This window comes from Paenibacillus sacheonensis, from assembly GCF_009909195.1.
GTDB classification, from domain to species: Bacteria; Bacillota; Bacilli; order Paenibacillales; family Paenibacillaceae; genus Paenibacillus_Z; species Paenibacillus_Z sacheonensis.
Window position 1 is genome coordinate 1 of the sequence record NZ_JAAAMU010000024.1, and the last position, 57671, is coordinate 57671.

Below are 57671 nucleotides of genomic sequence, written 5' to 3' on the forward strand. Positions count from 1 at the left end.
TCCGCCGCTAAGCCATCCCCGAAGGAATAACTCCGCTCGACTTGCATGTATTAGGCACGCCGCCAGCGTTCGTCCTGAGCCAGGATCAAACTCTCCATAAAAGACGATTGGTTTGCGTGCACAACCGAGGTTGGACATGCAGCATTCGTCTAGATGAATTCGCTTGGTAGCTCATTCAAAATACTAGCTTGCGAAACGTTAATTTCGCGATTTAAGACCTTTTGACAGGTCGCTCATTGTTCAGTTTTCAAGGAACAAATTGTTTCTTTTTGTCGCCCCAGCCTCTCGGCCGGAATTAGAATATATCATATTTCAAAACCGTTTGGCAAGCTTTATTTTCAAACTTATTTCGATTTCGATCACCGTTTCGACGTGTCCGTCTCGGCCGGAAATAGAATATACCATAGACTCTTATAATTATGCAAGGCTTTTTCGAAATATGTCGAATGGAGTCAGTTTGGAACGCCTGTAACGAAAAACTGACGCCTGCAGCTTACAGGCGTCAGTTTGCCGCTTAGGCATTGGATGGCCGCTTAGTTGAAACTTGACCAAGCCTGCTTACACGATACTGAGCGTGGTTACTCTCTGCTACTGCAATTCCAATCTCCCGTTACTCGAACCGGAACCAATCAAAGTCAGTTGCGCCCGAGAACTCGATGTAGATATCGTGCGTACCGCTCGCGCCGGTCAATGATGTCGACGCTTCGGTCCAACTGCCCCAGCCCCCGGTGGTCGGCGTCGTGAACGTGCCAATTTGCGTGCCCGTTAAGCTATCGAGCCGCACCACCGCCGTCTTCGTCGTCGACTCTCCGTTCGCGAACCGGAACTTCAGCGCCGTTAACCCGCTTCCCAGATTCACGCCGCTGTATTTCACCCATGAACCGGCATTCAAGCCGCCGATCGTCGAGCCGTAGTTCGAAACGCTATTGCTGGCGGAATAGCTTTCCGCTTGAACGGTGACGGGCGTTGGCGCGGTTACGCTGTCCTCGAAGCGGAACCAGTCGAAATCGGTCATCCCGGAAAACTTGACATAGATGTCATGCGTGCCGCTTGCGCCGGTCAAAGCGGTCGTCATCTCCGTCCAATTGCTCCAGCCGCCGGTCGGAGGGGTGGAGAATGAACCAATTTGCGTGCCTGTCAGGCTGTCCAACCTAACCTCGGACGTCATCGCTGCCGTATGGCCGTTCGTGAAGCGAACCCGCAGCGTCGCATAGCCGCTGCCCAGATTCACGTTGCTGAACCTAACCCAATCTCCAGCCCCAAGATCGCCGATCGTCGAGCCGAAATTCACGATGCCGTTCATATCGCTGTAGCTTTCCGCTTGCAGCGTCACGGACGTCGCACTCGAATTCGTATAGGCTGCCGTCGATACCGCCGACTGCAGCATGCCCGCTTTCGTCGCGATCGCTTTGACGGTCTGGGTCGGTGTCACGGTCAGCGGCCCCATGTAAATCGGCGAGGAAGCGGTCGGCGTCGTGCCGTCCGTCGTGTAACGAATCGTCGCCCCGGCCGTGGACGAAGCGATCGTCACCGTCTGCGGCGAGGTATAGGCGCCGGCTGCCGGCGTGAACGCAGGAGCTGCCGCCGTTGATTGGGACGCCGCGGCCCCCGAATTAGTGACGTTGTACGTATTATGGGAACCTGTATCCCTGACGAAGCCGCCGGTCACGTTGGCCGTTTTGTTGTTCGCCATGACGGTACCATAGCTGCTGTGGGTCAATGTGACTGCGTATTGCTTGTTGCGGACCGTGTTGTCCTCGACGATCGTGTTCGTCGTATCTCCTGCTGCGCTAACGTCGTTGTTGCCGTCGTAATAGCCTATATCCGCCGTGGAGATGTAAATGCCGGTATTATAAGAAGGCGCCTCGGTGATGCTGTTGCCGACCGGCGTTTCGTTCGTTCCGGTCAGGTCGTTGTTGCGGAATTCGTTCGCAAAAGCTTGAATCGCCAAGTAATGGCCGCCTCCGTTATCGAAACGCTCGGAAGCGACGCCTACGCCGGAGTTCTTGCTCAGCTGCGACACGCCGGTCAGGACGTTGCCCGTCACCCGGTTGTAGTAATTCGGCGACAGGTTGGACTCGTTCGCGTTCTTGACGTTCACGCTCCAGATGAAGACGCCTTCGGAATCGAGGAATTTATTGTCCGCCACGACGCTGTCGTAGGCGTTGCCGAACAGCCAGATGCCTTTGTCGTTATCGGTAATCGTATTGTTGTAGGCCGTCGTGTTCTCGTTTGGCGTAATGAGCGTCCATTTGCTCGTGCTGTCCGGCGTCTTGTCCCAAGCCTTGTCGATCGTGATGACGTTGCCGGAGATGCCGGTTACTTTGCGCAGCTGGCCAAGTCCCGTTCCGTCGATGATCTGGATGGCCGGATAGCTGTACATGGCAATGGGCATCGCGAGCGTACGATCCGCGCTAACGGTGACGCCCAGACCGCTGGCCGAGCTGACCGTGCCGTAGTTGAAGTAGCCGTTGGGCGCTTCCGACATGATCGCTTCGCCGTCGTTCTCGTGCCCTACGACAAGTCCGCTCACGACCGAGCGCATACCGACGATCTTGTTGTCGGCAACGTAGTTGTTGGCGCGAATCGACAGCCCGTGCTTCTCCGCGTTGACCGCGTTGTGCCCGACGATCGTATTGCCGGTCGCAACGTAGTATTCCGCCGTATTGATGTAGACGCCGAAGCTGAATTCCATATACGAGTTCGTAAACGAAGAATACTGGTTCACGTAGTTGTGGGCATAACCCGCAAAGCCCCTAAAATCGCTGTCCGCGACAAGGAAGCGCTCCTTGCCCAGCGTCATCATCGGGAAGCCGCGCTGCCCGTCGACGCCGTTCGTGTCGAGCGTATAGTCGATCTTCACGCCTTTGATGAACATTTGCTCTGCCGTGCGTTCCGCGATATTGCCCGCCGGATACGTCGGATTGCCGTTGGCGTCCGGAACCATCCACGGGGAGCCGAGCTGCAGGAAGAAGTCCGGACGGCTGTTATGGCCGGGCGCAAGCGTCATCGTCAGATTGGCGACGCCGACTTGGCCGTAGTTTGTCTTGCTGTCGATGGCGGCGATTCCATTGGCCGTGCCGATGTACTGCAGGATCGTGCCGGCGCGGCTTTGTCCTCGGAGGACGACTTTGCGCGCGAGATGCAGGGAAGAGATGCGGTACGTGCCGTCCGTCAAGTAGACGATGCCGCCGTTCGGATTGGTGCCTGCGTCATCGATGGCGGCTTGGATATGTGCCGTCTCGTCCGCGCCGCTGTTCGGATTCGCGCCGTACGAACTCGCGTTCACTTGATTGGCCCAGTTGAAATTCCCCGCCCAAGCCACGCCCAGTCCGAGCGGATCGCTGCCGGCGGAGACGACTTGCAGCTGCTGGCCGCTGCTCGGCTTGCTCCAGTGCACGCCGTTGTCATTGGATACTTCGACGTCATACGTACCGGCCGGCGTACCCGAAGCAATCGCGAACTCGGCCATGTAGGCGTTGCTCGAGACGATCGTCTGATTCACGGTCGTCGATGCATTCTTCAGACGAACGATCGTCTGATTCGATGCGCCGAACTCGGAACCCGCGAAGTTGCGGCCTACGACCGTGATCTTCTGACCGGCCCATGCCTGCTTCTCGGAAATCCATTGCGCACGCGCCGCGTTCAGCTTGGCGGGCGCGCTCCAGCCCATCGCGTTCTGTACCCACACGTTATAGACGCCCGATGCCGCGCCGCTCGGCATAACGACGGTCACGTAATTCCCCTTGCCGTCGCTTTGGATGATGGCCGGATGCAGAGCGTCTCCTGGCGGCGTCGCCGGCGAGGCGTTCGTCGTATCCAGCTTGATGGCGACGTCCTGCGAAGCCGACGTAATGTCCCAGCCGCTGATCGTGAATGTCTTGCCGGCCTGCACCGCGTCCGATATGCGCTGAATTTTCGGAGGGTCCGCGGCATAAGCTTCCCGGGCGCCGAGCACGGACGCGAGGGAGAAGAACATGACGAGGACCAGTATTTGGGACACGCTTTTCTTTAAGGAACGTTTAGCCATAAATGAGTACATGAAACAGCCTCCTAGTCAAAAGTAATTAAGATGATAAATGATCCGATTGCCTGAAAGCGAGCTTCCCGGCCCTTCTCTGCTTCACCTCCATTGCACGCGCTAGTTTGAATGCGGTTACAAAAAAGCAATAGCTAACCTTAGAACGACCTAAGTCTATCACCCCATTCATCCCCAGAAATACTTCAATAACAGGAAAAGCGGCTCTGAATTGCGGATATTCCGACTGGAATCGATGACAAAGAGGCGTCTGCGGGAAATAAAATGACGGACGACATCATGCTGCCCATCCTTATTCTCCTTCACAGCTTTACCTTATGAAGAGATGAACGTACGCGACTAATAGCAAAGCAACTGCTGAACCCGAACCATAGCGACGATGATTTCCAAAAAACGTTTCCGTTTCTCGCAAAAAAAACCGGCGCCTGTGGAGTACAGACGCCGATTCCTCACTTGACTATGTTTCATATGATCCCGTTGAAGCAATATCATCTTGCTGTGTCTATGTCTTGTTGCATAAGTTATCCTTCGTAGGCACCGTTCAATGCGGCAAGATCGAATTTCTTCATCTGCATAAACGCCTTCGTGACGCGCTCTATTTGCTCGGGCGTCCCGTTCTTCATCATCTCGTCCATCGCTCTCGGCACGATTTGCCACGATAAGCCGAACTTGTCCTTCAGCCAGCCGCATTGCTCGGCTTCCGGAACCGCGGAGAGCTTGTCCCAATAGTGATCGATCTCCGCTTGCGTGTCGCAGTAGACCATGAAGGAGACCGCTTCGTTAAATGCGAAACGATGCTCGTGCGCGCTGTCCATCGCGGCCAGCCACAGATCCTCGAGCCGGAAGTCGGCGAACATGACGCTGCCTGCTTGGTCGGGCTCCATGCCCGGCGGATATTTCACGATATTTCCTTGCTTGGCGTTCGCGAATACGGAGACGTAATATTGGATCGCTTCCTCCGCTCGGCCGCAATTGTCGCCGACGAACATCATCGATGGCACGATCGGCGGTCGCTCCTCGCCGTCCGGATTCGTCAGCATGAGCTGCCAAGAGACGCCGAACTTATCCTGAATCCAGCCATAGTGTTCGCTGAACGGATACTTGCCGAGCGGCATCAAAGCCATACCGCCGTCGGACAGCTTGTTCCACGCCTCATCGAGCAGAGCGACCGCATTCGGCTCCCGCGACGGGTCGAAATTCACGATGAAGGACACCGAGGGATTAAGCTTGAAGATCGGGCCCGCGCTGATGGCCGCGAACTTCTGCCCCCACACCTCGAACGCGACGATATCGCTGTCTCCCGACGGCGTGCCGTGAATCGTCGTGACATTCGTCACTTTGGAATTCGGAAATACGGATGCGTAGAGCTCGGCTGCCGCCTTCGCTTCCTTATCGAACCACAGATGCGGAACGATCGTTTGCCGGGTTGTCATTGGAATGCCTCCTTTTGGTTCTTTTACCCGTTATTGCGGGGGATGTTACTATTATTTTCGATACGGGTCGGATGAAAACCTGCATCGTCTCGCGTTGGGAAGCTGCTTTCGAGTTGGCTATTGCAAGCAGCAAAAAAGAGGAGCAGCCGCCCCTCTTCGTTAATTGCGCCTTATACCGTTACTTGCTCGCCTGAGCGGCCGATAGGTCTAGGACTTCCCGAATTCCTTCGTCGCCGTGTCCAGCATGTCTTTCCAATTGGCGAAATCCGTCTCCCTGGCGACATGCCGATCGAACAGCTCGTCAGGGATGTTCTGAACGTCTTCCCGCGTGTCCACTTGGAAGTTGCCCTTCGTCAGAAACTCCGAGAAGCTGTTCAGCTTGGAGTGCTTCGACATGAACGCATCGTTAAACAGCTGCGCGAGCGGAGTATGTTCGGGATCTTCTTGAACGGTCTTCTGGCCTTGCAATTCCTTCAACAATTCATCAAATGGCATCGGTTTATTCTTTCTCAAACAATCACTCCTAGATTTTAGTGAAATCAACTTCCTTATTGATCAGTCAGCCAGCTTCTTAGTGGAACAAGGCGCTTCGAAGCACGTGAATCCAGCACAAATCGATTATACATCTATCTATGCCTCCGGATGAAGATTCTATTCAACCTTCGCCTTAATCTCCGTTATCCGGCTAGCCAAATCCACCTGTTCTTGAACCAGCGCGACGCTTTATCGCTCCTGTCCGGCTCTTCTCCCGCCATGACAGACCTTCCACTATCGTATTCTACCATACCAATGCTCGCCTGCACTCGTAAAGAAATGAATTCCTATTTGCAATAAAAAAATCCAGCCCCTAAGATATGCGGTTGCTCCGTATTGTCCGCAGCGATTTCGGCGCCAGCGCGGCTTCGCCTCTGCCCGATATGATTCCGGCTTGGATTGTATGCGTAAACTGTTGGTGATGCCGGCCTTCACCTATTCTATTCAGATGCCTCTGCCGCGTTCACGAACGAAGCGACGCGCCCGTCGATTGAGCCGGAAACACTATTTGAGTTCAAGCCATGCATTAAGAATGGAGAAGGTCCATGGGGCAGGCTACCCATCCCGCCTATTCTCAGGACGTACGAAGACGCAGCTCATAGAAATACTGCACCGCCGGATGCCTCGCCTTCATCTTGTCGGCCATGTTCAACAGTCGCTTCTTGCCCACTCGTCTGTCCACCAAAGCTAGAATGTTCAATAAGATATCCTGGCTCTCTAAGCTTTCCTCGATCGGAGCGGATAGATACTTCGTGGCCGCAGCAGTAAAATTCGATTTGCTTAATGCTGCTTGTGCCGCCATCACTTGCTTGGCATACTCCAATTTCTTTCTGCTGTATGCAATGACTTTCAGACGATCCTCCGGAATAGGCCCCTTGGACTCTTTTCGGACCGCTTCGATATCTTCCTTGCTGATCGGAAGCTGGATCTCGGAATCGTTCTTAATCTCCAGCTCCGTCTGATACCATCGGATTCCGTTCGTTGCATCGCTCATATTGAGCACGTTCTTGTTATCTACGGCAATATAACAATGCCCTGCTTTATCGGGTAAATACCGGTAGCTGGTCGAGGTGTACTCGACTCGTCCAAGCAGCGCAGGACTGAGAAAGCTCTCCAGATTTTGTTTCAGTTTGCTCCAGGCCATAGGGTTCTCCTTGTTCTGCAATAAACTGCCTGCGGGGCAGTCGGTTTAATTATCTATCATACAACAAACCTCGTCGGTTCTCTATGTTCGTATGACAAACCTCTATCAATGAAGCGAGCGCTCATCATATTAATTGGTTTCAACATCGTCCCATCCAATACGCATACGACTTCTTAAGTATAGATTAAAAAAGCCTGCCTTTTCAGCAGACTTTGTTGATCTATCTATGCAATGGATGTAACTCCTATTCAACGCTCGCCTTAATCTCCGTCACCCGACTAGCCAAATCCACCTGTTCATGATCGATCGTGACGCTTACTGCTCCTGCCCGCCGCTTCTCCCGCCAAGAGAGAATCTCTTCCTCGGACTGCAGCTTCAGCTCGGCAATCTCCTCCGCTCGATCAAACACATATTTCGACGTGCACAATAGCTTGTAGATTCCGCGGCCCCCTGGACGTATCGGAGTTGCCCGCTTCATCCATCGCTCCACCGTGAACTTCACGTACAGCTTCTCTTCCGTCCCTGGCCTCGCCGGAAGCTCTTGGATCTCATGCCGCCGCACGACCTTCCAATCTCTGATGCGAGCATACCAATACACGCCTGCCTCCAGCCCAACCGACTTAAACTTGCCGATCGACTGATACAGCGCCACATATTCCAGCTGCGAGAGCAAGGTATGGTCAGCAAAATTCTCCAACGGCACATGATAGAATCCATGCCGCAGCGCCGCATTTAGCTGCTCCGGTTGGCGCAAGGAACCGACCACTACATTTTGCCCGCTCAGCTTATCCTTGTAATACTCCTTCGTTCCTCTCGGGACCGTCGAGCGTTCGTAGGCTTTCTCCGGACTGTCTTGAACGATCTCGTCCAGAAAGGCCTCCATCAGCTTCGTCGCATTCGGCAGAAACGGGAACGCCCCGACGTTGATCAACTCGATGCTTTTATGGAATCTATGCGCCTTGAACTGCTCCTCGTCATGGTACGGGAATAGTACATAAGCGCCGAACATGCTCCGCTCGAACTCTTTGCCCGCGCCTTCCGCATACACTATGGCATCCCTATAACGGTGCATCGTGTTAATGTCCGACTCCTCCGGTCCCGGCGTCCCGTAATCCCGACGATAAGGCGTATCCTCATAGGCCGGATTAAGCCGATACTTGGCATCGAAGATATACTTATATTCCGAGGCGGAGTCGTTCTTCTTCAGCGTTAGCACATTATCCGGCTTCTGCGAGACCGTCGGCGTCTTCTCCCCGCTCGGCAGCGTGTTGTAATAGAGCGTGAACTCCTCGCCGTTCGCCGGATTTCGATAGACCATCTTCGCCTTCTGCGACTTATTCAGCGTCACGAACACGCCTGTCCGATTTACCTTGATGATATCTTGCTTCAGCAGTTCATACTTGCGGCTCAGCAGATCATGGATCTTCAGGAAGCACCAATATTCATAGAGCTGCGCCAGATCCTTCATCGACAAGCGGAACAGGTCGCCTTGAATGGACAGCCCCTTCATCAGCATCAGGTAGTTGCGATAGACCTCCCGATAACCCGGCGCCATCTGCAGCACGAGCGTCACCGATAACTGCCGCATTTCCCGTACTTGCAGAAAATCCAACGCCAGCAGCCGTCCAAGCTGTTTCCCCATCTCGTCCAGCTTGCGCGCCAAGAGCGGATCCTGCAGCCGCCCCTTGTCGATGAGCCGCGTCTTCAATTCCTTCAGCTTCTTCGCAATCCGCAGCAGCACCCAACGGACAAACCGATTCTCGTTCGTGTCATAGTCCACATGCCGCTTCGTCTCGATCGCATGGCTCGGGATGAACTTCTGTCCATTCAGGGCAATAATGCCCCGTTGTTCTTCATGAACGAGGAGATGCGGACGTTTCGTGAGAAAAGCGATATTTTTCTTTCCCGGTTTCTTCACCCGTCCCGCTTCCAAGACCCGGTTCTCCACCTGATGCTTGGCATGCGGCGAGCTGTTGATCCGCTCCACGGCTTGCACCATCTGCCCGAACACATGCTGGAGGATGGAGAAGAACTCCGTCAGGCTCTGATGCCGCGTCTCCTTGATACCCGTGAGATTGTACGTCTTCCGCAGGAAATCGAACGACAGATTATAGATCTGCTGGTTCACGTCGTTCAGAATCATCTGGTAATCCTGCTTGTAATCCATCTTCACCGGAAAGATCTCCAGTTGCAGCTGAAGCACCGTCTGCCCATGCAGCCGAAGCTCAAGATCCGTTAAGCCGACCTCGTTCTGGAAGTTGAGGATCCCGGACAAGATCCGGCTCCCGAGCGGCTTCACTGCTTGCCGGACATGGACATTCTCATGGAAGAAGGTAAGCGCTGGACGGACCGGACGCGAAATGGAAGGCCAAATCGTTTTCATTATTAATTCTGCTAGGGACAGATTATTATTGAATAAGTATTCTGACCCAATAAATTCAAAACGAGTTCGTAGTATTTATACAGTAGCGATGGAATTCTATCGCGGAGGAAGGTTATCCGAACCACTTGCTCCAAGTAGAGGAACCAAAAACGTAACCATCGCTCACGGTCATCCGCAAGAATACCCCGTTCATCCGTGATCTTCGGTAATTCTGTAATTTGTGGGACTATCCACTAACTGACTACTTTCTATTGACCAGTTCACAGCAATCGTCGTATATACTCTCTTCGTAGGCCTTAAGCTATTGAATGGGTCATTAAAGAGAGTTACGAATGGACTCTCGTTAATATTACGAATTAAGACCAGTACGTATTTTTGTCGCAATTCACTAGCAATGTTCCATTCCTTATCAGTTAAGCTTATTCCACCATCATTACTCAATAGTCCTTTGATTTCGAATCGATAATTTGGTTCGTCTCTCATTTCAAAATCATAACCGCATCCGTCATGTCTCTTATCAATTAGTTCTCCGGATAGATTATTAATTTGGCCGGATTGAAAGAGATCCAAAAAAATTTCTTCAGCTCTTAGACCAGTTAGGCCTCTCGTTGTAAATGTTCTACTATTTGACTCTTTTTCATCTGAGTCATCTTCAATTACTTTAGTGTATGCCACAAGTTCATTATTAAACTTATCATGCTCAACTGTGTATTTTCCCAAAATATCTTTAACTACAGCAGTTAAGGCAGCTTCGCTAAGCGCTCCGTATTTCTCCACTACTCCAATTCGACTAGGTGAAAGTTCCCTTTGGTACCATCCAACTCTGTTATTCGGATGAAGTGGATCGAAATTCTCCCGCATGTTCTTTATAGTATTTGGTTTAACTGCTAATCTTGTCCCAATTTCCTGAAAAGCTTCAGTAAAATTTTTATAACCAAGGTTAGTAAGCGATTTTCTATCATATTTAGATAGGTAGTAGGAAATAATAAGCGCTAATTTATGGTTAGGTTCCATTTCGTCCTCCAGTTATTTATTAAGCAATACTTTAATGATGTTGTCTAATTTACTTTCATCACATCACCGTTACCACCGGCTTGATTAGTTTTTACCTTTGTGACCTCTCCAGGTAATCCATTAACTTTTGTAACCTCACCAGTATTGTTAAGAGATTTCCTTACAACCATTACCTCCCCAAGGATACTTGGATCTGGTATTTTATCCATTTTCTCTCTAAAACCCGAATAAAAAGTCCGGCTAAGGACCGATATGGCATATTTCTTTTTCATTCCCGAAAAATCAACCTCTACGAAAGGAATTGAATCGGTAGTAACCCCTGTATTTGATATTTTCCCTACTTTTTTAATAATGTTATTAGTAGCTATTTCTGTCATGAGAAAGATATAAGATTCCCCAACTTTATAATCTTGTAGGTGGCTATTAATATCATGGCGTTTCATTTCACACCTCTTCTACTCTTCCCAATTCTCGCGAATTCGAATTTTATCTTTTCCAAAAGGAATAGTCAGCCACTTTCGATTTGAGATATCATAAACTCGTATCTTTAACCAGCCTTTATCCTTATCAACCTGGAAAAACACCTTGAAGTGATTGTTACTACCATTTGGTTTAATTGGCACTTCAACTATTCCAATTTGGTTATCTCCTTGATAAATCCGAAGCTTCATGAATGTCGAAGATTGGTCCATTAACTGGAATGTCTCATATATTCCTTCAATCGTTACATCATCAATCTCTGTATCAGATACTTTTATTCCCTTCTCTATAACAGGAGCAACTTGATTAACAGAACCGTCCCAAATTCCATATGAGATATCAACAATATCCTCAATTTCAGCTGTTATACCATCATCAGTTGAAAACCCAGCAATTGAAAGTCCTCTAGCAACACTAGTTAATGCATCAGAAGATAATTTAACCTTATCAATTCCAAATATCGTCTGTAACATTACTTTGAAAGCCGGTATATAAGATGAGCCTCCTGCCATAACAACCATATCTGGACTCTTAACTCCCGCTTCCTTTAGGCTTTGAAGGACCAAGTCATGTGACTCTTGAAGTTCCTTTGAAATGGCTTCCTCAAATTCCACCCTTGTTATTGTAAGATTAACCTTTAAATTGTCTCTCGAGATGAACAAACTAGAAGTTAACTCAGAAGATAACTCAATCTTGCATCGATCCAAATTTTCGAATAAGTCGACACCTTCACTTGTATCAAAAAGATATTGCAATAAGGTTTCGTTATCTGGCTGTGTCTTAGGCAGATTTAGAGCCTTGGACAGTTTATCATAGCCGTACTTAGGAATAAATACATGCGTTAATAAGCAAGTAGTTAATTTACGCCCTCCTATATGAGCACCATGCTTTGAAAGAACCTCCCCTTCTAAAGTAGCTAAACTTACAACTGTAATATCTAATGTACCCCCACCAAAATCAAATACCAGTACTTTTTGTGGATTCTCTAATTGCAATCCATAATCTAAAGCAACTGCGATTGGCTCGGATAAGAATCGAATATTCCTCTTATTTATCCCTTCTGCTAAACCAGATTCAATTAATGCTTGAAGAAGCCTTTCCTTCTCGACATCACCAAACCCAACAGGAACACCAATGACAATACCATCTGGTTTATTATGAGGGACAGAGTTAATACTCTCTTTCATTCTACTAAATAGTATGGATGCTAGTTGCACAGGGTTGTACTCCGCCCCCTTTCCAAAACGGATGCTATAATCATCTCTGTCCAACAACCACTTTACATTATCCACCAACTTATCCGCGGCCATAGAAGCAACATCCATACGAGCACGTCGTCCAACAGAAACTATATTTCCATTACCATCAAACGAAATCTCAGAAGGTATTACCTCTCTTGGCGTTCCATTAGGAGAGAGTATAAAACATTGGGGAGTGTATCTTCCTGCACTAAAAACATCCGTTCTCATTAGAGCAATGGAACTATTGGTAGTACCGAAATCAATTCCGTAACTTGTTCTAGGCATCTTGGTCTACTTCCCCTGTCTTATTATTGGACTCAACACGTGGATAATCTATAATAAATTCAATATGATCGGATCCATTACTTTTCAGTCCAAGAGATTTTAGAATAAATGGCGCTTCTCCAGTCCCATCCTTAATATGGATGCCCCTTTCAATGTCTACTATCGACCCTAACTTATGAAGTTCCTCTATAGGCATCAATCCGCTTCGGGATAACTTTCTCCTCAACATTTGGACAAAATGAATAAAGTAATTATCCTGATTGCCACTTCTAATTAAGTCTGCAGCTTTGGTTTCCATGGTTCGAATAATGTCTTTTATGGACTCACCCAACTCCTGCAATGTGTAGATCTTTTGCTTATCAAGCAATCGATCCTTCTCACTCAATTGCAATGATATATCTTTATTGATCGCAGCCATTTCTGCAAAACGTTTAGTTAGCTCTTCAACAAAAAGTCTGGCACCCTGTCCTTTTAACCTATGTAGGATCGGTTTAACTAGATAATGCTTATTTTCAATTAAGGAAATCAGTAAATGGGCTGCTTCTACAGACACCTCAGAATGGGAATGATTAGAAAGTTTTATTAAACCATTAATAGCCTGTTCACTCTCACCATTTGAGAGCAGTACATTTACTAATTCAACTAAAATATTGCTTTCTGATTGTAGATAAGGATAGTAATCGAAGTATCGCTCTATTAGGTTTAACTTCAGTAAAATTTCAGACAATTCTGCCGGACTTAACTTTCTTTTATAGCATAAAGTTGAGGCTCTAATTAACATGGCATTCTGTGAATCTAATCCGAAAGCTTGGTGGACTATTATCAAATTATCAACAATCTCCAGAAGACTGGTTTTATCCTTTGCAGAATTGATCCAAATCAATAATAGTTCATCTGCATCAGATAAACACTTTTGTCCATTAATTATTTCTAGTTTAGAATCAGTAGATGCAGTCAAAAAAACCACATCTTCAGAGTTAATACTTATAGTTTCTAACCTATTTTCAATATCTGTTTGAGCGTTACGTTTCTCATCAACTGGCCACTCAACCAATTTCGATGGTTCTATATGTAAATTTTCAGAATGTGTACTCTCTAAGATCGGCTTATATTCTGTATTAATTTTAGTTGTGTGTTTCTCCTCTTCTAGTCGCTCAACCAATTTTACTGGTTCTATATCCTCTACCGAGTCTAGAATTTCTGACAATATCCCGCTATACCGCGCGACCCATTTCTCTTTGGCTAATTCCGTAATTTCATCATATTCCTCCTCTAACAAAAGCCTTAATTTCTTTTTATGCTTTGGGGAGAAAAGTATTTCCTTAAGGGAGTTTTCCTCGGTCTTGATAAGTAATTGACCAAAGAAAAATTCAGGAATCAGTATATCAGGTGTTGGAAGCTTTAACTTATTCCTCTGGTAAAAGCATGCATATAGCCCAGGAGCAAATACTTTAAATTCTAAATACATTTTACTTCGGTTGTAATCATCCCATAAATACTGGCCCAGAAAGTATGCTAAATCACTTTCCGCAATAGATACAATTCTAATAAATTGCTGTGTCTTCGTACTCCAAAACTTTTCTGAGACAAGGTGCTTTGCGAAAACCCTTTGTTTTTCGCTATCCTCATCTTGCATTATTGTGTGAACAAATACGTTAAAATCTTCCACATTCATTTCCTCAATAAACTTTGTAACTTCTGTTGGCCGTTCAAAATTTGTATATGCTGCAGTTGCATCCATCCTTGTCCGTCTTCCTCCCCATTGTTCATCTATAATTATCCTACCTCATAATGAATGCTCAATCTTTGAGTTTTGTCACCAATTAATTGATCATCCAAGCTTGGACATACTGAATATCTTTAATAAGATAAATGCCCCTCCTTCGCCCAAGTATTTCTAGCCTCGAGGTAAGCTCATCAACAAGCCCAATTAATAAAGCTTCTTTATTTATACATAGTTCTGCAAAACCTTTACCATCATTAGTCTCACTGTATATGCGATAAAAGGCATTACTTATTAACGAATGAGCCTCATCAAACAAAGAAATCAGTTGTGATGCACAATTCATCGCTTCCGCAGAAAGCCCTTTCAAACGCTTGTTTAAGTAGTCTATTTGAAATTCAACTTCTGCTTTTGCCTCCATCAATTCCGATATTGTATGTTTTCGATTATTTTTAACTGTATCGTTAATAGTCATTTCTTGCTGTAACTTGTGGACAGAAAGTTGATCATAAACTTGGGAGAATTTCGTTTGACCCGAATTCCATCTTCTTGATAGTCCGTAAGCCCCTGTAATGGTTTGTTGGACGTAATCATCTTTATCAGTAGTCATTTTTCATCCCCTACTACCACAACTTAATAGTTAAATAGTACCACACAGTGCTTTTTCTAGTAAAACAATTTAAATATTGACTTCTAACACTGTGGTAGAGAAAAAGGGACCATAAACAATGGTCCCTTACTTAAAATTTATTCAATTATAGGTTGCTAGTAATCGTTATTCACTCAAACTAGAATAAGGATAATTGTTTTTGTTCTTCATGCTTCAGCATTAAACTCACATGCCTTGCAATTTCTTGAGCCATTAGGGGTGGAACAGCATTACCAATCTGGGTTAAAACAGCCGTACGCGGTCCCTCAAAATAAAAGTCATCAGGAAACGATTGCAGCCTCGCGGCTTCTCTGACCGAGAGGGATCGTCTTTGGGATAAATCTGGATGAATATAATAATGGCCATCTTTTGCAATATGTGCAACGACAGTATGAGAAAAATGAACATCTTTCCCCACGACTTTATACCTATCTAAAAAAGAACTCAGATTTTTATGCGTTCTGAGCTCTTCAGGAACATCAGTGTAGACTAATCTTTTCTGCGACTCATTCCACAGTTCAATAGCCATTGCATAGATTTTTCTATCCCGTTCATTATGGACTCTGGTTAGATGTTGAGTTAAAACATCATGTTCATCTCTTATTTTACTTTCACGAAGATACTGTGTAGGCTTTGTTAAATATATATTGTTTTCTTCTCCAGGTTCTAAGCTCGGTAAATCACTCAGTACATCATTTACAAAATATTTTTGAGGAAGCTTTTTAAAAACCGGATACTCATAATCAAGATTGTCCTTCCAACCTATTAGAATAACTCTTTGCCTATTTTGCAAAACATTAAAATTTACTGCATTTAATGTTTCAGCTTTTATCTCATAACCAGATTTTCTCATGATTTCTTGAACATCTTTAAACAGTGTCCCTTTGGCAGCATTCAATATCCCAGGAACATTTTCAAACACAAAAATATCCGGATCATACCGTTCAAGAAACTTAACATATTGCTTGTAAAGGTAATTCCTTGGATCATGCTCTTTTCCATAAGGATCCCTTGCCCTTCCCACTAAAGAATACGCTTGGCAAGGAGGACCTCCAATAATTACATCAACTTTATCTTTCTGACCTGTTTTTCTAATCAAATTAGCATCGATGATACTAAAAATTTGCTCGATGCTTTCGTCGCTTATTTCACTATTCATAACTGCAGCAGCTTCTTCTTCTGGCAGTGTATCATATAATTGCAGTTGTGAAAGTTCTCCACGAAGATAATTGTTATATATTTGTCCTTGCTCGTTCTTCTTCAGATGATAATACGCTGCCCGAGTTTTGAGTGTTAAGGCTGCATACTTGTTCATCTCCACATGAGCAATGGGCTCGAATCCTTGACGTATAAAACCCTCCGACAATCCCCCTGCCCCTGCAAATAGATCGATGAAATTCATATTGTCTGTCCCCTATCAAATATCATTACAATAAGTATACTAGTCTATCGAAATACAGAGAAGGGACAAACTACAATGCCAACAATGTCTCAATCCCCATATCACGGAAGCCAGTCCAACATTCTTCTTTTTTACACCACTCTGTAATGTTCTCTTGATTTGGAGGAGTCGTAATGTGCGCATAGGCGGCTTTAATAACAATTTCCATAGTATCTATCATAGAAGAAGGCACAGCTTGTTTCTGCCATATATTAAGTAGGTCTGTCTCTTCAAGCATTTTATATGATAACCAAGCCATAGTATAAGTAACAATATTTGCACGGTACTTTGTGGTTACTAACTTATTTATAGTGTTAAATATGATTGCTTTAGCAATAGTATTATAAAAGTAATTTTTATCAATGTTCTCCAATTCAATATCATCAAGTGATTTAGAAAACGCCTCAAAGTTTTTCTGATTCCCCCTGCTTACAACATGCGGAAGCTGATCCCAAGAGTGAAGAAATTTCGCCAAATCTGTCTTTGTAAATAATTGTTCTTTAGGATAATTCTCATCAAATAACTTCTTCTTAGCATTCGTGCCCGCTTTCCCTTTCATATCCAAATACTGTCCACGAGCACGCTCATAAAACCATTTGCTTTGACGGTAACTCCCATCAGTTGCCGGCGCCCACAAATCCCTGGATAGGGCTTCCAACTTCCTGTGGTACGGATTGTTTGAATAAAAATCCGCTGTTTGAATTTTATTCTGGTTGTTCGCGCACATTGAAATGATTGGCACCATTTCATCCATCTTTTCGGATTCTTTAATAACTGTAAGCTTCATTTGGACAAAAACTTTCGATATATCAGCTTTATCCTTTTTAAAGGCATGGTAAATCGATGCAGTAGTCTGCCCTCCATTTACTACTTGAAAGTCTTTTATTACTTTTATTGATCGAGATTCTTTATCTTCATTTACTGACATAAACTCCACATGCTCGGCAGTTGCTGATAGTCCGTTGTTATACGCTAAGAACATATGAGGTTCCCTCAGTATGGTCTTTCTGATCTCACGATTTACTCCTCTAACTTGCAAGAATGATCGCACATTTCGTTCGATTAATCGCTCACCATATTCTTCATAAATCATAGCCAGTAATTCACCCGGTACAATTAAAAGATAAGATTCATAGTCATCGTTAGCACTTGGCATTTGCAAGCAAGGCAAAGAAGTTTCATATTTTTCAAACAGATCAATGGTAACAGGTTCACGTTTTTTATCAGAACTCTTTAAACGGTACAATCGTTCTAAATCCCACACGTGGAAAGTAACTTGTATTCCATCAACATCCAGATCTTCAAGGTTGATTGTTTTAGTAATTCCATCCGTAAAGAAATATATACGAATAATATCTATTTCTTCTTTTTCGTCGTTGATTTTCTTTGCAATTTCATACTCGTCTGTTCCTTTTTTGAGCGCATGATGTAGTCCTGACAAACTTTTCTTCAGAAAATTAAGACATCGCTTTATGACTGGTTCCCATTCAGTTTTATGTATGCTAATTGGCGGAACGATCCTAGTTTGTAAACTGACAACAAGATCTATACCTTTATGAGCGCCGTCATCATGTATTGAGTAACCATTTAATTGAATACCAGTTCTCTTATATTCACATAATTCAATTGGTCCTATCTCACCAGCTTCGTAGATATAACCATATATCACGTCAGTAAATGTTGTTACTGAATTAGCTTCATTTCTTGCAGCAGCTACTCCTTCAACGTGATCTTTAAACTCCACTGCAAAATCGCGCAATCCTTGTTCCATTAAACCCACACTTTTCTCATGAATTTTTAGGTTATTAATTAATCGACAATTTCCCTTATAATTCTTATTCTAACATAAAAGCTGCTCTGAAAATGATATCCGAATGTGGAACAAGTACCATTATATTGAAGCTTTGCAGAGTAATAAAATGAAAGCAGTCCTCATATCCAACTCCATGAAGACTGCCCGTTAACAAATATATTAATTAGTGCTAATTTCGGTAGACCAATAACTTACATCTAACTCTTTAATGAAACTTGAGGGAGCTTTATTATCATAAACAACCATTAACCCTCTCATTGCTCGGGTGATACCAACGTACAGTGTCCTCCTGGAAACTTTTACGGTTTCTGCAATATCATCTTCATCCATTTTATCTAAGATCCTCGGAAAATCTTTATCAATCCCAGCAACACAAACTATCGGAAACTCAAGTCCTTTTGATGCTGACATAGTAAGAACCTTCACTTCGTCTGATTGGAGATCTAGCTGACTCCCCCGAATATATTTGCACGGTAGTCCAACTTTTGTGATACCTTCCGATATTTCGCGTCCTACTGCGGAGGAGGGAACAAGGATTGCAGCAGATGAAGTCTTTAGTCGAAAATGCTTACTCATTTGCTTTATAAATTTCACAATCAAGTCGTACTGTTCATTCTCTGAATTGTAACCAAACAATAATGGTTGTGGGCCAGATTGACTGGATCGCAACATTGATAAATCTTGGTCACCGCTTCCCGTAGATTTCAGGAAATGACTAGCAGCATCTGAGATTTCGCGGGTTGTACGGTAATTCCTTCGAAGGTTTATTGCCCTACCACGAAATTGTAGTTTATCATGCACTTCACTCCAGGAAAATCCTTTATAATATATAGATTGTGAACCATCTGCTGTAAGATAGATTCCTTTGTTACTTTTGGAGAGCTCAACTAATAATGAAAGACCCGTAGGTGTCAAATCTTGAGCCTCATCGATAATTACTGCATCATACCTGTCCTTCCACACACCTGATATTACCAACTCAAGCGCTTGGCACCGAGTAGCCGAAATAGTAGTAAGATTACGTTCCTTAAGCAAAGAACAATATTTTTGATAAACGCCCCAAATTAGTGCTTTGGTCGATTTAGTCAGAGCTGTTCCCCGACCAACTCTACTGACATTTAAATATGTCTCCAGAGTTTTTATATCGCGCCCCTCAATTACCCACTCAATTTCATCCAACAAGTAATCAATACGGTATCTGCTTAAAAGTTCATCATTACCTAATGATTTGACCGAATGCTCCATCATAATCTTCTTCTGATTTTGATCAGCCACTTCCAAAGACTTTCCAGCAGTTCTCACAATATTTAACGCTATTTCATCTGCTGTTTCAATTGTGACACTGGATATCCTGGTCCTTAGTAATTGCTCAAGTAATTGCTCAGAGAATCTTGCTAAAGCTGGTGTATATGTAGTAAATAAAATTTTACTATTCGATTTCCCTTGCTTCCCATAATAGTCAAGGAGGGATCTAACACGATATAGAGCAATCGTTGATTTCCCTGTTCCTGGACCACCTTTTATTAAGGCAGGTCCTTGTAGTGCCCAATCAACCAATCTTTCCTGATCTGCATCTAATCTAAGTAAAAATCCTAGCAGATCGCCTTCCTTATATCGAATCAGATCATTTGTGTCGAATACAATTAAGTCTGGTTGTTGCATGATTTCTTCAACAGGTCTCGGAAATAGATTATCTACAATACGCTCGATATATTCGTCAGGTATGTTCAGTGTTAATAGATCATCTTCCGAATTACATGACTCTAAACCAATATGATATTCACTAGGAATCCTTAATTGGGCTAGCCATTCGCTTGTTATAGATTTCGGTAAACGATTATACGTAATATCATGGTGAATGTTTAATCTTGGTTGTTCATATCCCGCAGCGACTTCTTCATCAGAATCAATTTCTGCATCTATTCCTAATTCTGCCGGTTCTTCATAATTAATGCCCTTTTGGTAAGCATTTTTACGGGAGCGAATACTTAACAGCCGTATCCAATTACCTCCAAAAGAATAAAACAATCGAAAATCGCCTACTCTGAGTCTGTAGACATCATCCCACTTATTTAGTTTCTTTTTCAAATGACCATCAGGTATCGGGTTTTGAGCTAGGAAATTTATTTTCTCCCATACCTGCTCGCCCATCTGAGATGGAAGAGCGTGCAATTCACGCAAAAAAGATGGCTTAATATTAATATCTCTTGATAGATTCATTGTCTACTCCTCCACACGCTGCAAAATTCCTGACTTCTCAAGCGAAAAGAAATGATCAGCCAATTGTCGAGCTGTTCCACCACTTACCCTCGCCCCAACTTCTATATTTGACTGCAACCCATGATATGTCAGATTAGCAGATGTTACTAATAGATCCTCTTGATCTATTAATAACATCTTTGCATGCAAACTTGCCATATCATCTCCCGGCCTCCCAGCCCATCTCAATAAAATGGGAGAAGGGAGCGTTTTAGGCCAAATCGCCTTTAAGTTCTTGTAATTACTCCCGTCATCATGCAAGGCTATCTTCACCTCGCATCCGCGTTTTACAGCTCCCAACAACTTTTCTAGAACTGTCATCTGGGAAGCCCCTCCAGTTGTAAGACTATAACCAACAAGGAGTATCTTTTTATGTGCGGACTCGATCATTTCTTGCAATACCGCAAGTGTACTTCTAACATTTGCTCCAGTTGGTGGATAGGGACCAGTCCATACAATGTCGATCTTTGGCATTTGACTAACAAGCTGATTACGCGTTCTAATAGCTGTCCGAAAGGCAAATATTATGGAGTCACTCTTTAATTCACTAATTCTCCAAGCATCTATCAGATCAGACAACAGTAATGGTGATATCAATTCTCCGTCCAGATATGTGGAAAAATGATATGCTGATGAGATACTTTCAAGTGAAATTTTCGGCAGCACTTCTAATAATTTAGTAATTGCTGACTCAGTACTTTTATTTACTATCCGGGATATTGCTATCTCCAAAGCTTTCAGATTACTCGTCATTCTTGGTTAAAAAAAGCTAGTGACTGATCGGATACTGTAGGTACTATAAACCCACGATCGAGGAATCGATTGGATTTTTCACACGATGTTTCAGCTGCAAGTTGACAAGCGTGACAAGCAGCTCCATTAAGGTCACCAATTGCATCAGGCTTATGTTCTGAACAAAGTGGATCCCCTGAACAAAACTTTGCATCTTCAAGTGCATGAAAAAGAATTTCTTCAAATCTGTCAGTCTTCCCCAGTTCGACTAACCCTCCAAGACTACCTTCTGAATCAGGTGTCGCTGTATAAATTAGTACACCAGCCATATTCTGACCGTCTTTCTTTCGGGAATATATTCTCTCTCTTAATGATGTTGACGAATATCCTGAACTGAAACACAATTGCCGCATTAGAGCATGTGATAAGGTATGAAGGAGTACATATCGTGTTCCTGGGAATTCAACTGTATTCTCCATGTTACGATCTTTGCAATATCTCTCAAACTCCTTAGCCATGGGAATAGAGTTGGAGTCCGAAAACTTTTCCTTCTCCCATGCAGACAAAGCGTCCTCATGTAAAGTTATAAAGATACCCTCACCTCTTGTTACTATTCCCGGGCGCCAATTTTTTCTTGACTCACTAATTGATGCCTTAAATGATTCTTTTACAGTATCATCTTCTTCCCCTACAGAGGTAATATCCGGCAATGGCTCAATTCGGCTGAATCCATCAAGCACACGTACCTCCGTCAGTCTTCGCACCATAATCAATCTGCCTATCCTCTTACTAAATCTATCAGGCACTTGCTGTTCTTCAGTTTCAAACTCATACTCCGTATCGGCTTCACCACCGCGTAACAAAGCTTCCCATTCCGGATAGTAGAGGTCCTGCTCTTCTCCGCTTCCCAAACCTCGTTGTTGCAGAATTGTTCCCCATATTTCATCAAGGTCAAACTCCTTGAAGGTTGGAAACAGGTCATCTTCGATGTACATTTTCAATTTTTCCTTCGAGTCTACCTTTCCAAGTCGATCCATCTCTTCTGCAACATCTTGATGAATAGTGGATGTGTATGGTGGAATTGATAGCGCACTCTGAACTACTGGAAAGTATAAGTTGGAAGCACCACGAAGTAATGCACGTGACTTTTCGGTGCACTCTTCTTTACTCCACGGCCCAATCCATTGCTTATGGCCTCGACATGAAGGTAGTCCAACTCCCATGAATGCATCTTCCAATGTCCTCTTTTCCTCACACGATTTGCACTCAACTTCCACGTCTGCAATAGATCCACTTACACCTTTATCATTAAGGAATAATGAACCCTCACAATCAAAATTCCCTTTTTTAGAATGCACATAGAAACTCCAAGGAAAATCATCAATGTGTCCTCTAGGGCATGCAACTAGGAAACGTGCAGGAAATACTTTCGTATTCTCCTCACAGTGGCAATACGCAATTTGAGAATCAGGATCTAGCATAAACTCTTTAAACTGAGACAGCTTTCTACATTTGGGACAAACCATAAATCTCGGAAAGCGGTATGCAGGTAACGTTCCCTGTTTGCTATCCTGCTCCCACTGAAGTGACGGTGGAGCGTAGATTCTGCTGATATTCAGCTTCCTTTGCAACCTCGGTTCCTTAATTACTTCGCATAACTTCAAATTCCAATGGTCAGTGCTAGATATAATAACCGAAAAATCTGGCAAGTCCATAATTGCTCCTGGACCAAATGTAGAAACCAACTGACTGTTTCTAACTTCACCAACTTTACCATTCATGACTGCTACTCCTTTAGATATATTCCTACAGATTTTTCTACGTCTCTCATTGAGTTCGGAACACCAAAAATAGCTCCCTTTGGCTTTTCCCCCAAGGAATACATCAACTTTGGTTTCTTTAATGCTCGATCGTAAACAAGTGCACTTTCCATAGTTTTTGATTCCCATTCATCAATGTATCTTTGCAAGTGCTCGTTGACCTCTTTAAATTTTCCCGCTTCAATATTCCCAACCCTTTGTTTGAGGTATTCCTTCATTTCAGATACCAAATGATGATTGGGTTTAAATTTCTTTGCCTGGTCTCGTTTTGCAATACCAGGAATATTTAATCTAGACATCATCACCAAAGTTGCTGAGAGTGCTCGATCCCTTGCCCTCGATGAAAATGGCGTTACACTAATAGCCTCAACATACCTGTAAAGTGCAGAATGGTAAGAGCCAAAGCGTTCATAATGAGAAACGTCCCGCGGTCTTGCCCAGTTGTATACAGTGAAAACCAGGCCAGGATACTCACGTCCAACTCTACTAGTTGCCTGAATGTATTCAGCTGTTGTCTTTGGTTGTCCGGTTACAACCATAAGCCCCAGTCGACTTACGTCTACACCAACTGATATCATATTACTTGCCAATACAACATCTACCGGAGCAACACCAGGATCTTTTGAATAAAATGGTTGTTCTAACCTTTGAAGTAGTTCAGGGATTTGACTTGAGTCTACCCGACTTGTCAACTCCGGTGCATTTTCCCGTAGAACCCTTGCCTTATACTCAAAGCGTTGGCCTTTTATGCGCTTAGATAAAACATTTATTCGTGCCTTAACATCGTCCTCAATCAAACGTACTGCTCCTCCAAGTTCTCGCAGACTATTAAAATATCCAACAAGAGTCCGATAGGGATCTAAACTTTTTTCATCTTCATTGATAGCATCCGTTGCAGCGAGTAAGGCAGCATAGACTCTAACTAGCGCAGTCTTTATACTTCTACCAGGAGCAAATATTCCAACATAAGTTCTCCCCGGTGTTGTCCTCAGTGACTGCTCAACCGAAAAATAAGAGTCACCTGCTAATAGACCTGGACTCGGAAAAATAGCGGGTTTTCTTGCAAACAAGGACAATATTTGTTCTCTCGCTCTACGAATAGTAGCTGTTGAAGCTACCACTTTTGGACCTATTCTCTTACCCTCAATTTCTCTACCTGACAAATAATCAATAGCTGTCTCATAGAGTCCTACCATAGTTCCTAGCGGCCCTGCAATCAAGTGAAGTTCATCTTGTATGATTAAATCAGGTGGCAACAAAGGCCTATTATCTACAAAGTCCCCGGCTGGAGGGTTACTCTTTAGTACAGATCTCCTCCATCCTTCTGTTGTTTCATCAGCCCCCTCAGCAGTGAAACCCCAATATTTCGTTTGTCCTTTAACTTTACCTACTAAAGATTGAGTCTCGGCTACCCAAGGCATTCTAGCAAACTTATCTACAGTTCCAATAATCATTGTCGGTAACAGCCTATAAATCTCTTCATCAGATACAACTGCAGGTATCCCTTCAGGATTTTTGCTCCTGTGAAAAACACATGCATCTCTCGAGCATCCAATGATAACTCGACGCAATTTACGATTTGCATAATAGTTTTTCCTTTTCAATTCGGCACCACACCACGGGCAGGAAACTAGTTGAACAGGTGTAGTTGAAGATGAGCTATATGTTTTTGATGAGAGGACTTCTTCGCACTTGTCAAAATCATTGGGAGTGTTCTTACTACCTACCCAAAGTCCGATTCGAAAAGGTTCAGCTCCCCATTTCTCCGGATTTTCATTTCGAATAACTTCACATGCACAAATAAGTGTAGATGCCCTTTGAAATTGTTGTATAGTCAATAGCCGAAGTGTGTATCTCATCAAAACAGTAACCCCTGCATCACCTCTCATAGCATCATGTTCTTTTCGTAGCCTTCTGATTGCTATTACAAACGCCGCTAAGCCCAAATATGCTTCGGTCTTACCGCCACCTGTTGGAAACCATAGCAAATCAGCTATCTGCCTATCAACGTGAGTAGGTTCTACAATTCCCGTGATTGACTGCAGAATAAAAGCAATTTGAAAAGGTCTCCATTGTGATTTTCTAGTAGGATCAGGCCCATTAGACCAGTCTTTTTGTTTACTAGCAACTCTCGCCCACATGCTCTGAGCCCTTTGCATAGCCATACTCCGATTGGCGAAACGGAAGGCTTCAAGAACATGCCCGTTGTCTTCACTGGATCTTATTAGATCAAGTCCCTTTCTCATACGATTCAAGGACTCCCGACAAGACTTTAAATGCTCAGTTGCTGTTATTTTCAACTCGCCATCCAGAAGATCGCTTGCATCTTCTTGCTCCCATATCCAATTATCATAATCATCTAGAAGAGGGTTTAGTAAGTCATGGATAGCATCACCGTCTTCAGCCTGTGCCAAATCCATCATATCCATTGAACCCTCGCCTTCCCAGTTAGGAGGAATTACTCTTGGAATTTCATGTACAGGCATAATCACGGTTTTTAGTTCACGCGCATTTTGATTATCTTCACTAACCTCTCCCCATATTACGGACACTCCATGACCAACAGCAAAGACAGTCTGATTCCGATAAAGCAATTCATCAGCTGCGACATCAGGATATTTTGTTTTCTGCTTGATAACCAATTTTCTAACAGAGAAAGGGTATGTATCCTTTTTCCCGAATAGCCTTATCTCAGGTTGAAATAAGCATAGCTCATCTTTAGACCCCTTTTCGGGTAGTGGATTACGATTAACTAAAAATAGGCTAACTGCGTGGCGATTATGAATATCATTCATCGGCCTTGAAATGAGTTCCAGAAAAACCCCACTATTTACTGTTAAATAGGATCTGCGTACTCCATCTGCCGGTAACACATCCAAACTAATCATATTCACAACATGATTTCTCTTCCACAGGGGGTTCTTTCTATCGCCCTCTTGTACATATTGACCCCAATTCACTTCCATATCCAACTGTCTTACGCCATTCTCGACAACGAATGATAATCCAATAGACGAAGGCTTCATGGCCTGCATAAGCGGAGCAGTACGTTCAGGTGCTCCGGATTCCTCACCTTCCTCCTCAGTCACGACTTCTTCGTCATCCTCTTCCTCTACCTGAGAACCCATTGGCCAAATAATCCCGGTAAGATAACGCTGAGTAGGAGATTCATTGAGCTCTTCTTCGTTATAATTCGGTCCTACTAATTCAAGATTCATGCGTTCAATCAGTTCATTTCGAATACTAACCATTGTTGATTGACCCATATTTGCACCCCATTAAATCTTGGAATAATTAACATCCTTGTGATTATTAACATTCGACATAGAAGGACAAAAGTCCTGTTTTGTAGAATTTATTCAAATACTGTAGTGACTGGAGGTCCATCATGAATGTATTTTGGGATCAATTTAATATAAAGCAACGTCAAGCCATTACTGCTCCACTGGAGCATATGATTATTAACGCTGCAGCTGGTACTGGAAAAACCAGTACACTAGCAGCTCGCATCATTTACATGCAAACAGAACTGGATATCGCCCCCCACTCAATTCTTGCTATTTCATTTTCCAGAACCGCACGTGTGCGACTGTTAGAGAAGATTACAGAGTTTTGTAAACATCTCCATACTGGTAGTCCCGTAAAGGTATTTACATTTCATGGTCTAGCATTTCGGATTATCAGAATGGCGATAACTTATGGAGAGACGCATCTAAAGCCCCGCTTTGAAGTGATGAATACTGAAGCAGAACATAATTATATATTTGCTTCATACAGAGACCAATTGCTTGAAGGTGTTGCGCAGAATTTGGATCGAGAAAATGCTCATATTGCATTTCTTAAAATAATCAATGAGTTGCGACAAGGATCAGATGAGCTCGAACCTATTCATACACATGAGGAACTAGATCCGCAATATGCTATCGAGGTCGATATTGGTCTTAACATGAATGTGACTGTTTCATGTAAAGATGTGAAAACAGTCTGGAGAAGGTATGAGCGTATCCTGAAGCACAACAATGCAACAGACTATAATGGCCTAATAAGCGAAGCTGTTAGAATCATGTCAATCTCGAATGGTGAAACATCAAATCGTGTTCGAGAGCGACTTCAGGCAATTGTGGTTGATGAGTTCCAAGATACATCCAGAGCGCAGAACCAATTGCTTTTTAGCTTGGCTGGCTCCGATATAGCGGTTAATGTAGTGGGTGATCCAGATCAAACTATTTATACATTTAATGGCTCCAGTGTCGAAAATATGAAGAAGTTTGGTAATGATGCACTTGATACGAATATTAACGTTCTTCCACAAATACACATGGTGGAGAATTATCGCTCGACTTCTGCTATTTTGGATGTAGCAAACAAAGTTCGTCAAACTACTGATTTTGACCGGCTTCTAGTAGTTGCAAAGGAACTTAAACATTCTAAGTCTTTTGATCAAACGGATAACCCTGTTCGATTAGTTCATGCTCCTCGACTGGAACTCGCTGCTGAATTTGTGGCAATTGAAATTCAACGTTTAATACAAGAAGAAGGGGTTAAGGAGCATGAAATTGCAGTATTAGTCAGGAAAAATTCCGAATACGCACCTCAAGGTACTATGGTCATCAACGCATTAAGAAATACCGGGCTGCTTCTAAATACCAACAATGATAAGCCGCTATCTTCTGTAAAAGAAGAATCGGATTTCATGTATCATTTTTACCAAGAACCGGATACCTATGGGAAAAGGATAGATGAAATACTAGAAGCTAGTCACGAGGTAACGTTACCTAAGTATCTCTCTATTGAAAAGTTTAAATCTTACTTAATAGATGCCTTGGATTCTGGCTCAGAGTATTGTTATGAAGCCGCAGAACTGCTATATGAACATCTTACTGACGAAAGTAGCTCTGCTGATTCTTCAGGAATTCAAGTACGAACCGTGCATTCAGCTAAAGGAGAGGAATATAAAATTGTATTCCTTATGTATCTAGGGGACCGCTCCTTCCCGCATGGAAGCAGGCCAGATTACGAAGAGGAACGAAGATTATTGTATGTTGGAGTAACAAGAGCTCGAGAAAAACTATACATACTTGGGAGACCAGGAATCCATCAGGAAGATTTTTTTAGTGATTGCAAAACGTCAAATTCATGCTTAGAAAGATATATGGTTACTGCTAGCTCTAAAAGTATTGAGGATGATACTATTGTCTTAGATTCGATCGAAGTGTCACTTATTAATCGTGCAAGAGCAAAGCATATCTCTGATAAGGTAGCGGAAAGGGAAGAATTAAGGCAACTGTTTGAAGATGAATAGATATCATATGGGGTGTACGTCAAATGGCTATAAAGATGATAAAGTTAACAGAAGAACAAAAGGACTGTGTGAAATTTCGTACGGATGGAGAATTGCTCATCCGGGGTATACCTGGCTCTGGAAAGACAACTGTTGTTCTGGAGAGAGCTATATATCTTAGCATAAATGGTGAACAGGTTACTCCCGGCCCGAAAGTCCTACTTCTGACATTTAATAAAGCTCTATCTACTTACATAAAACAAATGGTCCGAGCGTCGAGAGATGAAGTAGTCGAAGCAATGACATTTCATCAATGGGGTACTCAGTTATTACGTGATTCTGGGATAACCAACTATCGCACCATATCTGATGAAAAAGAAGGCTTTGTCAAATTTGCTAAAAATATAATTCGTAAATATGGAGACCTTATTCTACCGAGTGCAAAAGTACACGGGATGAGTGAAGACCGTTCACTAATTAGATTTCTTATGGAAGAAATTTCGTGGATTAAAAATAATGAGATTAAAGCACTGCCGCAGTACTTAGATGCTCAACGCATTGGGCGCGGTACACAAATTCAACTCACAAAGGCCCATAGAGAAACAATTTTTGATATATATGAAAAGTATCAATCGATTTTAAAAGGAAAGCGTTGCATGGATTTTGATGATGTGGCCTTACAACTTATTGATAATTCAGAGCGTATACTAAGTAATATTAGACCAAACCATGTCCTAATAGACGAAGCTCAGGATTTAACTGCCACACAACTAAAAGCTATAAAATCCTTAACAATGAAGAGCCTTACTGTAGCAGCAGACAAAGGTCAGCAAATTTACCGAAGAGGCTTTAGCTGGAAAAGTGTTGGTATAGATATCAGAGGTGCAAGAAGTAAATATTTAGGAAAAACTTTTCGCTCAACTAAGCAAATAATACAGTTGGCCCGAAGTTTACAGCACCACGATAAGCAATTGATAAATGACAACGAGTTTTTACCATTGGCTGATCCAGACACTGAGGGTCCATTACCAGAGTTACTTATTTCCGGAAAAACCAACGAAGAATTAAAAACAATGGTGAGAAAGGTTAGACAGATTCAAGCGGCATTTCCAAAAGACAATATAGCCATTATTGCCAATTCACATGACCGGCTAGAGGAATTCGAAGAATCCTTAACCGAACATGGAATTGGTAGCATATATATCAAATCAGACGAAGCGGACTTTTTAATTCCTGGGGTTAAATTAGTAACTTTTCACTCTTCAAAAGGACTTGAGTTCGATCATGTCATTGTTACTGGTTTACAAGAAGGAAAATTACCATATCGTACAATGGCTCCTGGTGATGATTATGAAGCATTTATTGCAACCGAACGTAAAAAGCTTTATGTTGCTATGACAAGAGCGAAGCTTACATTAACACTTTCAGCTGTTGCCCCTATATCACCCTTTATCCATGAACTTGATATAAATTTATATAGGTAAAAAAAAGAACTCCGCTGCATAGTCCAAGCAGAGTTCTTTTTTTAAAGTTCTGATTAATAATTTGACCGTTCCATTGAGTAACAAGTTTTACGGTCGACGATTCCCGGTCCCCTACAAGAATTTCACTGGAAGAGAGTCTTGAAAATTGCTACTCAACCATAGTTATCCTTAATATGTTATGACATAAGGCATCCTCTTGAGGTGTATTGTTGTCTAACGCTACTGGACCGGTCAGAGTCTCAACTGACATTCATAAAAATTCTATTGTCCCTCTGGAAATAAAACTTGAAGAATTGATTCAGCTTCCTTTTCAAAATCAAAATCAGGTTGCCCCTGACGAGCATAATATGCCGAGAATCTACTCAGAATATCCTTTACAATTGAATCTTGGACCCTTAATTCAGGAGGATAGAATTGTTCTAACAATTCATCAGGTTTATAGTTAATTACCTTTCTGAAGTTCACATAACCTCCTTCAAAGACACTGTTTTTAGGCAGCCAATGAAAGTACTCTTTGTTATTATTTCTAATTGTAGGAAGTAGTGCTTTTTTTCTCTTTGTAGCACTTACTCCCTCCACTACTGTCATATTGATTATTCCATAATCATCAATCTCACATAACATAACCCGATCAGTTTTTATTTTCCCATTATGGATCGCCAGATCGCAGGGGGGTGATAATACGATATAGAATAAATTATCCTCTTTATTTTTCAATATACAGCCTGTTCTTATTCTCTGGTTTAGTGGAGGACTAATATATACCTCTTCTACACTATAGAGAGGTATATTATCTTCAAGGAGCTCATGAATATGTGCTATTGCATATCTAAGTAAAATAATTTCAGTTGCAGAACCAGACTTGCGTAGTTCCTTCCATGTTTCAATTCTTGGATATAGGTTCCTCCAGAATACCTCGATCATTGTATTTTCGATTATCCCCTTACCACCTATTACCTTAAAAAGTCCTGTATTTGAAATCTCAATTAAAGACTTTATAATATCCTCATAGGTTGCTTCTCCTTTCTTATATATCTTAATTGGGGATTCATCTCCTAGAACTGTATCAGGAGTTCCTGTCATAATAGCCACTGGAAGACGATATTTTTCTGTAATTTGTGTTATTACTTCATTTCCATTGTCATTCCCTTCTAGTTTTATATCAATTATTGCCCCATCATAAGATTCTTTTAGCATAGCTAATGCGTTAGATATATTTTTTGCAACGTCGATGCTAATTTGATAATCAGTTGTCTCATGATTCATACGTTCGACTGTATCTAAACATACTGTTGAATCATTTTCATTATCTTCTACTAGTAAATATTTATAGTATTCCATTCTGCTGCTACTCCTTATTGAGCCTAAAATGAACTCCTTGGATATTGTATAGTGCTATTAACTGTAAACCATTTCGTTGAGCCGCCTCTCCAGCTATCGCTAACCCCAGTCCCGAACCCGTTCCATTTGGTTTTGTCGTGAATTCAGGTTCAAAAATAACTCCACTTTCTAACAAGTCCCGTTCTATTCCAGGTCCAGAATCCTCATAGTCCACATACCAATCCCCGTTCTCGCCTTCAAGAATAGAAATTTCTATATGTTTGTTCTGAGCCTTAGTGTGAATCATCCAGAAAATACTATTATCTATCAAATTAGTGAAAATAGTATATATGTCTTGTTTCCATCCATTCCAAGTAGCAATATTACTTCCTTTAATACTAAACTCTATTGAGTGGATATTAAATTCATTTTCAAATACTTGAGCAGCAGTATAAATAGCTTGATACAAATTATAATCAGATCTAGTTGCACGTGTTTTTGCTGCTAAAGGGTCTAAGCGACTAAAAAGATTGACAAAGATTGATGCATTTTCATGAAACCCAGATGTTATTTTAATAATTTTATCGAAAATAGAGTCAGAGGTATCTTCCTTAATTTTTTGAGTATAAAACTTTAAGTTAGAAATTTGATTTGTAAAATAATTCAGTGGACGACGGCCCTCATGTAAAATTACATTCACTATTCGTCCTAGTGTAGCTTGTCCTTGGTAAATTGCGACTGTCGTTTTAATATCATCAATTATTGCATTCTTATCAATCTGTTCTTTTTCAATCATCTTATTTATTTCAGAAATTGTTAAGTCGTTTAACCCAGATTTTTTTAATGCTATAGATACGGATTTTTGCAAATGCGAATAATCAAAAAGCTTTTCTAATTCTTTTTCAATTACTTTTGTTCGTTTTGATAATCCAGCTTTTCGACGATAAACAAACCTTTTTTCCTCTAAACTAGCAATTATTTCACAGGTAATTTCTTTTAATCTGTTGTATGCCAAATTATCCTTTAGGCCATCTCTAGCACTTCTCTCTTCCAAGTTAGATTTCTCTTCCGACTCTATATGAACATAACCAATAACTTGATTAATACCAATCTTTAAAGAAGGATTTTGTACTCTCTGTTCATTTAATTTCAACCAATCGAAATCAGCGTCTCCCAATGGACGAATTCTAAATCCATTTCGATATACTCCTATCCCGTTTAAGCTATTAAGCAATTGTCGTGTTTCAAGATTTTTTAGATATTTATTAGTAGTCTCATCTCTCAAACCTCTTGCGATTAACAGTTCAATAGAATCTTTATCTCTGTCATACACCCTTATATCAACTACTATTTCGCCACAATTAGTTTGCCCTAAGCAAAAATGGACTTCTTCACTTAGGGTATTCCGTGCTTTTTGATTTTCGTATATTAATTTACCTGTACCATCAGCAGAAATTTTACCTGTAATTTTATAATCATAAAGATCCAAAATGGGATACGGCTGAATCTCCTCTTCATGTTTTTTTGTCTGTTCTAGAAAAAAATTATTAAATACTAACATTATCTTAAATTCTGATTTTGCTAGAAATGGTGCACCAGGGGGAATTAATTTTTTTAGCTCAGATCTCAATATATCTATTTGCTTTTGCCATTCATCTATATCTTCTTTTGAAGCCACAATAGTCAACTTAGTTCCATTCTTATCAGAGCAAACCTCGTTATCAATAGTAAGTTCAACTTCATCCAAGAACTTAGCATTAACAAACTGATCCCAATCTATAAATAAAGTTGTTTTATAACTATTCTGAATCGTCTCTAATTTCATTTTTCTCCCTAAAATGTTGGCAGCATATCGACCTATCCCTTTGCGTCCTTGTAAAATCCGTCCATTGGGACTTTTTCTCCTGGCAACTTTATCATTTGTAGAGGGTACCATCCACTTATCAATTACTTCCTCTATTGACATTCCATGCCCATGATCTTCTACGATGATCGTGAAATTATCTCTTCCCTCATCCACATTGAAGCTTATTATTACATCTGATGAATCGGCATCGTAGGAGTTTTTTACCAGCTCTAATATCGCTGCGTATCTATCTTGTATTAGACCTTCGCCAATAGTTATTAAATGTCGACCAGCTGGTCGAATTCGATATGTTTCCATACCATCCCTCCAATAATGCGACTTTTAAACTATGTATTAATTATGGGAGCTTTCCTGTGAATTATATCCATATTACAACAAAACGTACTGTATATACTACTGAGGACCCTAGTACGCAACTAAAAACTGATCAAATGGTTTTATGATTTCAAACAAAACTAAGCTGCCAACGCACACCGATTAAGTATCGTGGCTCGTTGGCAGCTTAGTTTTTTCAACTGCGATTTCTGTACAGTCGCTCGGGTTCTTCTTGTCCATGCCGCTATAACAGTTTAAAGTCTATTCCGATCAAATTAGCTTTTTATGTTTGTTAGTGTAGGTTTTAACATTAATTTATTAACAACAAAGATCAGTCTCTGTACCATAGTTTTGAGCAAGTTGTTGTACCTTCTAAAACCTTTTATTTATAAGCTATTTGATACACTGTTTCATTACGTAGAAGCAGCACGACGGATTCCACATGAACCGTATGCGGAAACATATCCACCGGCTGCACCTCAACCGTCCGATACCCACCATCCTCGAGCACATGGAGGTCCCGAGCCAACGTTGCCGGGTTACACGACACATACACCACCCGCTTCGGCTTCATCGCAAGAATCGTGTCGAGCAGCGCTTCATCGCAGCCTTTGCGCGGCGGATCGACGACGATCACGTCAGGCACGATACCCTCCTGCCGCCAACGCGGGATGACGACTTCGGCCGGGCCCGCCTCGAACGAAGCATTCGCGATGCCATTCAACGCCGCATTCCGCTTCGCATCCTCGATCGCTTCCGGAACAATCTCCACACCATGGACATGCCCGGCTTGGCGAGCCAAGAACAACGAGATCGTGCCGATGCCACAATAGGCATCAATCACTTGCTCGTTGCCGGTCAACGCCGCATACTCCACCGCCTTGCGGTACAATGCCACCGTCTGCACCGGGTTCACTTGATAGAACGACCGAGCCGAGATGGCGAAGCGGATCCCGTCGAGCTCGTCATAGATGACCTCGCTACCCCAGAGGACGTGGGTCTCGTCGCCGAAGATGACGTTGGTGTCGCGCTTGTTGATGTTCTGCACGATGCTCGTGACGCTCGGGATCTCCTCGCGAATACGCGAGATCCATTGCTCTACGTTCGGAATGCGCGAGCCATTCGTAATGAGCACGATCATGGCTTCGCCGGTGACGAAGCCGACGCGGGCCATGACGTGGCGAAGCAGGCCGCGGCCGGTTTCTTCGTTATAGGCGACGATACCGAGCTCGCGGCCAATGGCTTTGACCTTCGCTACAATGTCGTCGTTGCTGTTATGCTGGATCAAACACTCGTCCATGTCGATGATGCGGTGGCTACCGCGGGCATAGAAGCCGCCGATTAGATGCTCGCCGTTCAGATCCGGCTGCGGCAAACCCTCCGCGCCGCTTATTAGTCCGCTAATTGCCATGCCCATCGGCACGGAGGCCTTGTTACGGTAGCGCCATGGCTCGCCCATGCCGATCGTCGGATGTACGACAACCGCGTGCCGAGCGTCATCCTCGTTGTCGGCGGTTCCGCCCTCAGTCCCCGCTACCCGGAGCTTTCCAATCCGCTCCAAGCTATCGATCACATGCTGCCGCTTCCACTTCAGCTGCGCCGCATAATCCATATGCTGCAGCTGACAGCCGCCGCACTGCTTGTAGATTGCGCACGGCGCTTCGACGCGGTCCGCGCTCGGCTCCACGATCTCCAGCAGCTTCGCATAGCCGTACGTCTTCTTCACCTTCATGACGCGCGCGTGCACGGTCTCGCCGGGAAGCGCGCCTTGAATAAAAAGGGTAAAGCCGTCTGCACGGCCTACCCCTTCGCCTTCATGCGTCAGTCCGATAATCTCGACGGTGACGTCGTCGTTCTTGTTCACCGGCGCATGGATGCTGCCGGCGTTCGCAGGGGCGCTGCGGCCCACGCTTTTCGCCTCGGTATTTCTAGCGGGTTTGCTCTGACCCCCAGCATTTCTCGCGGCATTGCTCCGGCCCCCGGTATTTCTCCCAACACTACTTTTACCACCCGTATTACTCTTGGCACTGCCCTTAATCTTGCTCATAGCTGTATACGCTCCATCAACCGCGCGTCTCTGCGCACGGCTTGCTTATTTATAAGTCGATACGCCCGACTCGTCGACGATGATGCTGAGATGCGACGGCAGCACCGTGAACGTGCACGGCAGCGTGCCGCCGTATTCGCCGTCGAGGTTCAACTGTACGTAGTCCGGCGTCGTGACGGTAATCTGATTCGTTTGGAAGCTGACCACATGCGGATCGTTGAGATGCTCGCCGCGCAGCGCCAGGGTCGCCAGGCGAATGAATTCGCCCAGGTTGCATTTCTTCAGGATGACGACATCGAACATGCCGTCGTTCAGGCTCGCGTCCGGGGCCAGCTTCTCGAAGCCGCCGACGGAATTGCTGTTGCAGATGAGGAATAGCATGATTTCTTCATGGATCTCGCCGATTTCCTTGGCTTGGATGCGCAGCTCGGTCGGCCGCAGGCGGGTCATTTTCTCGAGACCCTTCATATAATAGGCCAGCTGCCCGATCATCGTCTTCAGCTTGCTCGGCACCTCGTACGTCAGCTCCGTGAGGGAGCCGCCGCCGGCGATGTTAATGAAGTAGCGATTGTTCGCGCGTCCGAGGTCGATCGGCTTGGCGTACTGCTGGATGATGAGGTCGCAGGCATACTCCCAATGCTTCGGAATCCCGAGTGCTCTGGCAAAATCGTTCGTGGTACCCAAGGGCAAAATGCCGAGCGGCGGCCGCACGTCCTTCTCCGCCAAACCGTTAATGACCTCGTACAGTGTACCGTCGCCGCCCGCCGCAATGATAAGATCGAAGCCCCGGTCCGCCGCCTCAGCAGCCGCCAACGTCGCGTCGCCTTCGCTTACCGTCGCGTGGCAGCTCGTCTCGATGCCGCCGCGCTCCAGCCGCTGGAGAATGTCCGGCAGCCGTTTCTTGATTTCTTCCCGACCCGATGTCGGGTTATAAATGAGCCTTGCCCGTTTGATCGTCACGTCCCTACCCCCACAATATCCGTACAAGCAGAATACCGCAATAGAATGACCGTCTAACGCGAGCCGAAGCTCTGTAGGAGCAGCTTCAGTCAAGCGCCCGCAAGCCGCGCTCCATATGGACCGAAGACATGCCTGCAGCTGCCGCTCGCGGCCGTCCAGCCCGTCTATTGCAGCAAGGCTGCGTTACTCTTCTCTTCCTTCTAACTATACACCAAGGCGGCTAACTTCCCAAACGCCCGGCGCCATCCGCACCCATCGCTGACAGCCATTGCCCGATCTGCCGCTCCATCCAGCGCGCGATAAGCGGGCTCGGCAGAAGCGCCCTGCCATTGTACCGGTAAGCAAACCCTTCGAGCCGCTTCGGAATGACCGTACGGGTAAAATAACCCTCGCTCAGAAACAGCGGTGCGACGATTACCGGATGTTCCGGGTATTGTTCCTGCATTGCGCGCAGCTTGCCGGCCGCCTGGTCGGGCAGCAGCATCGCGATGTCGGCGCCGGCGAAGCCGCCTAGCGCGCACATCCGCGCGGCCAGCTGCGTCATCCCCTCGCGGTAGCGTTCGTGGAACACGTCTTCGCGCGCGCCGTGCGCGACGAGCAGAAGCCGCTCGCTGGCCGGCGTCTCCGACAGTTCGGCGATATTGCCAAGCAGCAGCCCGACGATATCGCCGTCGATGTCGTCGTCGATCGGCTGGCCCATATACACCCGAACGTCCGCGGGAACGCGGAACGGTTCCAGCTCGCCTGGACGCTCTGCCGATACGGGCGGCAGGCCGAAAGCCTGCGCGATATCGTCCACATGCGTGCTTCCGGACGACACAAAAAGCGGAAGGACGTAAAGCTCCTTCACGCCTTCCGCTACTAAACTATCGATACCGTCTTGGATGAGACGGCCTTCTACGATTTCGAGAAAGACCGATACGACCGGAACCGCGCCGCCGTCCGGCAACGAGCTCTTGCACGTCTCGGATGCGGCCACCGCCGCCGCGGCGTCGTCGACTAGCCGAACCCAGCCCGCTTCGCGCGAGCCGTGGCTGATAATGAGAATGCCCGGTTTCATGCGTCTATCGTCCCGAGCGCTCCAGCGCCATTTTGTACCCGTCGTTGCCGTAGTTGAGGCACCGCTTCACGCGCGAGATCGTCGCCGTGCTGGCGCCCGTCTCCGCTTCGATCTGATTATATGTAGCGCCCTTGCCGAGCATGCGCGCTACCTCAAGCCGCTGGGACAGCGACTGAATCTCGTTCACCGTGCACAGATCGTCGAAGAAGACATAGCATTCCTCGACCGACTTCAGCGTCAACACCGCTTCGAACAGCTGGTCGACCGTCTTGTCGTTTAACTTCTTCAATTGCATTTCCGCTCACTCCTGCCCTGACTAATATGCTCAGTGTACTGCTTTTATCGACAATTTTCAAGCGTCACCGTTGTATCGCTTTACAGATCAGCAGAACTTCAGAAAGCGCATTCATAACTTCCGCACCCCTTACATTCACCCAAAATATTTCCCCTAAAACGGGCATTCGTCCAATCCAACTAGACCATTATCCCATAGACTGCTAACAAAACGTTGAAAAAGGTTGTGATCTGCGTGAAATATCGCTACGATCCGTCCGTCAGAAGCTTCCAGCAGCCCCTCGGCGGCCAAGGTCAAGGCCCGCAAAACCAGGGGAACAGCCCATTCCCGGGCATCTCCGATCCGTTCATGAACAAGAGCATCGGCATGGCGCCCGTGCCGTTCGACACGGCCGAATTCTCGAACGGGGTGCCTTCCATCAATATTATGCCGGCTTCCAACCAGCAGATCATTCCGCTGCCGGAAGCTCCTTCATCGACGTCCGTCGCGGACGCCCTCGCGGAGACGAAGCCCGAGAAAGCCAAGAAGGAGAAAGGCGGCTTCAACCTCGGGGAAAGCATCAACGATCTCAAAGGCGTCGTCGACCGCATGGGCGGACTCGACGGCATCGTGACGACGATGACGAAGGTGCAGAAGGTCGTCGGCAGCATCACCCAGATGGCGCCGCTCATCAAAGTGCTGGCAGGCTCCTTCGGCAAGAAAGGCGCCTCCGCCACGATCGCCGAGGACGACGACGATTACGTCCGGCCAAGAAGGCCGCGCAAGCGGAAACGCCGCAAGACCGCCTCCGGCAAAGGCCTCTCGCCGAACGGCGTGAAGCGCAAACGTCCCCGCAGGTAGCCTCGAGGGACTGCGGTCGCGGACTTGCGCCGCCGAATGGCGAAGGCGACCCGCTGCGCTTGTGCTTCTCTCCCAAGCGCCCGGCTCGCATCGCTGGCCTCATTCCCCTAGCCTCCTGCCGCCAGTCCCATACCGCGCTTCTCCCGCAACCCAGCCAGCCGACGCGCCGCAAGAGGCCGCCGGCTGTTCGCCGTTATATTCAATCCGCAGCCGGCATAAGATCATGTAGCAAGCGGGATCAGAATGCTTAATTGGGCAACGGAACGTGACACCTCGCGCCTCAAACGAACGTATGTGTAACAAACGGCAACGACAACCTGAACGAAAAGGTGGGTTCATTCCAAGCATGCCAACAAGCGCGGAACTACGTGCAAGAGCAAGGCAAAGTTTACAAGGGCAATGGGGCCGTTCGGCGCTCATCATGCTCGTGCTGTACCTGATCGGCGCAGCGCTGGAACGGGCAACCGTGATCGGGCCGATCGTCCTCCATCTGTGCGGCGGGGCAACGGCCGTCGGCATCTACGGCTTCTATCTCCAAGTATCGCGCGGACGGCGCCCGCAAATCGCGGTGCTGCTCGATGGCTTCCACGACTTCGTGCGCTCCCTCATCCTGTATTTCCTCATCATGATCTTCACCCTGCTCTGGACGCTGCTGTTCATCGTGCCCGGCATTATCGCGGCGCTGCGCTATTCGCAGTCCTACTTCATCCTGAAGGATAATCCGGACCTCACCGCGCTGGAAGCGCTCCGCCGCAGCAAAGCGATGATGCAAGGGAACAAATGGCGCCTGTTCGTCCTGTTCCTGACGTTCATCGGCTGGTTCCTGCTCTCCATCGTGACGCTCGGCATCGGAATGCTCTGGGTGTACCCGTACGTGACGACGACGATCGCGCATTTCTACGACGACCTCCGCCACCGCGGAGCCGAGCCGAGTTATGCTTCTCCGCCTCCGCATCCGGGATCCTTCTAGAGGCCGGGCAGATAAGCAGCTAGCATCGTGCATGCTTACAAGCTCACCAAGTCGCAAAAACAACTCCGCCGACGTCGATAGCCGACGTCGGCGGAGTTTTATTATTGTCCTACAATTATCCCCGCTTACTGCACCGTAAACTCGTCGAACGTATACCGGAACCGCTCGTTCGGCGCGGCATCGCCGTGCTTGTAGAACTCCAGGCTGTCCTGCCCGTCCGTGATGTTGTCCGCCACTTTGAAATCAAACCGCAGCGGCGCGAACGCATCCGTGAACCCGAGCGCGGAACGCGGGATCGCAAGCTCCATCTCCCGGCCGCTGGCCCGGTACTGGATCGTCGTCGCGGAGCCCCAGTTCCAGCCGCCCGTGCTCGTCTCGAGCTTCGTCGTCGTGGAGGTGAGCCCGCCGCGGTTAACGACGAAGTTGTAGCCCTCCCAATTCGGACTGCTGCCGTTCGTGCGGATGAACAGCCGCATCCAGCCGGCATCCGAATACGCGGTCAGGTTGGCCTGGGTCCTCACGTAGAAGTAGACGTTCGTGTCGTCGCGCGCGACCTTGACCGATTGAATGTCGTTGCGGCCGCTCGTATCCGCATACGTCGTCGCCGGGTCGAAGCCGGGATGGCTGCGATGCGCCGTATCCCCGATATTGTCGCGGTATTCGGTCGTGACGTCCGCCCAGTCGGCGAAGCTGCCGTCGACCGCGATCGTCTTGGCCGGTCCGGCCGGCGGCTGCTGGCGGGCGCCTTTGAATTTGCGCACGTAATCGACGAGCTGGTTGTAGTAATTGTCCTTATGCCCGCCGTTCATCGGCTCGATATCCCGGCTGAACTCGCGGTTGAACTGGTCGACGAGCACCGTGTTGCCGGAATAGCCGGCGAAGGAATTGAAGCGCAGCGCGATCCACTCGTTCCAGCCGGTCACCCAGACGAAGCTCGGATCGATGTCGATCGCCCGCCCCCACTGCTCGCCGAAATTCAATCCGTAATCGGTTTTGTAGGCTGGATCGTTCGGATTCGTCGACAGCAGGCTGCTTCCGTTATGGAAGCTGCGCCCGCGCGCGACCAGCTGGCCGGAGCCGTTCAGCTGGCTCATCGCGCCGAGCTGCCAGCCGCCGCTGCCGTTCGGCACCGCGTTCTGCGCGACGCCGACCGAGGCCTGTTCCGACGTGCCCGGACTTGCGCTCGTATAGAAGCCGTGCTGCGGATACACCTCCAGCCACGACCATTGATTGCCGCCCGTCGGACCGGCGAAATAATCCGGCTGCGGCTTGCGGAAGGTGAAGAAGCTGCTCTGCGCCGGTATCGTGATCGCGGACGGATCGGCGAGAATGAGCGGCTTGCCGCCCCACTGGAACCACAGGTCCGGATGCACGTTCGCCCCGTACAGATCGGTGTATAACTGATTTACGCAAGGGGCGACATTGCCGCCGCCGAACGGACAGAGGAACGCGACCTGCGGGGTCTTGCCGCCTTCGGCGCGCACCTGGCCCCATACGTCGAGCAGCGCCATCCAGTTCGTCTTGTAATAGGAGCCGTACAGATCGCCCGGATTGAAATTGCTCAGGTCGTACACGATCGTATCGACGCCGGCATCGGACAGCTCCTGCGCGTGCTTGCGGAGCACGAACGCGTCGTTGCCCTGATAGTGGCCGAGCGCGGACTCGCCCCACGTATGCCACTTGCCGTACGCTCCCCACGGCGGGCTCGCGGCCGTCGACAGCGCGGTCGGATTGGCCGCCAGAATCTGCGACGTGTCGTACACCGGCTGGCTCCAGTCCTGCAGCCACGCAAAATAAAACATGCCGACGGTCTTGCCCGCCCGCGGCGCCGCGGTCTGGCCATACGTCGAGACGTTCCTGCCGAGATCGTCGGTCGCCGTCCACGTGTCCGCGTAGACGTCCCAAGGATAGGCGGCGGCTTCCGCGAGCTGGAAGTAATAATTGCCGAAGTCGTCCGGCCCCAGCTTGGTCGCGGCGATCCGCAGGGCCTTCGCCTGAACCGGATCGAAGCTGAACGTCTGCGGCTTCGAGCCCGGGTTCGGATACGACGTGTACGACTGGCCCGGAATATCGACGAACGTCGAGCCGTCGGTGCTGTACTGCAGCTTGAAATCGACGGGGAACGCCAGCCCGCCGCCGCGCGGCGTCAGCTTCAACTGCGAGAAAGCGTACGAGGCGCCGTACGTCAACGTGAAGCTCTCGCCGGCAGCGGCCGATACGTGATTCGCGCTGGACCAGGCCGAGCCGGCATTGCCGTCGATCGCCGAAGCGGCCGGCCAGCCGGAGATCGCGCTGCTTGCGCCCGCGCCGCTCGGCGTCTGCGGCGTCTGCGTCTCGGTGCGGCCGACGTTCATCTCCATCAGCTGCAGGTAATACGTGCCTCCGTTATCGGCGGAGAGCTGCGTCGCGTACAGCCGGACGTAGCGCGCCGATACGTCGCTGTCGAACCGGATGACGCGCTTGCTGCCGGGGGATGCCGCCGCGCCGCTAAACGATGCGCCGGGCGCGTCCGTCCAGGTCGATCCGTCCGTGCTCGTCTGGATCTTGTATACCGCCGGAAAGCCGTAGCCGTTCTGACGCGGCGCCAGCTGCACCGTGTTCAGGCCGCTGACCGTGCTGCCGAGATCGACGCTGACCCATTCCGTCGCCGCGGCGCCGGCATGGCTCGCGCTGGAGTAGAACGTCGTGTAATCCCCGTCGAAGACATTGGATGCCGCGAAGGAGCCGATCACCGAGGACGCCGATGCGCCGATGAATTTCTGCTTGACCGAGAACTCCATCAGCTGCAGGTAGTACATGCCGACATTGTCCTCGCCGAGCTTCGTCGCGTAGACGCGAAGATACCGCGCGCTCACGAAATCCTGAAACGTCACCGTCACCGGCTGCGAGCCCGGATTGGAATAATTGCGGTACGAGCCGCCGGGCACGTTCCTCCACGTCGAGCCGTCATTGCTCGCCTGGATGGAGAAATCCGACGGGAAGCCGTAGCCGTTCTGCCTTGGCGTCAGCACGACGCCGTTCAGCGCGCCAAGCGTGCTGCCGAGGTCGACGCGCAGCCATTCCGAGTGATTCGGATCGCTGTAGCCCGCGCTGGAATAGAAGGTCGAGCCATTGCCGTCGACGGCGTTCGCGGCAGCAAAAGCGCCGGTCACCGAGGACGCCGCTGCGCCGCCGATCGCCGGCGTCGCGGCCGAGGCCGGCCATGCGCCGACGACGAGCGCCAGGACGAACAGCAGCAGCCAGCTCGTTCTTCGCAGGCGCGCCTTTCTCGTCCCCGCTCCGCGCATGCGCCCTGCGCTCCTCGCTGCCGAATGACTTTCCCGCTCCCTGCTTCCCGTCAAGCTTCCATCGCGATCCGCCCGTCGAGCGATTTTCTTGCTCCTCTCGTTTCCCTTCCGGTACATGTCTCCCATTCGTCAACTCATCCACCTTCCCGAATAAAAATCGGGCGTTATCCGGCCGCGCCCATGGTTCTTCCTATTCCGGCAGCCCCGCAAGCCGCCCCGCATCCCTCCCGGTGACCGCAGCATACTGAATGCGCTTACAGTCCTGTTATCTCTATTAACCGCGGACCGCGAATATCCTTCGCCCGCATCGGGTCTCCAATAAAAAAAGCATCAAGCCCGCGCCGCCGCGCAAGCCTGATGCTTGATCTATACATGTCTATTTACGATTTCCTGCATCCTCTGCCGCACCGCTAGATAAACAGCGCGATTACCTGATAAATCAGCGCCGCCAAAACCATCGTGATCGGAATCGTGATGACCCACGATATGACGATCTTGCCCGCGAGATCCCACTTTACCGCGGAGAAGCGCTTCGCGCTGCCCACGCCGAGAATCGACGAGGTAATGACATGCGTCGTGCTGACGGGCAGATGCGTCAGCGTCGCGGTGAAGATAACCGTCGCGGACGTGATATCCGCCGCGAAGCCGTTGATCGGCTCGATTTTGAATATTTTCGTGCCCATCGTCTTGATGATCTTCCAGCCGCCGATGGACGTTCCGAGCGCCATGGCCGTCGCCGCGGAGATCTTCACCCACAGCGGAATATGGTCCGTCGTGTCCTGCACGCCCGCCGTAACGAGCGCGAACGTGATGATGCCCATCGCTTTCTGCGCGTCGTTCGTGCCGTGCGTGAACGATTGGAAGGCGGCCGTCAGGATTTGGCCGGAGCGGAACCCTTTATTGATCTGATGAGGACTGGATCTGGCAAAGATCTGCTTCAGTATCCACATGACGATGAAGCCGCCCGCGAACGCGATCAGCGGCGACAGCAGGAGCGCCTTGACGATATCGGTGAAGCCGCTGGCATTGACGGCCTTGAAGCCCGCCGAGCTGACGACGGCGCCGGTCAGGGAGCCGATCAGCGCATGCGACGACGAGGACGGAATGCCGACCGCCCAGGTCAAGAGGTTCCAGATGATCGCGCCGAGCAGCGCCGCGATCACGACCTGCACCCCGTGATCGAGCTTCGACGGATCGGCGATTTTGCCCCCGATCGTCTTCGCTACCCCGGTGAACATGATCGCGCCGAGAAAGTTCATCATGGAAGCCATAATAATAGCCATGCGCGGCGACATGGCCCGGGTGGACACCGTCGTCGCGATGGCGTTAGCCGTATCGTGAAACCCGTTTATGAAGTCAAAAGCCAATGCAAGAAAGATAACGACGCCGACCCAAATGTAAATGTCCATGCTCATGACTGCTCGTCCCCGTCTCCTTAGCTATTACGCATGATAATGGTTTCGAGTGTGTTGGCGACATCTTCGCAAAAGTCGGTGGTTTGCTCCAGGCGCTCGTAAATCTCTTTGCGCTTGATAAGCTCGATGGGATCCGTCACGTTCGCGAACAAGCCCTTGACGCAGACGCGCAGCAGGTCGTCGGCCTGGTTCTCCAGCTCGTTGATATGGATCGCGGGCTCGCGCATCGCAAGCAGCTTCTTCTCGGACAACAGATAGATGGCTTTCTTGATCTGCTGGGCGCAGCGGAGGATGTTCTCCGCGAACAAGATGACGTACTCGTCCGGCTCCGTAATATTGTACATCTCGAAGCGCGAAGCGCAGGCCTCGATGCCGTCCAATACGTCGTCGAGCGAAGTCGTCAGCCGCAAAATATCGTCGCGTTCGATCGGGGTAATGAACGTTTTATTCAGTTCCGTCAAAATCGTATGTACGTGACGATCGCATTTGCTTTCGTATTCTTTCATATCCTTCGCAAATTTCGTGACATCGGAAATTTTGGCGACGTTTTGCTGAAAATAAAGCACGCCTTCCAAGATCGTGTCCGCCATTGCTTCGAGCGTCGTAAAGAATACGTCGTTTTTCTTCTTGAACATAACTATCCCCTTCGCCATCTTCCTCGATTGGTTGTTGGTCATTTTCTGCCAATATTCAGGCTGAACCGACAATATCTTAACATAGTTTACCGCGCAATTGTTAAGGGAGTGTAAAGGTTTTATGACTTTCGTGAAAAACTTTCACGGCGCTCGCTTCTTGCAGGACGCGCTTCTCCTAGTCTTTTCCGGTTCATCCGATTTTATCCGACCCGCGCAGGGAAATAAAAAAGCCGGAAGCTCGGCTTCCGGCTTGCAAAAATCGGCGGCGTCTACGCCGAAGCGGCAAGCTTCACATGGCTCTCGAACGTCGGCGTCATCGGCATGACATGGTAGAAGGTGCGGCCCGGCACGAACGGCAGCTCCTGCCCGTCCTTCATCAGCCGGATGACGCCGTCAGCGTCGCGGACCCATTCGCAGCCCACGGCTTTGCCGAGCTGGATCAGCAGGGCGGGACCGCCGGACTCGAGGTCGATCTCGAGGCGGCCGTAATCGTCGTAGGTCTTATGCTTCGCGCCGATCACGACGAGATTCGATGCCGTCAGCTGCGCCTTCGATTCCAGATCGGTATGCGGCTGCGCGTTGATGAACCGGTTGTACAGCTTCGTCGCGGAATCGTACGTATAGGACAGCGCATAATCCTTCAGCAGAAAATGCAGCTGCACCTCGGCGGCCGGAACTCCCGCATCCGCCGCGCCCGTCTCGGACCACGGATACGTCGGGATGTCCACCGTCTCGTCGTATTTCTTCTTCGCGGCGCCTTCGCGCAGCTTCTCTAGGTTGGAGTACAGGTTATGCGGCGCTTTGCGGAACGACTCCCGGTAGAAATACGCGCCCGCGTTGGAGATTTCGTCGAGGTAGGCCTTGCCGTGATGCTGCAGCAGATCGTAAGCGTCCGTGCTGGCCCCGGCATGCGCAAGCACCGCATGATAAGCTTCGCCGATGCGAATCAGATACGGCCTATTGCTGCGAATCGGGCCGATGGGCGACGCCGCGTCCGTGCTCTGGAACACGGCCACGAGCCGCGTGATGCCGCCTTCCGCCAGTACCTCCCACACCATATCGGCATTCGGCAGGCCCGACTGCGGACGCGCCGCCGCGAAATTGTTGACCATGACCGCGATCGGGCGGCGATCGGCTTCATGATCCTGCATCAGGCCCGTGAGCGGCGCGATGAATTGCGGCGGATCGACGGCCTGCGCTTCATCGGGCTCCGGAGCCGTATTCTCGGGTGCCGGATTCGTATTTTCGGCTGGCGGATTCGTATTTTGCTCCGCGTTCAGCTTATTATTGCTGCAGCCCGTGAGGAGCAGGACAGCCGCCAGGGCCAGGAAGAGGCTCAAGCGAAATGCCGTTAGCCCGTTAATCTGTCTTCTACGCACGATAGGAGCCCTACTTTCTTGTCGGAAATAAGAGGGAATGGACGCGATAACTATCTCCATTAAACCACAAGAAGCATGGGATTGTCTTCCATGGGCGAGGAGCGGACGCTGCGCGTTCCCTGTCTGCCGGTTCGACTGCCGTGGCTGCTGCGGCTGTAGCGGTTGCTTCGGCTGCCTGGCTTCTCGGGGTTACTTCAGCTTCACCTCGAACGGCTCCTCGATCCAGGAGGGGTAATTCACGATGTTGAAGGCGAGCGGATTCGTATACGGTTTGTCGAGTAGGACCTCGAAAGTGATATTGGTCTCGTCCTTGTCCGGCTCCGTGCTGGATGTGCGGTATCCGCCGGTGTTGAACACGGTACCCGCTGCATCGCGGAAAGGGCCGTCGACGATCGTAAAGCCGTAGCGGTCGACGCTGCTGTCCGACTTCACGGCGAGCGTGATCTCGTAGACGCCGGTTCCGGTCTTCTTTGCGGATACGAGCCGCACCTTGTCGTCGGGCGCCTGGACGATCTCCTTCTTCTCCAGGTCGAGCTTCATCTCCAGCTTCGACTTGTCGAGGGCCATCCATCGCGTGCCTCTCAAGGTCAAGTGCTTCGGCTTCGAGAAGAAGCTGCTCTCGAACTGCAGGGTCATGCGGTCCGCGCTCATGTTCATCGATCCTTGACTGCGAAGCTCCTCGCCGGTATCCGTCACGAGGACGAGATCGCTCAACCAGAACACCCGCTTGCTGTTGGCCTTGTCGAACTCCACGTCGACCGCGATGCTCGTCGGATAGATCGTCGCCTGCTTGAACAGCATGCGCTGGCCTTCGGCGGTCACGGCCTGCTCGAGCGGAATCACTTCCTTCATCCCCTCGAACCGCGCCTTGTCGACCGGGATCACGATGCTCCAATCCGCGAGTCCTTCGTAGCCGAACAACTTCATATCGATCCGTACATGCTCCGGCATATCGGCTTCTTCGCCCAAATTGACGTCGATTCGTCCTTGAAACTCTTTTGTCGGGTTCTCGAGCGGTACCGAGCCGAAACTTATCGTCACGGGCAGCGGCTTGTCTGGCGCAGCCGCGTCGAATAGATCGAACTTCTTAAACGGAACATGCTTCGCCGCCGTCGGCAGCTTAACCGTATAGAGGATATTCAACCGCGTGTCATCCGCGATAATGCCGTTCACCGTAATCATCACGCCGTCATGGCTGTCGCTGACGTTCACCGGCTGCACGAAATCGTTGCGCACCGCGCCCTCGAGCCCGCTGTCCCCCGCCACCAGCGAGACCAGGCCCGACAGGCCCGGCAATTCCGCCACCGCCGCGGCAAATGCCGGCGATACCCGCACCATGCCGAGCAGCAGCACCACGACCAACGCGGCGGACATCGCCGCGGCAGCGCGTCTCGTACGCAGCCTGCCTTTCCTCCTCGCCTGAAGCAGCCCGCGATATACAGCTTCATCGAGCCCGGCCGGCAGCGGGGCCGCGTCCCATGCCTTCTTCTCGTCTCTTAGGCGTTCTTCGATCCGACCGTTGTCATGCTCGCGCAAAGTCATGGATTCCCTCCTCTCCGAGCACGCCGCGCAAGGTCACAAGCGCTTTGTGCAGGCGCGTCTTGACCGTGCCCTCCGGACATTCCAGCACGGCCGCCACTTCGGTCACCGTCAGCTGCTGGTAATATTTTAGAATAATGATTTCCTTCTGCTCTCTGGGCAGGCCGTCGACGAGCTGCCGCAGGCTGACCCGCGTATCGCTCGCATCGCTGAAGGCAATCGCCGCGCCGGCAATCCCGGCCGTTCCCGTCTTTTCTAACCAGGCTTCCGGCCCCCTCCGCCTGCGTTTCTTGTACTCGTCCGCGCACGCGTTCAGCACGATGCGCACCATCCATGTCTCGAAATGCGACGGCTCCTTCAGCTTCCGCAGGCTTTGGAAAGCCCGGCACGTCGCTTCCTGCACCGCGTCCAAGGCATCCGCCTCCTGATGAAGATAGGCCAGCGCGATCCGGTAAAGCCGTTCCTTGCTGCCTTCCAGAAGCCGAAGAAAAGCCTCGCTATTCCCGGCTTTGGCTGCCTTCGCCTGCTCGTTCGTATCCAGTCCTAGCACCTCCCGCTCCCTTCATGATGACTATTAGACGCCGCTGCGCGGAAAACGGTTTTCCTTCGCGCAAAATAAAACGCCGCAGCCCAGGCCGCGGCGATTCAAGACTGAAGCGTATGACGGCAACCATTTTCCCTCTCGCATCCCCTAGCCTCTCAACGGCTGATACTGCTTGCGATACTCCCGGGGAGCCAGTCCGAAATGGTTGACGAACCGTTTATTGAACGTGCTTAGCGAGGAGAAGCCCGCTTCCATGGAGATGTTCAGGATCGATTGGCTGGAGTGGATGATCGCATGCGCCGCCGCTTGCAGCCGCGTCCGCGTGAGGAACTGGTGCGGGCTGAGTCCGGTCACGATGCGGAAGCACCGGAAGAACTTCGTCCTGCTGAGTCCCGACAGGCGCACGGCTTCCTCGATGTCGATGCTGTCGTTCGATTGGGCGACGAAATAATGAATGGCGGAGATCAGCCCCTCCTCGATCGCTTCCAGTTCGCTGTCATGCTCCATCGTATATTCGTACAGGTAGCTCAGCATATTGATCAGATGCATGAATTGGCGCGACTTCCAAGTGGCGAGCCCAGCTTCGCGCTCCTGCACCGACGTCATCGCCGCGCGGGCAGCCTCCTGCGCGAAACGGGAGGAGGCCGGGATCCGAGGCTCGCGGTCGGTCATATAGAACGGCGTGAGCAGCAAGTTGCCCTGGGGAACTTTGTTGACGATGGAAGGCTCGAAATAAATGAGAATGTATTGGCAAGGACGCCTCGGATCCTTGGAAAAGATCCAATGGGCGTCGAACGGCTTGCATATGAACACGTCGCCCGGATTGGCCTCGTAGTCCACGCTGTTGAACCGATAGACGGCCGAATGTTCGACGATGACGCAAATCTCGAGCATTTGATGAATATGGCAATCATGGTCGTACGGTTGGCTGTATGCGCGTTTCATAGCCAGTTCGCCCTGTATTCGTATGTTATCGTAATAGACCATCGCATGAGCCTCCTGCACGACGTAAGATTCTACTATTTTGTAATACGCGGAACAAAATGACAAGTTAGAAAGAGAAACCGAGTAGTTTGCACGCCTTCATGTATTCTACAATGAATCTCGGTAAGCGCTACCAAAGTTTTATTAAAGAAGAGCTGTTAATTATTGGGAAACTAGGAGATGGTGAATGGCATGCGCAACAAGTGGAAGACGAGTATGGCCTTATCCGTAATCATGTCGATCATCGTCATGCTGGCGGCGCCGGCTTATGCCGCGCAGGACGCGAAGCAGCATGCTGCAGCGTTCCGGGCGAATTTCTACGTATCGACCTCCGGCAGCGACGAATGGTCGGGTACGCTCGCGGAACCGAATACGACAACTACCGACGGACCGTTCCGTACGCTCGGCCGGGCACAGGAAGCCGTCAGATCATCGATCGCGGCAGGCATGTCCGCCGATGTCGTCGTAGCGGTTCGCGAAGGCACATACGAGATCAACGAGACCCTGTCCATGACGGAAGAAGATTCGGGACGCGATGGACATCAAGTCGTCTACCGCAATTATCCCGGCGAATTGCCGGTACTGAGCGCAGGCAAGCGCCTCACGGATTGGACGACGGAGGACGGGATCGTGTACGAAGCGAAGCTGGATCCGTCCCTCTCGTTCGATACGATGTATGAGAACGGCGCTCGCAGCATCAAGGCGCGGTATCCCAACCAAGGCGCGCCTCGCGAAGGCTATAATCATGTCTCCGCGTATTTGAAGGATACGCCGAAACGCGCATTCGCTTTCGCAAGCGGCGACATCCCGCTCATGAAGGACGTCTCCGAGCTGGAAGCGGTCGTCTGGGGCGGAGGTCCGGACGGCGAATGGAGCTGGTCGCGCGATACGATCGGCGTCGATGCCGTCGACTTCGAGAAGGGAACCGTGACGTTAAAGTCGGATTCCACGTACGAGCTGGGCAAAGGCTCCCGCTACTTCGTGCAAGGCAATCTGCAGCTGCTCGACGCGCCGGGCGAATTCTACGTGGATCAAGCCGGCGGCACGCTGTATTACCGTCCGTATAAGCTGCCGATCGCGAATCAAACGATCGTCGTTCCGACGCTCGGCCGCATCTTGAGCTTCGTCGGCTCCTCGGCGGAGACGCCGGTTCAGAACCTCGTATGGGACGGCATCTCCGTTGAGCACGGCGACGCCAATACCGTTCAGCTGGGCAGCGATCAAGAGGACGGCGCCGTCTACCTGAGCAACGCCAAGGACATCGCGATCAAGAACAGCCGCATCGAGAACGTCGGCCTGACCGGCATTCAAGCGAGCGGGTATGCCCAAGGCATCGCGGTCAGCGGCAACGAGATCGGCAGCATCGGCAACACAGGCGTGCGCTTCAACGCGCCTTATGCCACCAGAAGCTACGTCAACAAGAACAATACGATCGTGAACAACCACATCTACAGCACCGGACAAATCTTCGGTTCGGCCGCCGGCCTGGAGCTGGCCAACAGCGGGGACAGCACCATCGCGCACAACCGGATTCACGATACCCCGCGCAACGCGATCTCCCTGTCGGCTACGCCGATCAACCAATCCATCGGCCAGCAGATCGAAGGCACCACGGTCACCGAAGGCAACAAGCTGATGTTCGTGCAGACGAAGAATAACGTCTTCGAATACAACGATCTGTCGAACGCCAATACCGATTCGCAGGATACGGGCCTCTTCTACAGCTGGGGCTTGGCGATGAACAATACGTTCTCGCACAACTACGTGCATGACAGCAATATCTATTTTTCTTTCGGATACGCGGTCTATCTCGATGACGAAGCTTACCAATTCACCGTGGCGGACAATCTGATCACGCATCAGCAGGACGCCGGCGAAGGCCAGATGCGGGGTTCGTTCTTCGTCAAAGGCATCGGCAACAAGCTCGTGAACAATGTTCTCGCCAACAGCCCGAACGCGCAGTCCGGCTTCACGACCGCGCAGTCCTGCTGCAGCCATGGCCCGACGAGCGGCAACGACTACGTCGGCAATATTTTCTATAACGCCGGCCAAAGCTTGTATGCCCACAACGGCTGGGCTGCGGACGTCGTAGCGAATAACGACTATAATGCCTTCTATCAACCGAACGGCAAATACATTTTGAACAACACGACGGGCGCGGTAACGCTGGCCGATTGGCAATCCGTCCAGAATGGCGCGTATGACCAGCATTCCGTGATCACGGACCGCCTCTTCGCGAACGCCGCCGGGGAAGACTTCCGCTTGGCATACGATTCGCTCGCCCGCGGCCTCGGCATTCACAGTCTCGACGTGTCCCAAATGGGCCTGCTGCCCGGGTATCCGTTCGCGGATGCCGCGGATAAGCTGGACCGCGTCTACGTGCAAGCGAATATGGAATTGTCGGGCGACGCGCTGTCGCTAAAGGACAAGCAGCAGGCGCAGCTCAGCGTGCTGGGCCGCACGAAGAACGGCTATGCGATCGCGGTGGATCACCAGCACGTGTCGTTCAAGAGCGACAACGCGAAGGTCGCCGGCGTGAACGACCTTGGCGTCGTCCGTGCGGGCAAGGCCGGCAAGGCCAAAATCACCGTGACGGTCAACCGGGACGGCTTCGTCTCGAAGCAGGAGCTGTACGTATTCGTCGGCGACCGCTTGTCAGACGACGTCATGCAGACGCCGAAGCAAACGCTCGTCTTGGACGAAACGACAAGTTTGCACCTATACGGACAAACGGCGCTCGGCCAAGTGATGAACCTGCCCGGCGCTTCGATCAGCTACCGCAGCAGCGACGAGTCGGTGGTCAAGGTTGATGCCGCAGGCAATCTGAAAGCCGCGGCGCTCGGCTCCGCTACGGTGACCGCGACAGTCAAGGACAAGGAAACCGGCGCCGTATTCCGAAAACAGGCTGTAATCAGCGTCGTAACGGCAAAGCTGAACGGGCTGAAAGCCACGCTCGAGCATAAAGGCCTGCATCCGGGCGAATCGTCGCCGATCCGGGTCACCGGCACGATGAGCGATGATACGGATGCCGATCTGACGAAGGCGGCGTTCGCCTACGTCTCGGATAACGAGAAGGTCGCAACCGTGGACGCGCAGGGCAAAGTCGCCATTACGGGGACGGGCTCCGCCTACGTTACGGTAACCGCGACGCTTCAGAACGTGACGAAAACCGCGCGGATCTACCTGGTCACTTTCGCCCAAGAGCAGCTTCCGGCGTCCTGGAAGGTCGCAAGCTTCGGCAATGCGAGCGGTACGGCTTCGTTCCTGGACGGCCGCTATACCGTATCGAGCAACGGCTACGACGTGTGGGGCAAGGCCGATGACTTCGTCTACCTGTATCAGAACGCGCATGTTGAAGACGGCGAGGAGCTCTCGGTAACGGCGCATATCGAGTCCGTGAATAACACCAACGGCAACGCTTCGTCGGGCGTCATGCTGCGCTCGGGCACGGGGGATGGCGACAAGCATGTCCACTTCCGCCTGCTGCCGAGCGGCGATGCGCTGATCGTGTACCGCACGGAAACGGGCGGCGAGTCCTCCTATGCGTACGGGCTCAAATTCCAATACCCGGAAGGCGGCACGATCCGCTTGACCAAGACGGACAAGGTCGTCACCGTCTCGTACCTCGACACGGCGAAGAACGAATGGGTCAAGCTGCAGGATATCGCGATCGACCTCGGCAATGATGTGCTGGCCGGCGTAGGCGTGTTCGCGCAGTCGGATGTGTTGACCGAGTCGAAGATTTCCGACTTGGAGGTTAAGGTCGGAAAGTAAACGGGTTGGAAAAAGACCGCCGCGGGGCAGTCTCGGATTGTCGAGAACATCAAAATTCGCAAGATGCTAAGGGGCTGCGGTTTGCCTATGCCCCCTCCCTAATCGTCACGCTTGGGATAATGGACTACTCACCTTGCAGCTAACGATTGTGAGGAGGGCTAAACGGTTCAAAATGACCCTTTCATATCGCTAACGCTTGCCAGGGGGCTTATTGCGAGATTATCCCGTACAAATCAGCTCCTATACGCCAAATAACGCCAGCCACAATCGTTAGCGTAAATTTAGCTGTATTTTCGGACGATTAGCACCGCTGGCACCCGTTAGGCGCCCGACCGGATTCAAGTTGAACGCTCAATTACTTCCGCTGCTGTTTCCTGCTGTTGAACTCCCTTAACACGCAGCGGTTTCTACATCCTAAGACTGCCTCCGGGCAGTCTTTTTTTCGGCTGGCCGCGAGGGCGTGATGAGCGCCGAACATGGAGCGGCCATCCGTTCGCTCGCTGCATTTCATGGCAAGAAACGACAGCGCTGCACGAAAAGCAGCTTGCCCCATCAGACCAGCATTTAGAGCCGATATTATGAGCCAAAGCCAGCTTTTACTGCATCTGGCCAGCAATGCTAAAACGATATTATGAGCCAACGTCAGCTTTTCGCGCTTCAACCGCTTTTCCTGCTTTTCCTGCTTTCCCTGCTTTCCTTGCTTCTCTCGCTTCTCCAGCTTCTCCCACTTTACTCGCTTTCCCCGCTTTCCCCGCTTCTCCTACTCCGCTCTCCCTTCGTTGACGTAAAAAAGCACCGGCCGGGCTCATGCCCGAACGGTGCTTCCGTCAGACGACGCGAATCGCCACGTCGATGTTGCCTTTCGTTGCCTTGGAGTACGGACAGATCTGATGCGCGTCCTCCGTCAGCTCTTTGGCGAGCCCCGCGTCGACGCCCTTCAGCGTAACGTCCAGGGCGACCGCCAGCTCGAAGCCTCCGGTCTCGTCCTTCCCGATGGTGACATGCGCCGTCACCGAGGTGCCGTCGAACTTGACCTTCTTCTGCCGGCAAGCGAGATTCAGCGCGCTTTCGAAGCAAGCCGCGTAACCGGCCGCGAACAGCTGCTCCGGATTGGTCGCCGCGCCGCCTGCGCCGCCCAGCTCCTTCGGCATCACAAGATCAAGATTCAACACGCCGTCGCTCGAAGTAAGCTTGCCTTCGCGTCCGCCCGTGACCATGACGGAAGCGGTATATAGTGGATCCATGTGTTTATCCCTCCGCGCGTTCTATAGATTAGATTGGCTCGCTGTTGGAATACACGGCTGCCGACTGCCTGCGCCCGGCAAGTATGGCCATGTCGCGCTTTAGCACTTCATGCAGCCCGAGCCGAGTCCGCCATCCTATAAAAGCATCTCCATTTTGTCCATCCTTATCCACTGGCGCGGCGTGCGAAGCAGATCACATGTACGGATAAAACTTAGGCCGGCAGCGACCATTACCGCCGCGCCGCATAGAGGCCGACGAACGTGGCATACTAGTTCCAATTGTAAAACTTGCCAGGGGAGGCGCTTCTATGCAAGCCTTGCTCCATTGGATCGGCCAACATTGGCTGCCGGTCAGCGTCGTTTGTCTCGCCTTAATCGCCATCGCGTTTGTCACGAACAAGCGCAAGTCGCTGTTTTATAAGGAATAGCGCAAAAGCCCGGCCAGGTTCCGCTCGTCGTTCGAGCGAATCCTGCCGGGCTTTATTCATGCTCCTGCTTGGTTGTTTACCTTGCCTCGAAGCGCACGCCCGCTTCCTGCTTACTCGACTTGCTGCTGCACCTCGGTCAGCAGCGGCAGCCGAATCGTGACTGTCGTGCCTACGTCCACGACGCTCTCGAGCCGGAAATCGCCGCCGTGCAGCTCGACGATTTCCTTGCAGATCGCAAGCCCGAGCCCGCTGCCGGAGCGCTGACTGGAGCCCTTATAAAACTTCTCCGTCACATGCGGCAAATCTTCGGGCGGAATGCCGATGCCGGAATCTCGGATGGACATGCGGACAAAGCCTTCTTCCTGCCCCGCGTTCACGTTGATCGAGCCGCCCTTGGGCGTGAACTTAAGCGCGTTGTCGAGCACGTTGATGAACACCTGCTTCATGCGGTCCGCGTCGACCTTGGCCAGCAGCGGAACATCGCCGATGTCGCCGCGGATCGCCACGCTCTCCCGCTGCCCGCGCGCCTCGAACTGCCGCAGCGTCTCCCCGAGCGTCCTGCGGATGTCCAGCGTTTCCGGATGCAGGACGGTGCTCTTGGCGTACAGCTTGGAGAAATCGAGCAAATCCTCGACAAGCCCGGACAAGCGCTCCGTCTCCCGATCTATGATGGTGAGGCCCATATTCAGCTCCTCCACGTCGGTCGGGTCGCCGGAAGCCAGCGTCTCGCTCCAACCCTTGATGGACGTGAGCGGCGTGCGCAGTTCATGCGAGATGGAGGAAATAAAATCTTCCTTCAGCTTCTCCCTGCGGGTCAGCTCCGACGCCATCGTGTTGAGCGTATCCGCCAATCGCCCGATCTCGTCGCGATCATGCAGCGCGGCTCTTCGGCTCCAATCGCCCTCCGCCATCTTCTCGGCGACCTTCGTCAGGTTGCGGATCGGTCTTGCGATGCGGTTCGCGATCAGAACGCTCATCGTAAAGAACAGCAGCACGACGAACGAGCCGACCAGCACCGTCAGCCACAGAATATTGCGAATGATCCGATCCAGCGTCACCAGCGAAGCGGTATAGCGGAACATGGCCGTGACGCGGTTGCCTTCCTTGACAGGCAGCGTCACCGCGATGATTCGCTCGTTCGTGATCGGATCCCGACCGCGCCATATTCCCCTGTCATGCGCCATGGCCTGGCGGACATCCGGCGTATCCAGCGTCGCGCCGCCGCCGCCGAAGCCGTCGCTGTCGATGACGATCGCGCCGGAGCCGGTAAGCAGCTGCAGATGCGCCGTGCCGACGGTCATGTTTTGCAGCATGTAGCGCGCCTTCTCCTTCATCGGCTCGTCGGCGATCATCCGATTATGCAGCGCCGCCTCCGTCTGCGCGCGTTGGAGCACGGAGCTGACGGCGCTGGAATAGTAGTAGTTCCACACGAGCGTGCCGAATAAGGAGCCCAGCATCACCACGACGAGCACGATCAGCACGCCGTAGCTCCAGACGATCCGGGTGCGGAGGCTGGTGATGCCGGTCATTGACCGTCGCTCCGGTTCCAACGGTAGCCGAAGCCCCACAGCGTCTCGATATGCTTGGGATCGGACGGCTGGATCTCGATCTTCTGCCGGATGCGCCGGATATTCACGTCGACGATTTTCAAATCCCCGACATAATGGCGTCCCCATACCGCATTCAAAATATCGTCCCGGCTCAGGCCTTCGCCCTCCCGTTCCATGAGCAGCTTCACGAGCGTCCACTCGGTCGGGGTCAGCACGATCTCGGCGTTATCTTTCCACAAGCGCCGTTCGGCCGAAGACAGCAGAAACGGTCCGGATGCGATGTCCCCGGGACGAGCCTGGCGCTGGTGGCCGGCCGCGCCTGGCCGGTCGTTCGGCCGCGCCGCGTCGCCTGCGGCATCGCCGCCGCCGTGCGCAGTTCCGCCAGCCGGCTGAACGGCTTGCCCTGCAGCCGCCCCGGGAGGCTGCGCTCCGGCAGCCTGTCCATCGCCGACGCCGTGCAAGGCGCTTTGCCCTGCTTCCGCAAAGCCGGTTCGCCGGTCTTCTGCGCCATCCGTGTGTACGCGTTCCCGATTCGGGTCGACGACTCCGACGGCGAGCCCCCACGCCTCTGCCGAGCCGGCCTGTTCTTCGCCGACCGGCATCATGCGTCGCTTCAACGCATTCAGCCTGGCGATAAGTTCGCCCGGGCTGAACGGCTTCTGTACGTAATCGTCGGCGCCAAGCTCCAGTCCCCGGATCTTGTCCTCCTCCTGAGACTTTGCCGTCAGCATGATGATCCCCATGCGCGGGAAAAGCTGCCGCAGCCGCTCGCATACCTCAAAGCCGCTGATCGTTGGCAGCATGACGTCAAGCAATGCAATATCGAAAGGCGGAACGGCCGACTCCGCTAGCGCCAGCGCTGTTTCTCCGTCCTCGGCCTCCGTGACCTCCATGCCGTTGCGCTTCAAATTAATGCGGACAAACCCGCGAATCGCCTCTTCGTCCTCCAAAAATAGTACCCGCATGCGGCCGTCCCCCCTTTAATCTATCGTCTGAGCCGAATGCTGCATGTCCAACCTCCGGTCGTTCACGCAAACCAATCCGCTTCTCTATCGGAATGCTGCATGTCCAACCTCCGGTCGTTCACGCAAACCAATCCGCTTCTCTATCGGAATGCTGCATGTCCAACCTCCGGTCGTTCACGCAAACCAATCCGCTTACCAATCCGCTTTATTGCAGCTGTTTAAACAACCGCTTCATTTCCGCCTCGTCCGGCGGGAAGGTTCCTTGGACCGAAGTCCCGGTCTGCTCCTGCTCGTCCGGAAGCTTATCGTGCCAAACTGCGTAATAGACGAGTCCGCTCCCGCGGCCGAGCTCCAGATACCGGCTGTCCTCGTCCTGCAGCTTCCCTTCCTGGCTGCCCCAATCGCCGATCGGCACGACGTGCACGGTCAATATTTCTTCCCGGGCGCCGGTTGTTTCGTTATAGGCATCCAGCGCAATATCGCTTCTGCCGCCAACGA

General features: G+C 49.7%; 39 protein-coding genes, 1 rRNA gene and 1 pseudogene (1 of these 41 running past the window's edge). 5 read left to right on the forward strand and 36 right to left on the reverse strand.

Annotation, left to right across the window (positions count from 1 at the left end):
- From GT003_RS28170 to drmA, 17 genes are all read right to left on the reverse strand, one after another.
- A 16S ribosomal RNA gene (locus tag GT003_RS28170) occupies positions 1 to 101 on the reverse strand; the annotation flags it as partial.
- A gap of 509 nt (positions 102 to 610) precedes the next feature.
- Positions 611 to 4042 carry a carbohydrate-binding protein gene (locus GT003_RS28175; RefSeq protein ID WP_161704291.1) on the reverse strand — a complete coding sequence of 1144 codons (3432 nt, stop codon included), beginning with the start codon at positions 4040 to 4042 and terminating at the stop codon, positions 611 to 613.
- A gap of 518 nt (positions 4043 to 4560) precedes the next feature.
- Positions 4561 to 5472: a VOC family protein gene (locus GT003_RS28180; RefSeq protein WP_161704293.1), complete on the reverse strand. Its 912-nt coding sequence runs from the start codon at positions 5470 to 5472 to the stop codon at positions 4561 to 4563.
- Between the two features lie 207 nt (positions 5473 to 5679).
- Complete coding sequence (locus GT003_RS28185; RefSeq protein WP_161704428.1) at positions 5680 to 5967, reverse strand: hypothetical protein; 288 nt, start codon at positions 5965 to 5967, stop codon at positions 5680 to 5682.
- Between the two features lie 613 nt (positions 5968 to 6580).
- Positions 6581 to 7150, reverse strand: coding sequence for an SF0329 family protein (locus GT003_RS28190; protein ID WP_161704295.1), 570 nt, complete (start codon positions 7148 to 7150; stop codon positions 6581 to 6583).
- Positions 7151 to 7394: 244 nt separating this feature from the next.
- Positions 7395 to 9533, reverse strand: a complete 2139-nt coding sequence (locus GT003_RS28195) for a restriction endonuclease-like protein (protein ID WP_161704297.1) — start codon at positions 9531 to 9533, stop codon at positions 7395 to 7397.
- Positions 9534 to 9722: 189 nt separating this feature from the next.
- Positions 9723 to 10547: a protein NO VEIN domain-containing protein gene (locus GT003_RS28200; protein WP_161704299.1), complete on the reverse strand. Its 825-nt coding sequence runs from the start codon at positions 10545 to 10547 to the stop codon at positions 9723 to 9725.
- Between the two features lie 44 nt (positions 10548 to 10591).
- Positions 10592 to 10990: a hypothetical protein gene (locus tag GT003_RS28205; RefSeq protein WP_161704301.1), complete on the reverse strand. Its 399-nt coding sequence runs from the start codon at positions 10988 to 10990 to the stop codon at positions 10592 to 10594.
- 12 nt (positions 10991 to 11002) lie between these two features.
- On the reverse strand, positions 11003 to 12553 hold the full coding sequence (locus GT003_RS28210) for an Hsp70 family protein (protein WP_161704303.1): 1551 nt from the start codon (positions 12551 to 12553) through the stop codon (positions 11003 to 11005).
- Positions 12546 to 14294 carry a hypothetical protein gene (locus GT003_RS28215; RefSeq protein ID WP_161704306.1) on the reverse strand — a complete coding sequence of 583 codons (1749 nt, stop codon included), beginning with the start codon at positions 14292 to 14294 and terminating at the stop codon, positions 12546 to 12548. The genes GT003_RS28210 and GT003_RS28215 overlap by 8 nt, the downstream gene beginning before the upstream one ends.
- 82 nt (positions 14295 to 14376) lie before the next feature.
- Entirely contained in the window at positions 14377 to 14886 is a 510-nt protein-coding gene (locus GT003_RS28220; RefSeq protein WP_161704308.1) for a hypothetical protein, read from the reverse strand.
- Positions 14887 to 15064: 178 nt separating this feature from the next.
- The gene (locus GT003_RS28225) at positions 15065 to 16327 is read right to left on the reverse strand and encodes a DNA cytosine methyltransferase (RefSeq protein WP_161704310.1); all 1263 of its coding nucleotides are present in this window, start codon (positions 16325 to 16327) and stop codon (positions 15065 to 15067) included.
- 70 nt (positions 16328 to 16397) lie between these two features.
- Positions 16398 to 18137, reverse strand: a complete 1740-nt coding sequence (locus GT003_RS28230; protein WP_161704312.1) for an AIPR family protein — start codon at positions 18135 to 18137, stop codon at positions 16398 to 16400.
- A gap of 201 nt (positions 18138 to 18338) precedes the next feature.
- Positions 18339 to 20399 carry a 3'-5' exonuclease gene (locus tag GT003_RS28235; RefSeq protein WP_161704314.1) on the reverse strand — a complete coding sequence of 687 codons (2061 nt, stop codon included), beginning with the start codon at positions 20397 to 20399 and terminating at the stop codon, positions 18339 to 18341.
- Positions 20400 to 20402: 3 nt separating this feature from the next.
- Complete coding sequence (locus tag GT003_RS28240; RefSeq protein WP_161704316.1) at positions 20403 to 21170, reverse strand: phospholipase D-like domain-containing protein; 768 nt, start codon at positions 21168 to 21170, stop codon at positions 20403 to 20405.
- 17 nt (positions 21171 to 21187) lie between these two features.
- A complete protein-coding gene (gene drmB / locus GT003_RS28245; protein WP_161704318.1) occupies positions 21188 to 22951 on the reverse strand; it encodes a DUF1998 domain-containing protein in 1764 nt (587 codons plus the stop codon).
- A gap of 5 nt (positions 22952 to 22956) precedes the next feature.
- Positions 22957 to 26256 carry a DISARM system helicase DrmA gene (gene drmA, locus GT003_RS28250; protein WP_161704320.1) on the reverse strand — a complete coding sequence of 1100 codons (3300 nt, stop codon included), beginning with the start codon at positions 26254 to 26256 and terminating at the stop codon, positions 22957 to 22959.
- Between the two features lie 122 nt (positions 26257 to 26378).
- Between drmA and GT003_RS28255 the strand changes: the two genes are divergently transcribed.
- On the forward strand, positions 26379 to 28292 hold the full coding sequence (locus tag GT003_RS28255) for an ATP-dependent helicase (RefSeq protein ID WP_161704322.1): 1914 nt from the start codon (positions 26379 to 26381) through the stop codon (positions 28290 to 28292).
- Positions 28293 to 28315: 23 nt separating this feature from the next.
- Positions 28316 to 29755, forward strand: a complete 1440-nt coding sequence (locus GT003_RS28260; RefSeq protein ID WP_161704324.1) for a UvrD-helicase domain-containing protein — start codon at positions 28316 to 28318, stop codon at positions 29753 to 29755.
- 261 nt (positions 29756 to 30016) lie between these two features.
- On the opposite strand, the gene GT003_RS28265 is transcribed toward GT003_RS28260, so the two are convergent.
- From GT003_RS28265 to GT003_RS28290, 6 genes are all read right to left on the reverse strand, one after another.
- Positions 30017 to 31096 carry a response regulator gene (locus GT003_RS28265; RefSeq protein ID WP_161704326.1) on the reverse strand — a complete coding sequence of 360 codons (1080 nt, stop codon included), beginning with the start codon at positions 31094 to 31096 and terminating at the stop codon, positions 30017 to 30019.
- A 7-nt stretch (positions 31097 to 31103) separates the two neighbouring features.
- Positions 31104 to 33239: a sensor histidine kinase gene (locus GT003_RS28270; protein WP_161704328.1), complete on the reverse strand. Its 2136-nt coding sequence runs from the start codon at positions 33237 to 33239 to the stop codon at positions 31104 to 31106.
- 400 nt (positions 33240 to 33639) lie between these two features.
- On the reverse strand, positions 33640 to 35304 hold the full coding sequence (gene rlmD, locus GT003_RS28275; protein WP_161704330.1) for a 23S rRNA (uracil(1939)-C(5))-methyltransferase RlmD: 1665 nt from the start codon (positions 35302 to 35304) through the stop codon (positions 33640 to 33642).
- Between the two features lie 45 nt (positions 35305 to 35349).
- Positions 35350 to 36264 carry a diacylglycerol kinase gene (locus GT003_RS28280; RefSeq protein ID WP_161704333.1) on the reverse strand — a complete coding sequence of 305 codons (915 nt, stop codon included), beginning with the start codon at positions 36262 to 36264 and terminating at the stop codon, positions 35350 to 35352.
- Positions 36265 to 36484: 220 nt separating this feature from the next.
- Complete coding sequence (locus tag GT003_RS28285) at positions 36485 to 37324, reverse strand: sirohydrochlorin chelatase (RefSeq protein ID WP_161704335.1); 840 nt, start codon at positions 37322 to 37324, stop codon at positions 36485 to 36487.
- A gap of 4 nt (positions 37325 to 37328) precedes the next feature.
- On the reverse strand, positions 37329 to 37619 hold the full coding sequence (locus tag GT003_RS28290) for a YerC/YecD family TrpR-related protein (RefSeq protein ID WP_161704337.1): 291 nt from the start codon (positions 37617 to 37619) through the stop codon (positions 37329 to 37331).
- Positions 37620 to 37853: 234 nt separating this feature from the next.
- Here GT003_RS28290 and GT003_RS28295 point away from each other — a divergent pair, with 234 nt between their 5' ends.
- Positions 37854 to 38459 carry a hypothetical protein gene (locus GT003_RS28295; protein ID WP_161704339.1) on the forward strand — a complete coding sequence of 202 codons (606 nt, stop codon included), beginning with the start codon at positions 37854 to 37856 and terminating at the stop codon, positions 38457 to 38459.
- Positions 38460 to 38805: 346 nt separating this feature from the next.
- Positions 38806 to 39429, forward strand: a complete 624-nt coding sequence (locus GT003_RS28300) for a DUF975 family protein (RefSeq protein ID WP_161704341.1) — start codon at positions 38806 to 38808, stop codon at positions 39427 to 39429.
- Between the two features lie 125 nt (positions 39430 to 39554).
- On the opposite strand, the gene GT003_RS28305 is transcribed toward GT003_RS28300, so the two are convergent.
- From GT003_RS28305 to GT003_RS28335, 7 genes are all read right to left on the reverse strand, one after another.
- Positions 39555 to 42716: a discoidin domain-containing protein gene (locus tag GT003_RS28305; protein ID WP_161704344.1), complete on the reverse strand. Its 3162-nt coding sequence runs from the start codon at positions 42714 to 42716 to the stop codon at positions 39555 to 39557.
- Positions 42717 to 43126: 410 nt separating this feature from the next.
- The gene (locus tag GT003_RS28310; RefSeq protein ID WP_161704430.1) at positions 43127 to 44125 is read right to left on the reverse strand and encodes an inorganic phosphate transporter; all 999 of its coding nucleotides are present in this window, start codon (positions 44123 to 44125) and stop codon (positions 43127 to 43129) included.
- A gap of 26 nt (positions 44126 to 44151) precedes the next feature.
- Positions 44152 to 44766: a DUF47 domain-containing protein gene (locus tag GT003_RS28315; RefSeq protein WP_161704346.1), complete on the reverse strand. Its 615-nt coding sequence runs from the start codon at positions 44764 to 44766 to the stop codon at positions 44152 to 44154.
- 269 nt (positions 44767 to 45035) lie between these two features.
- Positions 45036 to 46145 carry a DUF3048 domain-containing protein gene (locus GT003_RS28320; protein ID WP_338046007.1) on the reverse strand — a complete coding sequence of 370 codons (1110 nt, stop codon included), beginning with the start codon at positions 46143 to 46145 and terminating at the stop codon, positions 45036 to 45038.
- 189 nt (positions 46146 to 46334) lie between these two features.
- Complete coding sequence (locus GT003_RS28325) at positions 46335 to 47687, reverse strand: DUF4179 domain-containing protein (protein WP_161704350.1); 1353 nt, start codon at positions 47685 to 47687, stop codon at positions 46335 to 46337.
- Positions 47668 to 48234: a sigma-70 family RNA polymerase sigma factor gene (locus GT003_RS28330; RefSeq protein ID WP_161704352.1), complete on the reverse strand. Its 567-nt coding sequence runs from the start codon at positions 48232 to 48234 to the stop codon at positions 47668 to 47670. Before GT003_RS28330 ends, GT003_RS28325 begins: the two co-directional genes overlap by 20 nt.
- Before the next feature lie 141 nt (positions 48235 to 48375).
- Entirely contained in the window at positions 48376 to 49215 is an 840-nt protein-coding gene (locus tag GT003_RS28335; RefSeq protein WP_161704354.1) for a helix-turn-helix transcriptional regulator, read from the reverse strand.
- A 189-nt stretch (positions 49216 to 49404) separates the two neighbouring features.
- Here GT003_RS28335 and GT003_RS28340 point away from each other — a divergent pair, with 189 nt between their 5' ends.
- A complete protein-coding gene (locus GT003_RS28340) occupies positions 49405 to 52986 on the forward strand; it encodes an Ig-like domain-containing protein (RefSeq protein WP_161704356.1) in 3582 nt (1193 codons plus the stop codon).
- A 355-nt stretch (positions 52987 to 53341) separates the two neighbouring features.
- Here GT003_RS28340 and GT003_RS28345 read toward each other — a convergent pair whose 3' ends face one another.
- From GT003_RS28345 to GT003_RS28365, 6 genes and pseudogenes are all read right to left on the reverse strand, one after another.
- Entirely contained in the window at positions 53342 to 53647 is a 306-nt protein-coding gene (locus GT003_RS28345; protein ID WP_161704358.1) for a hypothetical protein, read from the reverse strand.
- Between the two features lie 166 nt (positions 53648 to 53813).
- The gene (locus tag GT003_RS28350; RefSeq protein ID WP_161704360.1) at positions 53814 to 54230 is read right to left on the reverse strand and encodes an organic hydroperoxide resistance protein; all 417 of its coding nucleotides are present in this window, start codon (positions 54228 to 54230) and stop codon (positions 53814 to 53816) included.
- 538 nt (positions 54231 to 54768) lie between these two features.
- On the reverse strand, positions 54769 to 56187 hold the full coding sequence (locus GT003_RS28355) for a sensor histidine kinase (protein ID WP_161704362.1): 1419 nt from the start codon (positions 56185 to 56187) through the stop codon (positions 54769 to 54771).
- A complete protein-coding gene (locus GT003_RS33095; RefSeq protein WP_161704432.1) occupies positions 56184 to 56813 on the reverse strand; it encodes a winged helix-turn-helix domain-containing protein in 630 nt (209 codons plus the stop codon). The genes GT003_RS28355 and GT003_RS33095 overlap by 4 nt, the downstream gene beginning before the upstream one ends.
- A pseudogene (locus GT003_RS32325) lies at positions 56790 to 57173 on the reverse strand (response regulator transcription factor); the annotation flags it as partial. The gene GT003_RS33095 and the pseudogene GT003_RS32325, both read right to left, overlap by 24 nt.
- A 205-nt stretch (positions 57174 to 57378) precedes the next feature.
- Positions 57379 to 57671, reverse strand: the final stretch of a protein-coding gene (locus GT003_RS28365; RefSeq protein ID WP_161704364.1) for a hypothetical protein. It continues 1102 nt past the right edge of the window; only the last 293 of its 1395 coding nucleotides appear in the window; its start codon lies beyond the right edge, outside the window — the gene reads right to left on this strand; it ends in the stop codon at positions 57379 to 57381.

Coding starts and splice junctions, on each gene's coding strand:
- drmA (WP_161704320.1), bottom strand. CDS start 26,256: ATGGGTCAATCAACAATGGTTAGTATTCGAAATGAACTGATTGAACGC.
- GT003_RS28235 (WP_161704314.1), bottom strand. CDS start 20,399: ATGAATCTATCAAGAGATATTAATATTAAGCCATCTTTTTTGCGTGAA.
- GT003_RS28355 (WP_161704362.1), bottom strand. CDS start 56,187: ATGACCGGCATCACCAGCCTCCGCACCCGGATCGTCTGGAGCTACGGC.
- drmB (WP_161704318.1), bottom strand. CDS start 22,951: ATGAATGGTAAAGTTGGTGAAGTTAGAAACAGTCAGTTGGTTTCTACA.
- GT003_RS28310 (WP_161704430.1), bottom strand. CDS start 44,125: ATGGACATTTACATTTGGGTCGGCGTCGTTATCTTTCTTGCATTGGCT.
- GT003_RS28315 (WP_161704346.1), bottom strand. CDS start 44,766: ATGTTCAAGAAGAAAAACGACGTATTCTTTACGACGCTCGAAGCAATG.
- GT003_RS28205 (WP_161704301.1), bottom strand. CDS start 10,990: ATGAAACGCCATGATATTAATAGCCACCTACAAGATTATAAAGTTGGG.
- GT003_RS28215 (WP_161704306.1), bottom strand. CDS start 14,294: ATGGATGCAACTGCAGCATATACAAATTTTGAACGGCCAACAGAAGTT.
- GT003_RS28180 (WP_161704293.1), bottom strand. CDS start 5,472: ATGACAACCCGGCAAACGATCGTTCCGCATCTGTGGTTCGATAAGGAA.
- GT003_RS28260 (WP_161704324.1), top strand. CDS start 28,316: ATGGCTATAAAGATGATAAAGTTAACAGAAGAACAAAAGGACTGTGTG.
- GT003_RS28285 (WP_161704335.1), bottom strand. CDS start 37,324: ATGAAACCGGGCATTCTCATTATCAGCCACGGCTCGCGCGAAGCGGGC.
- GT003_RS28175 (WP_161704291.1), bottom strand. CDS start 4,042: ATGTACTCATTTATGGCTAAACGTTCCTTAAAGAAAAGCGTGTCCCAA.
- GT003_RS33095 (WP_161704432.1), bottom strand. CDS start 56,813: ATGATGCCGGTCGGCGAAGAACAGGCCGGCTCGGCAGAGGCGTGGGGG.
- GT003_RS28325 (WP_161704350.1), bottom strand. CDS start 47,687: ATGACTTTGCGCGAGCATGACAACGGTCGGATCGAAGAACGCCTAAGA.
- GT003_RS28200 (WP_161704299.1), bottom strand. CDS start 10,547: ATGGAACCTAACCATAAATTAGCGCTTATTATTTCCTACTACCTATCT.
- GT003_RS28190 (WP_161704295.1), bottom strand. CDS start 7,150: ATGGCCTGGAGCAAACTGAAACAAAATCTGGAGAGCTTTCTCAGTCCT.
- rlmD (WP_161704330.1), bottom strand. CDS start 35,304: ATGAGCAAGATTAAGGGCAGTGCCAAGAGTAATACGGGTGGTAAAAGT.
- GT003_RS28210 (WP_161704303.1), bottom strand. CDS start 12,553: ATGCCTAGAACAAGTTACGGAATTGATTTCGGTACTACCAATAGTTCC.
- GT003_RS28265 (WP_161704326.1), bottom strand. CDS start 31,096: ATGGAATACTATAAATATTTACTAGTAGAAGATAATGAAAATGATTCA.
- GT003_RS28230 (WP_161704312.1), bottom strand. CDS start 18,137: ATGGAACAAGGATTGCGCGATTTTGCAGTGGAGTTTAAAGATCACGTT.
- GT003_RS28270 (WP_161704328.1), bottom strand. CDS start 33,239: ATGGAAACATATCGAATTCGACCAGCTGGTCGACATTTAATAACTATT.
- GT003_RS28185 (WP_161704428.1), bottom strand. CDS start 5,967: ATGCCATTTGATGAATTGTTGAAGGAATTGCAAGGCCAGAAGACCGTT.
- GT003_RS28300 (WP_161704341.1), top strand. CDS start 38,806: ATGCCAACAAGCGCGGAACTACGTGCAAGAGCAAGGCAAAGTTTACAA.
- GT003_RS28255 (WP_161704322.1), top strand. CDS start 26,379: ATGAATGTATTTTGGGATCAATTTAATATAAAGCAACGTCAAGCCATT.
- GT003_RS28335 (WP_161704354.1), bottom strand. CDS start 49,215: ATGGTCTATTACGATAACATACGAATACAGGGCGAACTGGCTATGAAA.
- GT003_RS28220 (WP_161704308.1), bottom strand. CDS start 14,886: ATGACTACTGATAAAGATGATTACGTCCAACAAACCATTACAGGGGCT.
- GT003_RS28195 (WP_161704297.1), bottom strand. CDS start 9,533: ATGAAAACGATTTGGCCTTCCATTTCGCGTCCGGTCCGTCCAGCGCTT.
- GT003_RS28340 (WP_161704356.1), top strand. CDS start 49,405: ATGCGCAACAAGTGGAAGACGAGTATGGCCTTATCCGTAATCATGTCG.
- GT003_RS28350 (WP_161704360.1), bottom strand. CDS start 54,230: ATGGATCCACTATATACCGCTTCCGTCATGGTCACGGGCGGACGCGAA.
- GT003_RS28290 (WP_161704337.1), bottom strand. CDS start 37,619: ATGCAATTGAAGAAGTTAAACGACAAGACGGTCGACCAGCTGTTCGAA.
- GT003_RS28225 (WP_161704310.1), bottom strand. CDS start 16,327: ATGAATTTCATCGATCTATTTGCAGGGGCAGGGGGATTGTCGGAGGGT.
- GT003_RS28305 (WP_161704344.1), bottom strand. CDS start 42,716: ATGCGCGGAGCGGGGACGAGAAAGGCGCGCCTGCGAAGAACGAGCTGG.